The sequence below is a fragment of the Flavobacterium sp. PLA-DH12 genome (assembly GCF_059511845.1).
Window position 1 is genome coordinate 519,043 of record NZ_JCAMPD010000003.1, and the last position, 57,671, is coordinate 576,713.

Annotated in this window: 40 protein-coding genes (1 of these 40 running past the window's edge); 14 read left to right on the forward strand and 26 right to left on the reverse strand. The window is 34.7% G+C overall.

The genetic code is table 11. The features are described 5' to 3' along the window. The 6 genes from AC5ZCW_RS08495 to truA all read right to left on the reverse strand — a co-directional run. On the reverse strand, nucleotides 1–353 hold the 5' end (the start) of the coding sequence (locus AC5ZCW_RS08495) for a RagB/SusD family nutrient uptake outer membrane protein (protein WP_496119096.1). 967 nt of this gene lie to the left of the window's left edge; the window shows 353 of its 1,320 coding nt (coding positions 1–353); the start codon lies at nucleotides 351–353; its stop codon lies beyond the left edge, outside the window. Between the two features lie 12 nt (nucleotides 354–365). Then, nucleotides 366–3,704: a SusC/RagA family TonB-linked outer membrane protein gene (locus AC5ZCW_RS08500; protein WP_496119098.1), complete on the reverse strand. Its 3,339-nt coding sequence runs from the start codon at nucleotides 3,702–3,704 to the stop codon at nucleotides 366–368. 16 nt (nucleotides 3,705–3,720) lie between these two features. After that, nucleotides 3,721–6,315 (reverse strand): zinc-dependent metalloprotease, encoded by a 2,595-nt coding sequence (locus AC5ZCW_RS08505; protein WP_496119100.1) that lies wholly within the window; start codon nucleotides 6,313–6,315, stop codon nucleotides 3,721–3,723. An 86-nt stretch (nucleotides 6,316–6,401) separates the two neighbouring features. Then, nucleotides 6,402–7,805: a sensor histidine kinase gene (locus tag AC5ZCW_RS08510; protein WP_343541762.1), complete on the reverse strand. Its 1,404-nt coding sequence runs from the start codon at nucleotides 7,803–7,805 to the stop codon at nucleotides 6,402–6,404. Between the two features lie 190 nt (nucleotides 7,806–7,995). Beyond that, nucleotides 7,996–9,750 (reverse strand): ABC transporter ATP-binding protein, encoded by a 1,755-nt coding sequence (locus AC5ZCW_RS08515; protein WP_496119102.1) that lies wholly within the window; start codon nucleotides 9,748–9,750, stop codon nucleotides 7,996–7,998. A gap of 83 nt (nucleotides 9,751–9,833) precedes the next feature. Beyond that, complete coding sequence (gene truA, locus AC5ZCW_RS08520; RefSeq protein ID WP_496119104.1) at nucleotides 9,834–10,568, reverse strand: tRNA pseudouridine(38-40) synthase TruA; 735 nt, start codon at nucleotides 10,566–10,568, stop codon at nucleotides 9,834–9,836. Between the two features lie 468 nt (nucleotides 10,569–11,036). Between truA and AC5ZCW_RS08525 the strand changes: the two genes are divergently transcribed. Beyond that, nucleotides 11,037–12,953 (forward strand): SPFH domain-containing protein, encoded by a 1,917-nt coding sequence (locus tag AC5ZCW_RS08525; protein ID WP_281633309.1) that lies wholly within the window; start codon nucleotides 11,037–11,039, stop codon nucleotides 12,951–12,953. A 174-nt stretch (nucleotides 12,954–13,127) separates the two neighbouring features. Continuing rightward, complete coding sequence (locus AC5ZCW_RS08530) at nucleotides 13,128–13,622, forward strand: metallophosphoesterase family protein (protein ID WP_281633308.1); 495 nt, start codon at nucleotides 13,128–13,130, stop codon at nucleotides 13,620–13,622. On the opposite strand, the gene AC5ZCW_RS08535 is transcribed toward AC5ZCW_RS08530, so the two are convergent. The 3 genes from AC5ZCW_RS08535 to AC5ZCW_RS08545 form a co-directional block, all read right to left on the reverse strand. Then, entirely contained in the window at nucleotides 13,623–14,537 is a 915-nt protein-coding gene (locus tag AC5ZCW_RS08535) for a sensor histidine kinase (protein ID WP_496119107.1), read from the reverse strand. Between the two features lie 10 nt (nucleotides 14,538–14,547). Then, complete coding sequence (locus AC5ZCW_RS08540) at nucleotides 14,548–15,207, reverse strand: response regulator (protein WP_496119109.1); 660 nt, start codon at nucleotides 15,205–15,207, stop codon at nucleotides 14,548–14,550. A 149-nt stretch (nucleotides 15,208–15,356) separates the two neighbouring features. Then, on the reverse strand, nucleotides 15,357–15,767 hold the full coding sequence (locus tag AC5ZCW_RS08545; protein ID WP_008468670.1) for a DUF4293 domain-containing protein: 411 nt from the start codon (nucleotides 15,765–15,767) through the stop codon (nucleotides 15,357–15,359). A 181-nt stretch (nucleotides 15,768–15,948) separates the two neighbouring features. Here AC5ZCW_RS08545 and rho point away from each other — a divergent pair, with 181 nt between their 5' ends. Then, nucleotides 15,949–17,793 (forward strand): transcription termination factor Rho, encoded by a 1,845-nt coding sequence (rho, locus tag AC5ZCW_RS08550; protein WP_496119111.1) that lies wholly within the window; start codon nucleotides 15,949–15,951, stop codon nucleotides 17,791–17,793. Between the two features lie 210 nt (nucleotides 17,794–18,003). Here rho and AC5ZCW_RS08555 read toward each other — a convergent pair whose 3' ends face one another. From AC5ZCW_RS08555 to AC5ZCW_RS08570, 4 genes are all read right to left on the reverse strand, one after another. Then, nucleotides 18,004–19,020, reverse strand: coding sequence for a M28 family peptidase (locus tag AC5ZCW_RS08555; RefSeq protein WP_496119113.1), 1,017 nt, complete (start codon nucleotides 19,018–19,020; stop codon nucleotides 18,004–18,006). Nucleotides 19,021–19,028: 8 nt separating this feature from the next. Then, nucleotides 19,029–20,003 (reverse strand): DUF3667 domain-containing protein, encoded by a 975-nt coding sequence (locus AC5ZCW_RS08560; protein ID WP_496119115.1) that lies wholly within the window; start codon nucleotides 20,001–20,003, stop codon nucleotides 19,029–19,031. Between the two features lie 39 nt (nucleotides 20,004–20,042). Continuing rightward, nucleotides 20,043–20,816 (reverse strand): dienelactone hydrolase family protein, encoded by a 774-nt coding sequence (locus tag AC5ZCW_RS08565; RefSeq protein ID WP_496119117.1) that lies wholly within the window; start codon nucleotides 20,814–20,816, stop codon nucleotides 20,043–20,045. 108 nt (nucleotides 20,817–20,924) lie between these two features. Next, a complete protein-coding gene (locus AC5ZCW_RS08570; RefSeq protein WP_343541779.1) occupies nucleotides 20,925–21,377 on the reverse strand; it encodes an Lrp/AsnC family transcriptional regulator in 453 nt (150 codons plus the stop codon). 224 nt (nucleotides 21,378–21,601) lie between these two features. On the opposite strand from AC5ZCW_RS08570, the gene rocD reads away from it, so the two are divergent. Further along, nucleotides 21,602–22,855, forward strand: coding sequence for an ornithine--oxo-acid transaminase (gene rocD / locus AC5ZCW_RS08575; protein WP_496119119.1), 1,254 nt, complete (start codon nucleotides 21,602–21,604; stop codon nucleotides 22,853–22,855). 145 nt (nucleotides 22,856–23,000) lie between these two features. Here rocD and AC5ZCW_RS08580 read toward each other — a convergent pair whose 3' ends face one another. From AC5ZCW_RS08580 to AC5ZCW_RS08625, 10 genes are all read right to left on the reverse strand, one after another. After that, entirely contained in the window at nucleotides 23,001–24,653 is a 1,653-nt protein-coding gene (locus AC5ZCW_RS08580; protein WP_496119121.1) for an arylsulfatase, read from the reverse strand. 221 nt (nucleotides 24,654–24,874) lie between these two features. Beyond that, nucleotides 24,875–26,323 (reverse strand): RagB/SusD family nutrient uptake outer membrane protein, encoded by a 1,449-nt coding sequence (locus AC5ZCW_RS08585; RefSeq protein WP_496119122.1) that lies wholly within the window; start codon nucleotides 26,321–26,323, stop codon nucleotides 24,875–24,877. Between the two features lie 10 nt (nucleotides 26,324–26,333). Next, entirely contained in the window at nucleotides 26,334–29,381 is a 3,048-nt protein-coding gene (locus tag AC5ZCW_RS08590) for a SusC/RagA family TonB-linked outer membrane protein (RefSeq protein WP_496119123.1), read from the reverse strand. Between the two features lie 1,019 nt (nucleotides 29,382–30,400). Then, nucleotides 30,401–31,663: a YeiH family protein gene (locus AC5ZCW_RS08595; protein WP_496119124.1), complete on the reverse strand. Its 1,263-nt coding sequence runs from the start codon at nucleotides 31,661–31,663 to the stop codon at nucleotides 30,401–30,403. A gap of 186 nt (nucleotides 31,664–31,849) precedes the next feature. Next, entirely contained in the window at nucleotides 31,850–33,469 is a 1,620-nt protein-coding gene (locus AC5ZCW_RS08600; RefSeq protein WP_496119125.1) for a sulfatase-like hydrolase/transferase, read from the reverse strand. A 224-nt stretch (nucleotides 33,470–33,693) separates the two neighbouring features. After that, entirely contained in the window at nucleotides 33,694–34,410 is a 717-nt protein-coding gene (locus AC5ZCW_RS08605) for a rhodanese-like domain-containing protein (RefSeq protein WP_496119126.1), read from the reverse strand. Between the two features lie 11 nt (nucleotides 34,411–34,421). Continuing rightward, nucleotides 34,422–35,477, reverse strand: coding sequence for a sterol desaturase family protein (locus AC5ZCW_RS08610; protein ID WP_496119127.1), 1,056 nt, complete (start codon nucleotides 35,475–35,477; stop codon nucleotides 34,422–34,424). A 231-nt stretch (nucleotides 35,478–35,708) separates the two neighbouring features. Further along, nucleotides 35,709–37,625 (reverse strand): arylsulfatase, encoded by a 1,917-nt coding sequence (locus AC5ZCW_RS08615; RefSeq protein WP_496119128.1) that lies wholly within the window; start codon nucleotides 37,623–37,625, stop codon nucleotides 35,709–35,711. A 32-nt stretch (nucleotides 37,626–37,657) separates the two neighbouring features. After that, a complete protein-coding gene (locus AC5ZCW_RS08620; RefSeq protein ID WP_496119129.1) occupies nucleotides 37,658–39,130 on the reverse strand; it encodes a RagB/SusD family nutrient uptake outer membrane protein in 1,473 nt (490 codons plus the stop codon). A 16-nt stretch (nucleotides 39,131–39,146) separates the two neighbouring features. Next, nucleotides 39,147–42,278, reverse strand: coding sequence for a SusC/RagA family TonB-linked outer membrane protein (locus AC5ZCW_RS08625; RefSeq protein ID WP_496119130.1), 3,132 nt, complete (start codon nucleotides 42,276–42,278; stop codon nucleotides 39,147–39,149). Between the two features lie 928 nt (nucleotides 42,279–43,206). On the opposite strand from AC5ZCW_RS08625, the gene AC5ZCW_RS08630 reads away from it, so the two are divergent. The 9 genes from AC5ZCW_RS08630 to moaA all read left to right on the forward strand — a co-directional run bounded on the left by AC5ZCW_RS08630 (nucleotide 43,207) and on the right by moaA (nucleotide 50,667). After that, nucleotides 43,207–44,379, forward strand: a complete 1,173-nt coding sequence (locus AC5ZCW_RS08630) for a molybdopterin molybdotransferase MoeA (RefSeq protein WP_496119131.1) — start codon at nucleotides 43,207–43,209, stop codon at nucleotides 44,377–44,379. A gap of 167 nt (nucleotides 44,380–44,546) precedes the next feature. Further along, nucleotides 44,547–45,293 (forward strand): sulfite exporter TauE/SafE family protein, encoded by a 747-nt coding sequence (locus AC5ZCW_RS08635; protein ID WP_343541801.1) that lies wholly within the window; start codon nucleotides 44,547–44,549, stop codon nucleotides 45,291–45,293. A gap of 95 nt (nucleotides 45,294–45,388) precedes the next feature. After that, the gene (locus tag AC5ZCW_RS08640) at nucleotides 45,389–45,961 is read left to right on the forward strand and encodes a molybdenum cofactor guanylyltransferase (protein ID WP_496119132.1); all 573 of its coding nucleotides are present in this window, start codon (nucleotides 45,389–45,391) and stop codon (nucleotides 45,959–45,961) included. 6 nt (nucleotides 45,962–45,967) lie between these two features. Further along, the gene (gene cobA / locus AC5ZCW_RS08645) at nucleotides 45,968–46,756 is read left to right on the forward strand and encodes a uroporphyrinogen-III C-methyltransferase (RefSeq protein WP_496119133.1); all 789 of its coding nucleotides are present in this window, start codon (nucleotides 45,968–45,970) and stop codon (nucleotides 46,754–46,756) included. A gap of 2 nt (nucleotides 46,757–46,758) precedes the next feature. Continuing rightward, the gene (locus tag AC5ZCW_RS08650) at nucleotides 46,759–46,998 is read left to right on the forward strand and encodes a MoaD/ThiS family protein (RefSeq protein ID WP_281633283.1); all 240 of its coding nucleotides are present in this window, start codon (nucleotides 46,759–46,761) and stop codon (nucleotides 46,996–46,998) included. Nucleotides 46,999–47,008: 10 nt separating this feature from the next. Then, nucleotides 47,009–48,076, forward strand: coding sequence for a molybdopterin-synthase adenylyltransferase MoeB (gene moeB / locus AC5ZCW_RS08655; protein ID WP_496119134.1), 1,068 nt, complete (start codon nucleotides 47,009–47,011; stop codon nucleotides 48,074–48,076). A gap of 251 nt (nucleotides 48,077–48,327) precedes the next feature. Then, nucleotides 48,328–48,759 (forward strand): molybdenum cofactor biosynthesis protein MoaE, encoded by a 432-nt coding sequence (locus tag AC5ZCW_RS08660; RefSeq protein WP_496119135.1) that lies wholly within the window; start codon nucleotides 48,328–48,330, stop codon nucleotides 48,757–48,759. Next, a complete protein-coding gene (gene moaCB / locus AC5ZCW_RS08665) occupies nucleotides 48,759–49,673 on the forward strand; it encodes a bifunctional molybdenum cofactor biosynthesis protein MoaC/MoaB (RefSeq protein ID WP_343541806.1) in 915 nt (304 codons plus the stop codon). The genes AC5ZCW_RS08660 and moaCB overlap by 1 nt, the downstream gene beginning before the upstream one ends. Beyond that, a complete protein-coding gene (gene moaA / locus AC5ZCW_RS08670; protein ID WP_496119136.1) occupies nucleotides 49,660–50,667 on the forward strand; it encodes a GTP 3',8-cyclase MoaA in 1,008 nt (335 codons plus the stop codon). The genes moaCB and moaA overlap by 14 nt, the downstream gene beginning before the upstream one ends. A 190-nt stretch (nucleotides 50,668–50,857) precedes the next feature. Here moaA and AC5ZCW_RS08675 read toward each other — a convergent pair whose 3' ends face one another. From AC5ZCW_RS08675 to AC5ZCW_RS08685, 3 genes are all read right to left on the reverse strand, one after another. Next, the gene (locus AC5ZCW_RS08675; protein ID WP_496119137.1) at nucleotides 50,858–51,475 is read right to left on the reverse strand and encodes a hypothetical protein; all 618 of its coding nucleotides are present in this window, start codon (nucleotides 51,473–51,475) and stop codon (nucleotides 50,858–50,860) included. A 127-nt stretch (nucleotides 51,476–51,602) separates the two neighbouring features. Then, the gene (locus tag AC5ZCW_RS08680) at nucleotides 51,603–53,033 is read right to left on the reverse strand and encodes a rubredoxin (RefSeq protein ID WP_496119138.1); all 1,431 of its coding nucleotides are present in this window, start codon (nucleotides 53,031–53,033) and stop codon (nucleotides 51,603–51,605) included. A gap of 217 nt (nucleotides 53,034–53,250) precedes the next feature. Continuing rightward, the gene (locus AC5ZCW_RS08685; protein WP_496119139.1) at nucleotides 53,251–56,766 is read right to left on the reverse strand and encodes a molybdopterin-dependent oxidoreductase; all 3,516 of its coding nucleotides are present in this window, start codon (nucleotides 56,764–56,766) and stop codon (nucleotides 53,251–53,253) included. A gap of 177 nt (nucleotides 56,767–56,943) precedes the next feature. Between AC5ZCW_RS08685 and AC5ZCW_RS08690 the strand changes: the two genes are divergently transcribed. Then, the gene (locus tag AC5ZCW_RS08690) at nucleotides 56,944–57,648 is read left to right on the forward strand and encodes a Crp/Fnr family transcriptional regulator (protein ID WP_496119141.1); all 705 of its coding nucleotides are present in this window, start codon (nucleotides 56,944–56,946) and stop codon (nucleotides 57,646–57,648) included. Nucleotides 57,649–57,671 lie beyond the last annotated feature (23 nt).

The following is a 57,671-nucleotide window of genomic DNA, read 5'->3' on the forward strand; positions in this document are numbered from 1 at the left end:
ACTTTTTTTGAAGCTTCATTTATAACAACATTGGTGTAAAAAATGACATTGTATAAATCTTGATAGTGAAACTCTAATGTACTTTTATCAGGATTTGCATCTTTCCATAAATAGATATCTTTGTAGATAGAAACTTCACTGTTGTCCTCGTTCATTACTAATTCGTCTGTACGAACTGTAGACAACGATTTGTGCTCTGGATATGAAGCATATCCTTTGGTTAGAACTGCACGAAATTCTTCTAGCGATTCTGGAATTACTTTTCCTACTGGAGTAATGTCCAGATAGTCATCGCAGCTGCTAAGGGCAATAGCAGCAACGAATAGTGTTATATATTTTGAGAATTTTTTCATCTTTTTTAGTTTTTAGAAAGTAACATTAAGTCCTAAAGTAAATGATCTAGGAACTGGCTGTGCATAAATGTTTCCGTAAGTTTCAGGATCAAAATAACCTTTGTAATCTGAGCTTATCACAAATAAGTTTCTTGCTTCAAGATTTAAACGAATACTTTGAATGTTGATCTGATCTGTGAATGTTTTTGGGAATGTATAACCAAAACGAACACTGCTTAATCTCATATAACTCATTTCGCTAACCCAAGTATCTAGGTAGTTATAAGTATTGATTTGATTTGCACCAGAAAACCAGCTATATGCCATCCATGAATCGCCCGTACCAGAATCTTTACTCGTAATACCAGGTAAATTAGATGAAGTATTGGTTGGTGACCAAGCGTTTAAAATATCAGTTGTATAATTCTGTCCTCTGTCTACTATTGTTCCGTTGTAAGGAGGTGTTTTGGTAACAGTTTGTTTGATATTGAATGATGCAGCAATCGTAAGATCAAAATTACGAATCTTAAATGTGTTTGTAAGACCTCCTGTAAATTTAGGATCTTTGTCTCCTAGGTAAACAAATAGATCTCTAAATTCTGCTGGCGTTAAACTTGACTGTGTAATTTCTCCAGGCAAGAATTCAGCATAAGGGTCAAATAAACCAAAGAAAGTCTGTGCATTTACAGTTTCTCCTTTTTTGTTTACAAATAATGGATAGCCATTTTCGTCGATTCCGTTTGTTTTAAACCCGAAAACAGCGTTTACAGCATGACCTTCTTGGTTTGGCAAATAACTGTTGTCTCTTATTTCTAAACGGTCAATGTTACTTTTGTTATGAGCAAAATTAATTGTGGTATTCCATTTAAAATTAGGACGATCTATGTTTTTTGTAGCCAAAGCGATTTCATAACCTTTGTTGCTTACTTGCGCCCAGTTCATATTGGTAAATTCAAAACCATTTTCTAAAGGAAGCGCTTTCATTCCAATTAAATCGGTGCTTTTTCTTCCGTAGAAATCAGTTACAATGCTAATACGGTTATTAAATACGCCAAGATCAAAACCTAAATTGGTGTTTTCTGTTTTTTCCCAACGCAATTTGCTGTTTGGAGGAGTCATTACTTCAATTATAGGTTCTGTCTGTCCTGGTAAAATCGTAGTAGTTTTATTTTCTCCAACTACATAAGGTGAAGTATTTTTATCAATATTACCTTGTAAACCGTAAGAAGCACGAAGTCTTAAGTTAGAAATCGTTTTACTATCTTTTAAGAAATTTTCTTGAGATACTAACCAAGATCCAGATGTTGACCAAAGTGGCAAGTATTTGTATTTAGGGTCTACACCAAATAAATCTGATCCATCATAACGAACACTTCCGTAGAAACTATATTTTCTGTTGTAAGTATATGCAGCTGTTGCAAAGAATGATGCAAAGGCATTTTCTTTTTCTGTTTTTATGAATGTTTTGTAAATAGCATCATTAACAGAATTCGAGTTAGGGAAAATAATTTGCTGTGTTGTCAAATTCTTTTCATCATAACCAAAACCTCTTGTCAAGATAGAAGTGTTTTTATTTCTTCTTAATTCATTACCAACCATTACTTCAATTTCGTGTTTTTCTCCTAAAGTTTTAGAATAGTTCACCATTGTTTTTAAGTTGTACTGAAAAAAGTCTGTGTTTGTATTTTGAATAATTCCACCTTCAGGAAGGAAATACTTTTGAACTCCGCCAGAATAATAGCTTGTTTTTTCTTTTTGTTTTCTAGTGTAAAAAGTTTCCTTGCCAGCAAATTTTTCGCTAGAAGAATTATCCAACTGTAAACCTAATTGACTTGATACTTTCAAATCTTTTGTGATTTTATACTCAGCGTCAAGCAACGCTTTTATAGCTCTTGTTTTTAAATCGTAGGAAGTATTGTTTCTTTCTTCTAAGAAATTAAAAGGCAATTTAATATCAGAATAAGAAGCAATGTCTGGGTCGTATTTATAACTTCCATCTTCATTGTAAGGAGTAAGGTACGGATTTACGTTTCTTGAATAGTTTGCAGGATTTGTAAAACCATCAGTATCTGTTACGTAAGAAGTAGTTTTAGTATCTGAACCAAAAATACCTACACCCACTTTAAATTTATCAGTAATGTCGTAGCTGTTTTTTAAAGTTAAATTATAACGTTTAAGACCAGTTCCAATAGTTGTTCCTTTTTCATCATAATATCCTAAAGAGAAATAGTAGTCAGATCTTTCGCTACCTCCAGACAAACTTAATCCGTGTTGCGTATTAATAGCATTTTGGTATAATAAATTGCCCCAATTTGTATTGATGCCTCTTAAATTATTGATTGACTGTTGTGTTTGCGGACTCAAAGAAGAGAATCCACCGGCTCTGTATGCGTCTAATTCATTCGCTCCATTTAGGATACGAGCAACATCACCACCGGTGTCTCTGTAAGTCAAATCTGCACGGCTCGCCATATTAAGTTCAAGATCAACTTTCTGATTAGAGTTCATTAAGTTTAATTTTGAAAATTCTGGCCTTTGCGTAATAAAAGTATTGGTGTTGAAGCTAACGGTCATTTTACCGCTTCTCCCTTTTTTAGTTGTAACAACGATTACTCCGTTTGCAGCACGTGCGCCGTAAATAGCTGTCGCGGCAGCATCTTTTAAAATGGTAATATCTTTAATGTCGTCTGGATTTAAACCAGCAATAGAGTAGTTGCTTAATAAATCGATATTCTCTTTATCGTAATTTTTTGGAACATCATTGTTCTCTAACGGAAGTCCGTCTAATACCCATAAAGGATCTTGTGTTCCGTTTAGAGAAGCTGTACCTCTAATTCTAATTTTTGCCGCTGCACCTGGCGCTCCTGACGGAGTAGTAACAGCAACTCCGGCAACTTGTCCAATCAATAATTGGTCAATACTAGCAACACCTGTCTGCTGAATTGAAGCCATATCTACCTTTGTAATGGCAGAGGTTAGTTTTCTTTTTTCAATTTTCTGATAACCTGTTATTACAACTTCCTGAAGTTTTGCGGTTTCAGAAGTTAATGCAATAGTATAATCTTTTTGAGCCGTTAATTCAATAGTATACGATTTGTATCCCATGAAGGTAACTCTCAAAGTGGTAACATTTTTTGCGATTTTCAAAGTGAATTTACCATCGAAATCTGATGTAGTTCCAATTGCTTCACTATGAATAATACCTGCCATAGCAGTTTTATTTGATATCGAATTATTCTCAACAAAGATTGATGCACCTGGAATTGGCGATGAATCTGCTGCATCTTGAATGATCCCCGAAATGGTTCGGGTTTCCTGCGAGTATCCTGCGATGGCCAGGAACAGCAGTAAGGCTTGTAAAATTTTTTTCATGTTTTTGGGTTGTGTATTAAAAGGTTGTGTTTAGACTTTTTTCAATTCGCTGTATTAAATCGCGGTAATGGTTTTGGGTTGATTGGTCTCCAGTGTTCTTTTTGGTTTTTAATAACTGAAGCACTTTTAATAATTCGCCTTTTTTATCTGATGTTACTTCTGCAACTCTACTTAAAAAAGCATTATTAATATTTCTTGCTGTATGTGCATCATCTAAATAATTGCATAAATGTGGCATGCTTAAAGTCTGCTGAATTTCGATTGATTTCTTCGCTTCGGTTTTTTCAAATAATTTATTTGTCGAAATAATTAAAACATCAACATAATTCTTTTGAGTCATACGCTCCAGAATTGATAGTGATTTATTCGCAATTGTTCCAGCAAAAACGTTTTGATGCATTTTTTTAAACAAATCATTTACGGTAAAAACAGGGTCTTTAGTTTTATTTCGCTGATATAATTCATTCTCTGTCATTCGAAGTAAACGGTCGTCTCTGAACAAGCTGTACATAGCATCGTATTGTAATCCTCGTGCCATTGTGTATGGTGTATACTCGTAAGGTCCAAAAGGAGAATCTTTCAACGGATTTGTTTTTTCTAAAATATCATTGAAAAACAACCACTGCGGAATTGTAAGGACATTTTTAACTAAATAATCTGCAGCTCTTTTCTGCATTGCAGCAGGAACTGGAACATAACTTTGTTTGTTATCGCCATGAACCGTTGTATTTAAATAAACACCACCAATATTAGCTAATACATGCTCATTGTATGTTTGCCACTGGCCAATAGCTCCAATATACAGTTTGCCTGTTTCGTAGTAAGACTGATCTTTTTCGTAAGTCCAGCTTAAAATATTATCTACAACACGCTTTAAGTTTTTCAAACCGTATTCGCTTGCTTTCATGGCATCATTTCCTAAATCTTCAGACTGAGAACGAGGATCAATTACATTTCCTTGCTGCTCACCATAAAAATAAATGGGGTCATCTTGATGTTTTGTAATTAAGGCGTTTAGTTTTGTTGTTTCGTTGTCGTTAGGCGAGTACCATCTGTAACCCCATTCAATAGCATATTTATCGTATTCTCCAATTTTCGGAGTAATAACTGTTACGTTGTCTTCTGGCTGAGCTACATAATTGTAACGGGCATAATCCATAATTGATGGAGCAGTTCCGCCCATTTTTGCTGTGAATTCTTTAGACCGCAACGATTCTACATCGTAAGCAAAAGAAGAACCCATATTATGTTTTAGACCAAAAGTATGTCCAACTTCGTGAGATGAAACAAAACGGATTGCTTCTCCCATATGTTCATCACTAAATTTATTTCCTCTAGCTTTAGGATCAATTGGTCCTGTCTGAATGCGCATCCAGCTTTGAAGCGAAGTCATTACATTATGCCACCAGATAATATCGGCTTCAATAATTTCACCGCTTCGTGGGTCAACGACAGATGGCCCCATAGCATTTGATTTTGGAGACGCAGCGTATGTAATTACCGAATAGCGAACGTCATCAATATCAAAATCTAAATCTTTATCAGTAGGTTCTTTTGCGATAATAGCGTTTTTGAAACCCGCTTTTTCAAAAGCTGCCTGCCAATCGTGTACTCCATCAATAATATATTTTCTCCATTGTTTTGGAGTCGACGGATCGATGTAATAAACGATTGGTTTTTTCGGCTCTACTAATTCACCTTTCAAATATTTTTCTTCATCTTCTTTTTTAGGTTCTAATCTCCAGCGTGTAATGAGTTCTTTTTCAACCATTGCCTGCTGTGCATCGGTAAAATACCAATGTTTTTCAGAAAAGAAACCAATTCGGTTATCAGAAAAACGTGGTTTCATTGGAGTTTTATCCAATAAAATAATATTACTTGTTACGCCAAGCGTTACCGATAACGCCGGTCCGCCTTCGCTTACAGAAGTCGTCAGTTGTGATTTTACGACAATGTTCTTAGGAAACGATTTTACACCTTCAATATAAGAAAGTTCAGATTTTACAGATCCTCCAAAACCAATGTTGCTCAAAACATCATTGAAGCTTTTTTGTTTTCCGTCAAAAATCTTGTTTACTTTAATAACGACAGAAGTCGAATCGTTGTTCTTGGTTTCAATATCAAAAACTTCAATAATAGATTCTGCAAAATTATTTTGAACCGATTGTGTAATCGCATCTTCTTTTGGTGAAGAAACCTTAGGAACATAAGATTTTACCCAGACTTTCTTTGCTATTGTATCTTTATAAAAACTAATGACTTTGTTTTCATAATTCATTCCTTTATTTAAGCCAGCTTCGTTTACTTGAAAAGGAACTTGAGATAATTTGTTTACCACTAAAAATTCTCTTTGGAATAAACTGTCCTGAATTTCAAAATAAACATCGGTTTTTACTTGAATGACATTGAAGATTCCCTTTTTTACAGAACCTTTTTTTACAAGGTCGTCGTATTTTTTACCTTTTTTAGAATCGGTAGAATCTTTTTTAATTTCAGTTTTGTCCTCTTTTTTGTCTTTCTTTTTCTTTTGAGAATGAACGGTAAGCGGCGATAATAATAATAGGAGTATGCAAATTGTTATCAAATTATGCAGGAATGATTTTTCCTTCATCAGATGTTAAGTTTAGGTTAATTTTAGGTCCGAAACTATTTTATTTTAGTTCATGAAAAAAACAAAAAGGAGTGAGTGGCTTTTTTTTAGGAGTGAATGGATATTAATGGAAGAATACAAACAAAATAGCCATCTTTTTCTGATGTCTTAAATTCTGTTTTTGAATAATAATTGTAGATACTCTTTAGGTAATTTAACCCAAATTTAGTACTCAATTCTGCAGTCAATTTCTTTTGAAGATTATTGCTGATGATAACCTGATCTTCTTTAATCAGGATTTTTGTAGTAAGTGGACTTTCCTGAGTGGCTCTATTATGCTTAATAGCATTTTCGACCACAATCTGAAAAGCAAGATAGGGGATGTGTTTGTTTAATGCAGTTTCGCTTTCAATTTCGATAGAAAAGAATAATTCTTCCTTAAAACGAGTTTGCTGCAAAAAGATATATTTTTCGATAAATAATAATTCGTCCTTCAAGCGAACAATGTTCTTTTCTGGCGGATCAATTAAATAACGATAAATACGAGATAGGTTTAAAGTAAATTTCTGCGCAACTTTAATATCACTTCCAATCAGCATATAAAGCGAATTAAGCGAATTGAATAAAAAGTGCGGATTAATCTGCTCTTTTAATTGTTGCAACTGAATCAAAGCTTTTTCTTTGATGATTTTTTCGTTTTCGACTAAGAGTCTGTTTTTCTCTTCTGTAACAATTTCTTTTTCTTTATAGGCACGTCTGCTGGCATAAGAGAAAAGAGAGAAAATCAGTAGCAACATTACAGTTGTAATCAAATAAATTGAAGTTGAGTACTTTTTAACTAAAGCTACATTTTCGTCTGCAACCATTTTTGGAACATTAACACAGATGAACCAGTTTGAGTTTTTAATGTCCAGTTTTTTGGTAAAACGAATCACATCCAATTGCAAGAACTCAGACAAAGTTGTGCTTTTGGCGAAATCTTGTTTTTTGCTATAAATAGTGTCAGACGGTTTGAAAGATGAAATCTTAAAAATATTTTTTCCAAGAAAAGCAATTTCCGGATGGTAAATGCAAGTTCCGTTTTTATCAAAAACAAAAGCGTAATTAGTAGCCGTTTTGGTTTTGTCTATTTTAGAAATATAACTATGAAGCAATCTTAAATTGATATCATAGCCATATTTTACAATGGTTTTGTTTTCTGAAGTTAATTTGAAATAAATACGCCAAACCCATTCGTTTCCTTGCGGAAGAATTACGCTTAGATGATCACTGTTTTTATTTTGAAGAAGAAATGCTTTTACGTCATTTTTAACTTCATTAGAAATAGATGGATTCCCGTATTGAATTGCATTTTCGTTAATCTGAAACCAATTGTTTACAATCAGTTTATTATACGTTTGAAGCGAAGATAAAAGCTGGAGATTATTACCTAGGTTTTGCGAATTGCTTATTTTTAAAACATGCTCAATTTTTTTTTCCTGCTCTAAAAACTTCGAAAGCTCTTCGGACATGAATTCCTGCTTTTTAAAAAAATTGCGCGTAGCTATATCGTCATTCGATTTTTCAGTTAAATCAGTAATCAGATTGCTTAGAATATAGACTGCCGAAACCGTAATCAGAATCGAAACAATAACATATATTAGAAATGCGCGCCTAGAGGTAATATTTTTTAATCTAAATTTCAAAAAGTAACATCATGACTTAGTTTGCCACAGCAAATTGCGAGTCATATAAATTTTTATAATACCCATCAGTCTTTTGCAATAACTCCTGATGTGTACCTTGTTCAACAATCAATCCCTTATCCATCACCACAATCTTATCTGCATTTACAATTGTTGCTAATCTATGCGCAATAATAATAGAAGTTCTTCCTTTTGTAATCGTTTCTGTTGCACGCTGAATCATTTCTTCAGAATACGTATCGATTGAAGAAGTTGCTTCATCCAAAATTAAAATACTAGGATTACTCACATAAGAACGTAAAAAAGCAATAAGCTGTCTTTGTCCAGACGAAAGCATAACGCCTCGCTCTTTTACGTCAAAATCATAATTATCCGGTAAGTTCATAATAAAATCATGAACACCGATTTTCTTTGCTGCATCAATTACTTTATCTCTTGTAATTTCTGGATTGTGCAGTGTAATATTATTATAAATCGTATCGGCAAACAAAAATACATCTTGCAAAACCACAGCAATTTGTTTTCTTAAAGAAGCCAAAGTATAGTTTTCTATGTTTTCGCTATCAATACAAATTGTTCCGCTGTTGATTTCGTAAAAACGATTCAGTAGATTAATGATAGTAGATTTTCCTGCGCCTGTAGAACCAACAATCGCCACAGTCTGTCCAGCAGAAACTGAAAGATCAATACCTTTTATGACTTCTTCTTCCGGAATATAACTAAAACGAACATCTTTAAAATCAATTCTTCCATCAAAAACCGGCGCTTCAATTTTTCCAGTATCCTGAATATGATCTTGTGTATCGATAATATCAAAAACACGATTGGCAGCAATCATTCCTAATTGCATCTCATTAAACTTATCAGCTATTTGTCTCAACGGATTAAAAAGCATTCCGATAAACATAGTATACGAGAATAAATCTCCGAAAGTCGTAAAATGATCTCCGTTCAAGATTCTGAAACCACCATAAACCACAACCAAACCTAAAGTAATAGACGAAATAATATCGGCAATAGGGAAGAAGATCGAGTTATACAGAATTGTCTTAATCCAAGCTACTCTATGTTTGTTGTTAATTTCTTTAAAGTTTTCGGCTTCAATTTTTTCGCGGTTAAAAAGCTGTACGATTTTCATTCCCGTAACGCGTTCCTGAACAAACGAGTTCATATTGGCAATCTGTGTTCTTACTTCCTCAAAAGCAACCTGCATTTTGCGCTGAAAAATTCTCGTAATATAAACCAGAATAGGCATGGCAATTACCACAATCCAAGTCAGCTTCCAGTTCATGTAAAACATAAAAATAAGAACCACGACCATTTTCATCAAATCGCTTATAATCATAAATAAACCCTGACTGAAAATACGAGCAATCGATTCAATATCCGAAACCGCTCGTGTAACAAGCTGCCCAACCGGAACCAAATCAAAATACTTCATTCTAAAACTTAGAATATGCTGAAAAAGTTTCGTTCTAATATCTTTTACAATGTCCTGACCAAGCCAGTTGGCCCAATACACAAAGTAAAACTGAGAGAAGACTTCCATCAATAAAACTACGCCCATTAAAATAATATACATCAATAGACCCATTTTGTCATGAGTTTTAATGTATCCGTCTACTGTTTCTTTCAGTAAATAAGGACGAAGTGCAGCAAAAATAGACAGTGAAATGGCGAAAATAATTACGCCATAATAACGCCATTTATAAGGGTGGGTATATTTTAAAATTCGTTTAAATAATCCTGTATCGAATGCTTTTGCTTTCATTTGTTTTTTCAAGCTTTAAGCTTTAAACTTTAGGCAATAGGCTTAACACTTAGTGCTTAAAACCTACAGCTTATAGCTTATAGCTATAAATAATCGTAATAAATATTGGTCAAATATAAACCATGTGCCGGAACCGAAAATCCAGCTTTTTCTCTGCTTTTGCTGGCAATGATATTTTCAAAATCGGTTAAAGTGATTTTCTTTAAACCTATATTAATCAAAGTACCCACAATTGCACGAACCATATTTCTCAAAAAACGATTTGCCGAAATCGTAAAAATCAGTTTCCCATTTTCTTGTTTCCAGTATGCCTCAAAAATCGTGCAATCAAATGTGTTGACGTCAGTATTAACTTTTGAAAAACATTGAAAATCGGTATGCTTTAATAATATCTGAGCGGCTTCATTCATTAAATCTACATCAAGTTGCTGCGTAACATACCAACTCAATTCCTGTAAAAACGGATTTTTAATCGTATTGATATGATATTCGTAAGTTCGTTTTGTTGCGTCAAATCGGCAATGAGCGTCATCACGAACCGGAATAATATCAAAAATCGCAATATCTTTTGGCAAATAAGAATTCAGTTTATAAATCAAAACCGGAATATCCAAAACCTTTTCAGTATCAAAATGTCCGTACATCTCACTTGCATGAACACCAGTATCTGTTCGCCCAGCACCCATAATGCTGATCGTTTCGTTTAATAAAACCGAAAAAGCCTTATTTAAAGTTTCTTGAACAGAAGAAGCGTTTGGCTGTATCTGCCAGCCATGATAATGTGTTCCGTTGTAAGCGAATTGAATAAAATATCTCATTTTAAGGGACAGAGGTTCTGAGTGGCAAAGGTACAAAAAAAAGTTGCTAAGGTTCTAAGATGCTATCCCGATAACTATCGGGACTAAGTTTTTTTCTTTGTGTATATCTGTAGAGACGCACTGCAGTGCGTCTAACGCCAGATTGGAAAAATTGCACTTATATATAGGTATAATATTTTCGATATCTTTTTTAACTAATAAATATCCATTTCAGGAAAATCCAAAAACAAAAACTTACTGACTTAGTGCCTCAGAATCTTAGGAGCTTTGTTAAAATGCATTAAAAGCCAAAATACAAATCATAGTTTGTTCAGCTAAAAATCGTGTCAGAAATTGACAATTCCAACGATATAATTGAAATTATTTTTTAACATTTTTAGTCAGAAATTTCTAAATGTTAAATTTTAAAATTTTTCATTTTAACATTTCATATTTCTCCTATGTTTGTATCACTAAAAAACAAAAACTATGAATGAAATTACCTCTTATTGGTGGATACTTTTAATTGTATTTGCCATTCTTTTTTACAAATTTATTTTGCGCGTTTTCTTCGGAATGGTGATCGTTCCTGAGGATAAAATTGGTTTAGTAACCAAAAAGTTTGTTTTGTTTGGCGCAGACAAATCATTACCCGACGGTCGAATTATCGCAACAAAAGGCGAAGCAGGCTATCAAGCCAAAACACTTGCTCCAGGATTATATTGGGGAATGTGGATTTGGCAATATTCAATCGATATGACTAGTTTTACATTAATTCCAGAAGGAAAAATTGGACTAGTTCTTAGTAAAGATGGAAAAGAAATTCCGACAGGAAGAATCTTAGCCAGAAGAGTAGAAAGTGATAACTTTCAAGACGCAACAGCATTTTTAGACAACGGCGGACAAAAAGGGCGTCAGACTGCTTTTATTACAACAGGATCGTATCGTATCAATACGTTTTTGTTTGAGATTGTAATTACAGATCAAATCAAGATTTACGAAAACATGATTGGTATTGTTACAGCTCTTGATGGTGAACCAATTCCGCAAGGACAGATTGCGGGTAAATTTGTAGATAGTCACAACAATTTTCAGGATTTTGATAAATTCCTTGAACATGGCGGTAACCGTGGCTTGCAGCCTCAGGTTATGTTAGCGGGTTCTTACTACATTAATACTTGGGGAATTTTAATTGAACAAAATCCAATGACAGATGTGCCAATTGGTTACGTTGGTGTTGTCATTTCTTATATTGGAGAAGACGGACAAGATGTTACAGGCGACACTTTTAAACACGGAAATATCGTTTCAAAAGGACAGCGCGGTGTTTGGATGGAGCCTTTCGGACCAGGAAAGTATGCTTTGAATAAGTATACAACTAAATTAGAACCTGTACCAACAACAAATTTGGTTTTAAACTGGGCTAATGCAAGAAGTGAATCGCATGATTTAGATAAAAACTTATCTACGATTACAGTTCGTTCAAAAGACGGTTTCCCGTTCAATCTTGACGTTGCGCAAATTATTCACGTTCCAGCAGCCGAAGCGCCAAAAGTAATTGCACGTTTTGGTAGTATGAACAACTTAGTTTCTCAGGTTTTAGAGCCTACAATTGGTAACTATTTTAGAAACTCAGCGCAGGACAGTGATGTGATTTCGTTCTTGACAACTAGAAAAGAACGTCAAGAATCGGCTAAAAATCATATTAAGTTAGTTCTTGATGAATATAACGTAAATGCAGTCGATACCTTAATTGGAGATATTGTTCCGCCAGATTCGTTAATGAAAACGTTGACAGATAGAAAATTGGCTGAAGAAGAACAAAAAACATATCAAACCCAAAAATTGGCGCAAGAACAGCGTCAGGGAATGGAAAAGGAAACAGCAATTGCAGATATGCAGAAAGAGATTGTGCGAGCTTCACAAAGTGTTGAAATTGCGCAACGTACCGCAGATGCCACTGTTAAGAAAGCTGAAGGAGATGCAACAAGTTTAAAGCTCAATGTAAATGCTGAAGCAGAAGCTACAAAAATGCGTGCAAGTGCAGAAGCAGAAGCAACAAAAGCAAGAGCAGGAGCACAAGCAGAAGCAACAAGACTGAACGCAAGCGCAGAAGCTGAAAAAATCTCGAAAACTGGTTTGGCTGAAGCGGAGAAAATTATGGCGATTGGTAAATCTACTGCAGAAGCATATCAATTGCAAGTTAGTGCTATGGGCGGAGACAACTTTACCCGTTACAAAGTAACCGAAGAAATTGGTAAAGGAAATATCAAAGTAATTCCAGATGTATTAATTTCAGGAAACGGAGGTTCTGATGGTTCAATTAGTGGCTTATTAGGATTGAAATTGATGGAAATGATGGACACAAAAGAATTAAAAGAAGGAAAAAATCCTAAAAAACAATAAGTTCTACATCTTAAATAATTTCAAGAATCCGATTTGCGAAAGTGAATCGGATTTTTTCATTAAAAACTTACTTAGCAAAACAAATACTAGGATCTTAAGAACCTTAATATCTCAGGACTAAAAAAAGAAAAAACCTTAGTACCTTAGCACCTCAGAATCTTAGCACCTTAGAAAATGACCAAAATCCTGTTACTATCCGATACTCACAGTCACATCGATGATACTATTTTAAAATATGTTGCTCAGGCAGATGAAGTATGGCACGCTGGTGATATTGGAGATTTAAGCGTTACAGATGCTATTAAGAAACTAAAGCCTTTAAGAGCTGTTTACGGAAATATTGACGATGCAAAGGCAAGATTGGAATTTCCGTTAAATAATCGTTTTTCATGCGAAAATGTTTCGGTTTGGATTACGCATATTGGTGGCTATCCTGGAAAATACAATCCAAATGTTAGAGAAGAATTGGCTTTGAATCCCCCGAAATTATTTATTTGTGGGCATTCGCATATTTTGAAAGTCATGTTTGATAAAAAAAACAATTTATTGCACATGAATCCAGGTGCGGCTGGAAAGAGCGGGTTTCATAAAGTGAGAACCATGTTACGATTTGTAATTGACGATGATAAAATCAAAGATTTGGAAATTGTCGAAATAGGAGCGAAGTAATTAATGTGGCAACGGAATCTCGATTTTGATTTTAGTTCCTTTATTTTCTTTTGAAATAATAGACAAAGAGCCTTTGTATTTTTTAATTCTAGCCCTAATTCTGTTTAATCCAAAACCTTCTACATCTTTTAGTTTTTGAGTTTTAAAACCAATTCCGTCATCGTGAATACGCAGGACTAATTGATTTTCTTTTTCGGACAAAGAAAGTATGGCTTTTTTGGCATTGCTATGTTTAGTGATATTGCTGCATAATTCACTAACAATGAAATAGATTTTCATTTCAAATTTCTCGGCATATCTTTTACTGGTCGGAATAGAACTTGAAAAATCAAACTCCATAGCAGAGTTGGAGTTTTTTTCGCATAAATCTTCCAAAGCATATATTAATCCAAAACGAACCAAAAGTGTGGGAACAAGATCATGCGACATATCTCTTAAAAGTTCGTGAGCTTCTGATAAAATAGTTTTTGCTTTCTGTATTTCGTCCGATTTTATATTCTGCTGTGCTGTGAATGTATTTAAATGCAATCCTGCAGAAGATAATAGCGAATTGATATTGTCATGCAGAAAAGAAGCGATTTTTTTGCGTTCTGCTTCTTGCGAATCAATTCCGGAATTAATAATGTTGAGCAGAATTTTCTGTTTGGTGTCTTTTCGCTTTATTTTTTGTTTTAGTTTATTGTTTTGGTATAAAAAGTATAGTAAAAGAAAAATAATGAAAGTAAGGATGATAGATAAACTAACTATTTTTTTATTTCGTAATTGTTCTGATTTGCTATTAGGTTTAAGTTTAATTCTATTGTCAAATTGAGTTTGTGGCGCCTTTCTTTTTGAGGTATCTTTTGGCATCGCAATACTAGTTCCTTGAACAGCTAGAAATAAAGCTAAAGAGAAAAAAAAACGGAAACTAAACATACAATCAATTTTAAGGATTAATCAAATTGTTTTTAAGAGCATATTTAACTAAACCGATTGTGCTTTTAATATTCAGTTTTTTCATGATGTTCTTACGATGTGTTTCAACGGTATGCGAACTGATAAAAAGCTTTTCGCTTATTTCTTTTCCGCTATATTCTAAAGCAATCAAGATAATGATTTCAATCTCTCGCGGACTTAAAATCGGGTTTTCTGTAATCGCATTGTGATTTAGTTTGGGGCTGTCCATAAAAGAGTTGAAGATTTTTTCTCTAACAGCATCACTAAAATATTCCTGTCCTTGATAAACAGCTTCTACAGCTTCAATAATATTTTCTCCAGCACAATTTTTCGTCAAATAACCTTTTGCGCCCAGTTTCATGACCTCCTTAATAATTTTGAGATCATCGTAGCTCGATAAAATAATAACTTTACAAGGCAATTGTTTTTCATTAAACTCTTTCAGTGTTTCAATTCCGTCTTTTTTAGGCATGCTTATATCTAGAATCAATATATCTGCTTCGTCTTTAACGATATTGTCATAAACAGTAGTTCCGTCAAGCGAATTGCCGACCACTTCAAAGTTCGAAACGGTTTGGAGCAAATTAGATAAACCATCAATTAAAACCTGATGATCATCTGCAAGATGAATCCTTATTTTTGGGGCCATGATAATTTGAATTTGAAAATGCAAATTTATCATGTAAAACACGTTTTTAAGATGCTCTTTAGGTTTGATTTATAACAGAATAGGGCACAAAAAAAACCCGAATAAAAATTCGGGTTCTTCTTCGCACAAAATAAACTAAGTTTATAGGTTTACCTCAAACGATCAACAGATTTTACAAGATCTTCGTCCTTTTTGATGGCCTTATTAGCTAAAACTAATAACACGATAGCAACAATCGGCATGAACATCCCAATACCTTTCTCAGAGACCTCAGTCCCTCCAGATAAATTTAGTGATCGATATACAAATAATCCTAATAAAATTAAATTTAATATTATATTAAGTCTGTTTAATACAAACTGATTTTGTCTCTTTTTAAATGAAATAATACTGATAATACTAAGCATAGTTGTTAAGCCTAATAAAACAGTATAAAGCTGATCCTGCATAAAAAAGAATGGTTTTCCTGCACTAGTTGTCCAAAGCGGAACAAAAAGCATTAAAATGCCAGTTGCAGCAAAAGCTAGAAATAAATATACAGTCTGAATTCTTTGTATCATGGTCTAAAAATGTTTTACAAAAATATATTTTCTTTTTTTAAAATACTATTGTATGATAAAATTTTATTCGTATTATTGCATCATAATACCGTAAGCACTTCATACTGCGGTCAATTCAAATTAATTATCTACCTATTCTTTTTACAGTATTCCTTAAAATAATTAAATTCATAGAACATTCATGTTTGATATTTCTGCATTAAAAGAAATGAAGCTTTCTGAGCTTCAAGAAATAGCTAAGTTAGCTAAAACAATAAAGATTACTGGTGTCAAAAAAGAGACTTTAATTAGTCAGATTTTAGCACACCAAGAGAGTACTTCTGCCCCAGCTCAAGCTCCTCAAACAGAAGTAGTTTCTGATGCAAAAGACGATAAGCCAAAGCGCGCCAGAATTGCTCCAGCAAAAACAAAAGCAGCAAATACCAAAAATACTCCCGTTTTAGAATTTGATAAAGTAGAGGAAACTGTTCAAAAAAACGATACTGCTGATACAGCTGAGCCAATTGCAGAAAAGGCGGCGGTAGAAGCACAGGAAAATAAAACACCAGCAGCAAAAAAAGAGCCTAAAGCTGTAAAATTCAGTAAATCGGCATACGAGAAAAAAGTTGCCCTTAAAAAAGAAAAAGAAGCTGTAAAAGAAGTTACTGCAGAAGAGACTGTAGAATCAGCTCCATCAGAACCAATTGCTTCTGAGCCAACAGCCGAAACAGCCGAGAAAACTCCACAAATTGCTCCTGCAAAAAAGATCAATCCGAATCAGAATAAAAACCAGAACCAAAATCAAAACCCGAATCAGAACCAAAATCAAAGCGGGAATGGCAATGGCAATGGAAACGGAAATCACAATAATCAAAACTCTAATCATAAGAATAAAAAGAATAGCAATAATTTCAGGGATTCAGATTTTGAATTTGACGGAATTATTGAAAGTGAAGGTGTTCTAGAAATGATGCCTGACGGTTACGGATTCTTACGTTCATCAGATTATAATTATTTAGCTTCTCCAGATGATATTTATTTATCAACTTCACAAATTAGATTATTTGGTTTAAAAACCGGAGATACTGTAAAAGGAGTGGTTCGTCCGCCTAAAGAAGGTGAGAAGTTTTTTCCTTTGGTTCGTGTATTAAAAATTAACGGTCACGATCCGCAAGTAGTTCGCGATAGAGTTTCTTTCGAACACTTGACACCTGTTTTTCCTTCAGAAAAATTCAAACTAGCCGAAAAAGGCAGTTCTATTTCAACCAGAATTATAGATTTGTTTTCGCCAATAGGTAAAGGTCAGCGTGGTATGATCGTTGCACAGCCTAAAACTGGTAAAACAATGCTTCTTAAAGATATTGCAAATGCAATTGCAGCAAACCATCCTGAAGTTTATTTAATCGTTCTTTTGATTGATGAGCGTCCTGAAGAGGTTACAGATATGCAAAGAAGTGTTCGTGGTGAAGTTATTGCTTCAACTTTCGATAGAGAGCCACAAGAACACGTGAAAATTGCTAATATTGTATTAGAGAAATCTAAGCGTTTAGTAGAATGCGGACACGATGTGGTGATTTTATTAGACTCAATCACTCGTCTTGCAAGAGCTTATAACACGGTTCAGCCAGCATCTGGAAAAGTATTAAGTGGGGGTGTTGATGCCAATGCTTTACAAAAACCAAAACGTTTCTTTGGAGCTGCGAGAAATGTAGAAAATGGAGGATCTTTAAGTATCATTGCAACTGCATTGACTGAAACGGGTTCTAAAATGGACGAAGTTATCTTCGAAGAATTTAAAGGAACGGGTAACATGGAACTTCAATTAGATCGTAAGATAGCCAATAAACGTATTTTCCCTGCAATCGATCTTACATCGTCAAGTACACGTCGTGATGACTTATTATTAGACGAGAAAACATTGCAAAGAATGTGGATTATGCGTAAATATCTATCAGACATGAACCCAGTAGAATCTATGGACTTCGTAAACGATCGTTTCAAGAAAACAAAAAACAACGAAGAGTTTTTGATTTCGATGAATGACTAGGAAAGTTGCTAAGGTTCTGAGACGCTAAGATTCTAAGGTTTTTAGCATTAAGAAAATGTAAATCAATAATAAATAACAAAAAAAAAGGATGAGTTAAACTCATCCTTTTTTTTTATGACCGTTCCTAAAAGAAACCTTAGAACCTTAGAACCTTAGAACCTTAGAATCTTAGCATCTTAGCATCTTAGAACCTTAGTATCTTAAAAAGAACTACTTCTTATCAACTACCGGTCTATTCTCTCTATTAGCTAAATCCCATGCAACAACAAAAGCCAGTTTAGTTCTTTTGGTTAAAGCATCGTATTCAATTTTTTGAGGTTCGTCACCTTTTCCATGGTAATCTTCGTGAACTCCGTTGAAGAAGAAAACAGCTGGAATACCGTGTTTTGCAAAGTTATAGTGGTCAGAACGCTCATAGAAATGGTTTGGATCTTTTGGATCATTAAATTTAAAATCTAAGTCCATTTTAATGTATTTTTCGTTTTGAGCTACAACGGCATTGTGTAAATCAGAAGATAATCTGTCGGCACCAATAACATAAACGTAGTTGTTTGTATTTGAATGCTCAACATCACGGCGTCCGATCATGTCAATGTTGATATCTGCAATGGTGTTTTCGATTGGAAATAATGGATTTTCAGAATAATAACGAGATCCATGTAAACCGTGTTCTTCGCCAGTTACGTGAAGAAACAAGATAGAACGTTTTGGACCATGACCTTGTTTTTTAGCTTTAGCAAAAGCTTTGGCCATTTCGATCAGTGCTACAGTTCCAGAACCATCATCGTCAGCACCGTTATATACTTCACCATCTTTAATTCCCACGTGATCATAGTGTGCAGAAATTACCAAAACTTCATTTGGTTTTTCTGAACCTTCAATATAAGCCCAGATATTTTCAGAGTCTGGAAGATTTTGATTACGTCTTGCGTTCATAAATGCAGCAGGAACAGGCTGGTAGAAATCTTTAGCTCCTTTTGGAAAAGAAATTCCGCTTTTCTTGTATTGCTCGATCATATATAGACCTGCTTTTTTCTGTCCTTTAGAACCAGTTTCGCGGCCTTCCATTTCGTCAGAAGCAATAGTATAAAGCATTTTTTTAAGATCTTTTTCGCTGATCGCTTTTACGTATTTTGTTGGATCCGAATTGTCTTTAGCTGTAGTTGACTGCGCAGTTTTACAAGAATACGCAGAGACAATTAAGAATAAAATGAGTATTTTTTTCATTCTAGTAGTTAGTGTAAATTAATAAATGTGTAAAGAACGTATAAAGTGAGTAAAAATAGGATAAAAAGAGAATTTATTATAAACAAGAAGAAGCTTTTTATAAAAGAGACTATTCTAGACTCGCCATAAAAGCGATGGTGCGCAGGATAAAAATAATAGCACATCCAAACGGTTCCTGCAAATGTTGTAATTGATGATATAAAAGACAGCGGACTATCTTCTCCAAAAAGACCAATCAATCTGTCGATGATAAACATGATGAGAAAAATTAGTAATAGGAAAGAGAAATAGTGCAGTGTAAAAATTCCGTGATCAAAATAATACCATCTTTTTTTGTTGTGAAAAAGCCACAGGAAAAAAGCAAAAAACGGCATGATTATGAAGAGAATTTTGGGCAGGTTATGAAAGAACGATTCAACGAATTTTACATAAATCTCCTTTTTAGTATATTTTTCTGTAACGTGTATTGCTTTTTCAGCAAACCAATACGAAGAAGCATTCAGCTTCTCATTTGGTTTTCCATATTTTTGAATCGAATCAAGTTCTTTCATCGTTTTAAAATGGAAGTATCTTTTGTCATCCTTTCTGCTTATGCTTAGACTGTCAGTAGTTTTAGAGAGTTCTTTGTTAAGCGCTTCTTCACTTTTATCAATTTTTTCACCAACATTATTTGGAAACATTGCAATCAATAAAAAAGTAATAAAACTGATAAAAATGTATAATCGAACTGGTGCAAGATAAGACAAGCGTTTTCCTGAAAGGTATTCTTTAGTCAGCGTTGAAGGCTTGAACAGCAGATTTTTTATTGTTTTCCAAAAGGCGTTTTCGTAGTGCGTTAAATCTTCAAAAAAATGAATAAATAAATGATGAAAAGTTTTTCGGCTATCACTGTTTTCTTGTCCGCAGTTTGGGCAGTATTTTTGCTCAACAACATGCCTGCAGTTTAGACAAGTTTTGTCTTCTCTAATTTTATTATGTGACATTGGTTTGTGTTAATTGATTTGTTCTGGTAGTTTTTAATATTATTTTTTCAGGACTTCGTTTAAGAAAAGCTGTAAATGTTCAAAAGATCTTTTGGCAGCAACAGCATTGTATGCAGCGCCTTTAGAGTTATCGCTTCCCGCTTCAGGATTAGTAAAAGAGTGAACCGCATTTGCATAATAAATCATTTGCCAGTCCGCTTTGCCATCACGCATTTCTTGTTGGAAAGCAGCAATTTCGTCTTTAGAAACAAACGGATCGTCGGCTCCATGGCAAATAAGAACTTTTGTAGAAATTGGTTCGTTTTTTCTGCTCGCATCTTTTCCTAAACCGCCATGAAAAGAAGCAATACCTTTTATATTCAAATGTCCGCGGGCAGCTTCAAGAACACCACTTCCACCAAAGCAATATCCAATAGCCACAATATTATCGGCATTAGCGCCAGATTTTACTAATTCTTTCAAAGCAGCATCAATACGCTTTTGATAGGCTTCGAAATTTGTTTTATAAAAACCAGCCTGTTTTCCTGCTTCACCTGTGTTTTTTGGATAATTTCCTTCGCCATAGATATCAGCGATAAAAACATTATAGCCTAATTTAGATAATTCTTCTGCAATTCCTTTAGAAGCATTATCAATTCCAAGCCACGCTGGTAAAAGTAAGATTCCTGGATTGTTACTGCTTTTTTTAGCAGATTTTATAAATAAGCCGTTTAGCTGTTGGCTTCCTTCTGTATATTTTACGGGTTTTAATTGCGCATTCATAAGATTTGAGAATAAGATTGCACTGAATAAAATAATTATGGTGTTTTTCATGATTTCTTCAATTTTTAACAAATATCAGAAATATTATGTTACAAAAAAACCTCACAAGTAAATTCTTGTGAGGTTTGTAACCTATATTTTAAAAGAATGTTTTTTCTCTTATAGTGATATGTTTCGTTTAAAAGCACAGCCCAATTCTACAATAGAATCAGTCTTATCAATACCTGAAATTCCGTCGATTTTTTCGTAAAGAATACGGCGCATGTGTTCGTGATTTTTCGCAATGATTTTTATATAAAGCGTAAAAGAACCGGTTACATAATAACATTCGGTAATCTCAGGGATTTCTTTAAGCGCTTCAATAATTCGTTCAGAATCTGAATCTTTGTTTAATGTAAGTCCAGTAAAAGAAGCCCAGTCATAACCAATTTTCTTTTCTTGAATAATGGGTTTAATCCCGCCAATTACACCTTGTTCAATCATTCTGTTAATACGCTGATGCACCATTGTATTTGATATTTTAAGATTGGTGGCGATAGCAGAGAAGGCCATTCTTCCGTCTTTTTCTAATTCTTTGAGAATACTAATATCAAATTCGTCTAATAATTCCATTCAGTAAAAATCGTTTTAAAATTGAGTCTTTTGCGATTTATAAAAGTAATTCTTTTTTTTAATAAACGGTCATCTAATCCTATTCTCGAAAAAATAAATATGTTTTTTTAGAGGTGGTAAATTTTAAGTTTTGACTTTAATTTTGTTATGTTTAAGTCAAAATATTGTTTTTTGAATTGTTATTTGTTTAAATTTAATATTTTTGTGAAAATAAAAAGCATATTATGATAAGTACAGAAAAAACACTTTCATCAAAATCAGAGGTTTTGATTGAAAAAGAAAACAAATATGGAGCTCATAATTATCATCCGCTTCCTGTAGTTTTAGAGCGTGGAGAAGGCGTATATGTATGGGATGTTGACGGAAAGAAATATTATGATTTTTTATCTGCTTATTCTGCGGTAAATCAGGGGCATTGCCATCCTAAAATTGTGAATGCAATGGTAGAGCAGGCGCAAAAACTGACTTTGACTTCGCGTGCTTTTTACAATGATAAATTAGGAAACTACGAAGAATATGTAACAAACTATTTTGGTTTTGATAAAGTTCTTCCAATGAATACAGGTGCTGAAGCAGTTGAAACAGCCTTGAAAATTTCAAGAAAATGGGCGTATGAAGTAAAAGGAATTCCCGAAAATCAAGCACAGATTATTGTGTGTGAGAATAACTTTCACGGAAGAACTACAACGATCATTTCATTTTCGAATGACGAAACAGCACGTAAAAACTTCGGACCTTTTACAGATGGTTTCATTAAAATTGAATATGATAATCTTGAAGCGCTTGAGAATGCTTTAAATTCATCTAAAAATATTGCAGGATTCTTGGTTGAGCCAATTCAAGGTGAAGCAGGAGTTTATGTTCCTTCTGAAGGATATTTAGCGAAAGCGAAAGCTCTTTGCGAAAAACATAATGTATTATTTATTGCCGATGAAGTTCAAACAGGAATTGCTCGTACAGGAAAACTTTTAGCAGTTCATCACGAAAATGTACAGCCTGATGTATTAATTTTAGGGAAAGCAATTTCTGGAGGAGTTTATCCAGTTTCGGCAGTTTTATGTAATGACGAAATCATGAATGTGATTAAGCCAGGACAGCACGGATCTACTTTTGGAGGAAATCCTGTTGCAGCGGCCGTAGCAATTGCAGCTTTGGAAGTGATTAAAGACGAAAAACTAGCTGAAAATGCAGAACGTTTAGGAGTTATTCTAAGAGACGGATTAAATAAAATCGCTGAAAAAAATAACTTGATTACGTTGGTTCGTGGAAAAGGGCTTTTAAACGCAATTGTAATTAATACAGATGAAGAATCTGATTTGGCTTGGGAAATTTGCCTAAAATTTAGAGACAACGGATTATTGGCAAAACCAACACACGGAAACAAAATTAGATTGGCTCCGCCTTTGGTAATGACCGAAGAGCAAATTAAAGAGTGTCTTGAGATTATCGAGAAATCTTTGAATGATTTTAAAAACTAATCTGATTTCTTTTTAAAATAAAATAAAAAAGCTGTCTCATAACGAGACAGCTTTTTTTGTACACCATTTTTTTTTGTTTTAAAAAGCGACTGCTATTAGCAACAATCGCTTTTTTTCATAATTACTCAAAATATCAAAAAAGTAATTATTTCTTTGGAGCTGAACCCGGAATCAATTCTCCTTTTTGTTTGAATTTGCTATATTCTACAACTCCTGTTTTGTCTGCCCAGTCAAAATATTTTGCCGAAAGATCGTTTACAATTCCAGGATTTTGTGCCGCAACGTTTGTTGTTTCGCCACGGTCTGCTTCAAGATCATAAAGTTCCCATTGGTAAGACGGATAAATAGAAACCAATTTCCATTTTCCTTCTCTAACCGCTCTGTTTCCGGCTCTTTCCCAGAATAAAGGAGCACCACGATTTACTTCTGAAGCGTTGTCAAATAAAACTGGAAGTAAACTTTTTCCTGGAAGCGGATTGGAAGTTACGCCGTTTAAAGTTTTAGGATATTCAATTCCAGCCAATTCATAAAAAGTAGGAGCAAGGTCAATAATATGTCCAGTTCCTTTATCAATTCTTCCTGCTTTAATTTTTGAAGGATACCAAGCGATGAATGGAGAACTGAATCCACCTTCGTGCATATTGTTTTTATAATCTTGTAAAGGTGTATTAGATAAATATGCCCAGTTTTGTTCCTGATAATCAAAAGAACCCGAAGTTCCAATTGGACCATCATTACGAACTAAACCTCTTTTTAGTGGATTATAAGTGTTGAATCCGCCTTGAGCACCATTGTCTGCAATGAAAATAATTAAAGTGTTTTTGTCTTTTTTCAAAGCTTTCAATTTATCTAAAACCTTTCCAACGTTTTGGTCCATGTTGTCTACCATTGCCGCGTATACTTCCATTTTAGCTTTCCAGAATTGTTTTTCGTCATACGTCAGTTTATCCCATTCTGGCACTTCTGGATCTCTTGGAGCAATAGTTTGGTTAGGAAGCAAAATGCCGTTTTCTCTTAATTTCTGAATTCTTTTTTCTCTTAAAGCGTCCCAGCCTTCATCAAATTTTCCTCTGTATTTGGCAATATCAACAGGTTTTGCCTGCAATGGCCAGTGAGGTGCTGTAAAAGCTAAATATAAAAAGAAAGGCTTGTTTTCTTTGTTTTGTTCGTCTAAGAAAGTAACCGCATTATTCCCGATTTCGTCTGTGAAATAGTACGAGTCGTCTTTTGGATGCAGTTCTTCATTATTGCGGATCATTTTTACAGGATAAGCCGTTTTCCCGAAAGGAAGCGGTTTTGTATCAAAATAATTTGCAGCACCTTTTAAGATTCCGTAAAACTTATCAAAACCTCTTTGGTTTGGCCATTGCGCCTGATCTTCAGAACCAACGTGCCATTTTCCTGACATTAAAGTGCTATAACCTCCAGAACGGAAAACTTCGCCTAAAGTCAGAGATTCTTTGTTTAAATAACCCTGATAAGCTGGCAGTCCTAAATTCACATCAAAATAACCAACTCCAGCTTTGTGCTGATATTGTCCTGTTAATAAAGAAGCTCTTGTAGGCGCACAAATTGAGTTGTTGTAAAATTCGCGGAGACGAGTTCCTTCTTTCGCTAAACGATCCAGATTTGGCGTTTTAATCTCAGAACCATAATTCCCTAAATCAGAATATCCCATATCATCCACCATAATTAAAATTACATTGGGTTTAGAGGATGCGGTTTGGGCTTCGGTTTCATAAGAACCTATTATTCCTGTCAATAAAACAGAAAATAAAATGTTTATTCTTTTATTCATCTTATTTATAATTTACTGTTAGTATATTTTTAATCTTTAATTTTTTTCTAACACATAGAGACATAGATTTTTTAGTCGTAGTAAGGCGTTTCACTTAGAATAAAAATCATAGCTATGTGTCGAGAAGTATATTTCTTTTTTATATTCTTTTCGAAAGCAATCCCGATAGCTATCGGGACTATGTTTCTATGTGTTAAATAAATTTATGTGTTTCAAAAATATTATCTCCAAGCTGGAACTTGTTTCAAATTTGGATTCAAATCCAGTTCTCTTTGCGGAATAGGAAAGTGAACGTGTTTTGGCTGTGCGTTGGTTTTTCCTGCTGCTTTTAATTTTGCCACAAAATAATCTGGGCCTCTTCTCGCCAAGTCAAACCAGCGCTGATATTCGTAAACCAATTCTTTTCTTCTTTCTTCAAAAACCGCTTCTCTAAACGCGTCTTGACTTAATGCTGGAGAAGTTGTTGCTAATAATTCAACACCTGCTCTTGTTCTCACTCGGTCAACTGCGGCATACGCTTCTGGAGTTGGGCCTCCGTTTTGTTCGTTTAAAGCTTCTGCATAAATTAACAATACTTCTGCAAAACGTATAATTGGCGTATTTTTAGAGGACTGCCCTGGCGAAGTCGGTGTCGCAGGATCAAAATATTTATTGAAATGCGGCGTAACTTTATACTTTTTTCCATCAGTTGGACTAACAAATTCGACTGCAAAAGTGATGTACTTTCTTTTGTCTGTTTCAGCGAAAGCTTCAAAAAGTTTACCTTCTTTATGTAAAGCATCTGCTTGATCTCCTGCAATTCCGGGAACTGAAGTTGGTGCGGCTGTAGAAGCCAACATGTTTCCGTTCCAGTTGGTTAAACCTTTAAATTGAGCAGAGAAAATATGTTCTTTTCCGTTTTTGGTTGCTACATTAAAGACATCAGCATAATTTTCGAACAAATCATAAACTTTGCTGTCAATGATTTCTTTGCTTTTTTCTGCTGCTTTCTGCCATTTTTTTTCAGTTAAATATACTTTTGCTAAAATGCTTTTTGCCGCACCAGCCGTTACGCGTCCTTTGTTTTGCTGTACAACCGGAAGTGCTTCGGCATCAATTAGATCGTTTTCAATTTGAGTATAAACATCTGCTTCTGGCGTATTGCTAACATTGATTGCTTCTGGCGTTAAAACTGTTGTTTCGTGCAAAACCAACGGAACATCTCCAAACCATCGCACTAAATTAAAATATAAAAGCGCTCTTAAGAACTTTGCTTCGTTAATTAAATCTTTGTCTTTCTGTGAATTAAGATTTGGATTCTTCGCGATATTATCAATCGCTACATTTGCTCTATTAATTCCGTCATAACTTTGTCGCCATAATTCGATCATACGGTCGTTTGAAGCATCATGCGTTAAATTGGATAAAGCTCTAACGTGTGCATTTCTCGCTCTTGGTCCCGCTTCATAATCATCGGTCGCCATTTCGGTTGCAATCTGAATTAAACGATTGTACAACGTATGTGTCGAACTGTTTATAGCATTATGAATAGCGATTACGGCTGCATCGGCATCTTCGGTGGTTTTATAAAAATTGGTAGACGAAATAAAAGCTTTTGGATCTTCGTCTAAAGTATTGCACGCACTCACTAAAAAGAGTACCGCTAAACTGAATATTATATTTTTTTTCATGATAAATCTTTTAGAATGTTACGATTAAACCTCCTGAAATTGTTTTAGAAGCTGGGTAAATTCCAGTATCTGTTCCAGGAGAAATTGTCGTTCCGTTTGTTACTTCAGGATCGTAGCCTGTATATTTGGTCCACGTTAATAAGTTCTCTCCAATTACTCTAAATTTTACGGAGGTTAAGCTTAGTTTTTCGGATAGTTTTTTAGGCAGATTGTAACTGAAAGCAATGTTTTTTAATCTCACAAAAGAACCATCTTCTACAAAACGATTAGAGAAAACAGGTGCAGGATCTAATTTTGCTCTTGGTGTCGTAGTACTCGGATTTGTTGGTGTCCAAGCATCTAAAGCCGAAGTTGATGCATTTTGCTGTCCGTTGTACAATTCCAAAGCCTGTAAGTTTCCGTTAAGAATTTTATTTCCAACAGAACCATTCACTAAAATGGCCAATTCAAAACCGCGATACGTGAAATTATTTGAGAATCCGAAAACAAAATCGGGCTGTGCATCACCAATACTTGTTCTGTCAGCAGCGGTTGTAAATGCTCCGTCTCCATTAATATCTTTATACAAACGATCTCCTGCTTTTGGCGTTGCATTTCCGGTATAAACTCCTTTTGTCGCTACTTCATTTGTTTGTAAAATTCCGTCTGTAACTGCACCATAGAAAGTTCCTAAAGATTGTCCGACTTTCAGAATATAATTTCCGAAAGTGTAAAATTCGGCACCATTTCCTAAAGCGATAATTTTGTTTTGGTTGAAGGCAATATTAAAGTTTGATGTCCAAGAAAAAGCAGTATTTCCAAGAGAAGCATTCAAACCAAATTCAATTCCCTGATTTCTAACAGATCCAAAATTTTGAAGTGAAGAGGTAAATCCTGTTGTATAAGGAAGCTGAACATCTAACAATAAATCTTTGGTGGTTTTGCGATACACATCAACCGTTAAATTCAATTTATCATTAAAGAAACCAACATCAATTCCAGCATCAAACTGATTGGTTAATTCCCATCCTAAATTATTATTTGCAATTCGCGTAGGCGTAAAACCCGTATAAATCTGATCTCCAAAAAGATATTTTACACTTGTTAAAGTAGATAAAGACTGATATTCTCCAATTTCCTGATTTCCTGTAGCACCCCAGCTTGTTCTGATTTTTAAACTATTGATAACGTCTTTTACAGGATTAAAAAACGATTCGTTACTAATCTGCCAAGCTGCGGCAACAGAAGGGAAATTACCCCATTTATTGTCTTTTCCAAATCTGGAAGAACCATCGGCACGAATACTTCCTGTTAAGAAATATTTGGAATCGTAATTATAATTTACTCTCGATAAAAATGAATTTAACGCCCAAGTACTTTCGCCAGAAGTTGGCATTAAAGCCACATTTCCGCTTTGTAAACTGTAGTACCCTGTAATATCGTTTACATATTGCTGTGATCCCGAAGTGTTAAACTCTCTTGTTGAGCTTTGCTGTGTATAACCTGCCAAAGCATTCAGATGGTGTTTTTCGCCAATTACTGTTGTATAAGTTAAGGTGTTTTCGTTTAACCAGCTTCTAGAATCGGCAGTTCCAATTTTTCCTTCTCCGTTGGTGATAGAACCTTCATAAATGCTAGAGGGCAAATAGCTTTTTTCTTTGTTGAAAATCATATCGGTTCCAAAAGAAATTTTCAAAACCAAATTTTTCAAAATATCATATTCGCCATAAATAGTTCCTAAAATACGATCGGTAATAGATTGATTTTTACGCTCGTTTAAAGTCGCAATCGGATTGGCAAAAATATTTTCAAACGGATTTCTTAAAGTATAACTTCCGTCTGGTTCATAAATCGTTGCAGTAGGAGGCATGCTCAATAAAGCGGTAACCAAACCGCTCGGAGCCACTTTAGATTTGGTTTCGGCAATCGTTAAATTCAAACCAAATCTAGCTTTGCTGCTTATTTTTGAATTTAAATTAACGCGTCCGCTAAAACGTTCAAAACCTGTATTTTTTATGATTCCTTCCTGATTGTAATAATTTCCAGAAACTGCATATTTGGTCTGATTATTTCCGCCAGAAACACTTAATTGATGATTTTGTGTCAATCCTTTTTGGAAAGCTGCATCTTGCCAATCGGTTCCTTTTCCTAATTGGGCAATTTGCGCATCGCTCAAATATTGGTTTGTTCCTCCCGACGGATTAGAATCGTATAAAGCGGCATTTCTCAATCTAGAAAATCCTTGTGCGTCTAACACATCAACTTTTTTACGAACCGACTGCTGACCGATTGTAAAATCATAACTTACGGTTGTAGCATTGTTTGAACCTTTTTTGGTCGTGATAATAACAACTCCGTTTGCTCCTCTAGAACCGTAAATGGCTGTTGAAGAAGCATCTTTTAAAACCGTAATCGATTCTATGTCTGACGGATTTATTGTTGAAAGCGGATTGGTCGGCGTACCGCTTAAAACACCAGAAGTGACTTCTGAATTGTATAACGGAAAGCCGTCAATAACATACAAAGGCTCATTTCCGCCCTGAATCGAGCTTCCTCCACGAATACGAATGCTCATTCCTGCTCCTGGCTGACCTGAAGTTTGTGTTACGTTAACACCCGCAACAGAACCTTGAAGCGAACTTTCTAATGTTTTCTGAGTGGCTTTTAAGGACATCTGAGCCACAGTTTCTGCAGCTCCAGTGTAATCTTTTTTAGAAGTGCTTCCATAACCAATGATGACTATTTCATTCAGTTCTTTTACATCTTCTTTTAGCGAGATCTGAATGAAATCTTTGGTTGCAATATGTTCTGCGGTAACGTAGCCTAAATAGCTTACGATTAAAGTATAAGGAAATTTTTGTCCCGTTTGAAAATAGAATTTTCCGTCTAAATCAGTTACAGAACTATGAGTTGTTCCTTTGATTTGAATTGTTACGCCAGGAATTGGCTGATTGGTAACTTGATCTACAACGGTACCATTTAAGGTCGAATTAATTAAGGGCTGTGTATTTTGCGCTTTAATTTCGGTTGAAATTAAGAATACAAAAAGCCACAAAAAGGCATGTAATTGTTTGTTCATTACTTTTTTGGATTTAAATAATAAAGCGGTGCGAAAAATTGGTTTTCCAATTTCCGAAAGCTTTCTTTAGTGATAAATGTTCTTTGAGTCTTGCCATTTCTGTTGCCGCAGAAATGGTTTTTACTATGAAAGGAAAGGGCAGTGCATTATTTTCATTTTGTAATCTTGTTTAGTTATTATTTTTTTTAGTTAATATGGTTTTGACATAGTTAATCGTTCAATACTTTAGGTATTAATCGTTCATTGTCAGGATCTAATTTAGTTTGTGATTTTATTTCCGATAAGCAACGAAAATTTAGATTGGATTTTTAACAGCAGATGCACATATAACTAAAAGTGTTATAAGTGAATTTTTCAGGAAGAATGTAATGCGATGTGTAAGCCGTTGTTTTCAAAATGTAGTTCTTTAATTGTTTAAACTCTACTAATCCTATAGACAAAGTTAATTTTATTATAATGAAAACCAAAAGATTATTTAATTTTTTTAAGGAAAAGTATATTTAAAGACTGCGAAATATATTTTAAGCGTTTTTAAATGACTGTAAATTAATTGTTTAATGTTTTTGTTTTAAAAAACAAAAGTTGATTTAAACTATTTTGTTTATACAGTTTTTACTTGCTTTTTAATTATTAACTGAATGGTTTTAAACCTTTTCTTCTTTTGACTGGACTATTTTTTAATTTGATATGAATTAAATGAATTGCCCCCAGCTTTAGCTGGAGGTTTATGTTGTATAGTAGAAAAAAGGCTTTAGCCAAACTTTTAATTTTGGCTAAAGCCTCTGGAATGTTAAATCAAAAAACTCCAGCTAAAGCTGGAGGCAATTGAAAATTAAAAAATAATTCATTCCGTACGAATGTTTCGTTGGTAGAATTAAATTAGAAATACATTTAAACGTTCCGTAGGAACGTTTGATTAATGGAGCTATATATTATTTCTGTAAAATCAGATGTCCTTACAGGACACAATTCTAAACAATACGATTTTTTCTACCAACGAGATATTTCTACGGAATATTTCAAGGTTTGAAAAGCAAAAAAGCGATAATCAATGTAATAATGATATTAAAGAATTGCGCAGCAAGAAAAGCAATTAAAGGTTTTCTGCTGTTGTTTTGAAGCAAATCTTTAAAATTGGTTTCCAAACCAATACTTGTAAAAGCTAAGGCAAACCAAAGTCCTTGCAGATTTTTTAAGCTTTCTTTTACTTCATCGCGAGTTTCTGGTGCAACGAAAAAAGAAAAGACAATAGAAGCTGCTATAAACCCAATGACAAATTTTGGAAAACGTTCCCAGATTACGCCTAGAGTTGGTTTCGATTTTTGAATCTCAGAAGATTGATTGTGAGTATATGTCCAATAAATAGAAATGGCAAAAGCGGCTATACCCAATAAAACGTTTTGAGAGAATTTGACAATTGTACTTATTTTTAAAGCAGTTTCGCCAACCAAAGTTCCAGATGCCACAACAGCTCCAGAGGTATCAATGCTTCCGCCGAGCCAAGCTCCTGTTACTTCTTCGGGAAAATAAAAATGACTGGCAATTATCGGCATAAAAATCATCATCGGAATTGCGGTAACCAAAACCATCGAGATGACATAAGACAGTTTTTTGGAATCTCCTTTTATAGCGCCTGAAGTTGCAATCGCCGCTGATACTCCGCAGATAGAAACTGCACTCGAAATCATCATAGTTAATTCGTCATCGACTTTTAGTTTTTTGCATAACCAAAAAGCAAAATACCAAACCGATAAAACCACAACCAAAGCCTGTATTAAACCTAATGAACCCGCTTTTAAAATATCAGAAAAAATAACACTCGTTCCTAATAATACTAATCCGATTTTGACAAAAAGTTCGGTTGATAAGGCTGAACGAAACCACTCTGGAAGACGGAAGAAATTTCCAATAATTAATCCGATGGCCAAACTGAAAATGACTGCTTCTAGATTTAGCGCTTTTACCTCAGAATTTCCAGCAAGTATCAAGGCAATTACTGTCAGCAGATAAATGATTGGAAATCCTAAAACGAAATTTTTAACTGATTTCCCAACTAAGAAAGTGCCGATTATCCCAATAGAAATAAAATAAAGAAATTGAACACCAATGGTTTGAATGTTTTTTATTTCGAAAACATTATTTATTAAATCTGTTCCATTTGTCCATTTAAAAACGGGAACTTCTGGCAGAAAAAGAAAAAGAGAAATTCCGATAATTAGAAAGCCGAGAATAACGACGGTCCAGTCTTCGTGAATTGTAAATTGTTTTGTTGAGGTTGACATTAAGGCTTGAATTAAATTCTTTAAGAATATTATTTGAATTGCCTCCAGCTTTAGCTGGAGGTAAAAGTTTTGTGAGTAAGTAATAGGCTTTAGCCTAATAAAAAGTTTGGCTAAAGCCTTCTATATTTTGAATTTTAAACCTCCAGCTAAAGCTAGAGGCAATTGATTTATGGATTTCTCTAAAGATTACAAATCGACAAAGTATTTCTGTTTGCCAAAGTCAAATTCGTAATAAGTTAGATTAGGCCAAAGCGGTTTTATTAAACCCTTTTCCCAATTTTGTAGCGCAGTTTGCAATTCTTTTACCTTTTCAGGATTTTTTTGTGAGAGGTCTATTTTTTCAAATTTATCTGAAGCAAGATTGTACAGCCATTTTTCATGTGTTTTTCCACTAATAACTAGTTTCCAGTCACCACTTCTAATCGCTTTTGCATCGCCCGAACGCCAGTATAAATCTTTGTGGGCAATTTTATTTTCATTTACTGTTTTTACTAAATCAGCTCCGTCATAAATTCTGTCTTTTGGCAAATCAGAATCAATCGCTGATGCAATGGTTGTGAAAATATCTAGAGTGCTTACCGGATTTTTATAAACGGTGTGCGGTTTGATTTTTCCTTTCCACGAAAGTGCAAAAGGAACATTGATTCCGCCTTCAAAATGAGAAAATTTACCGCCTTTTAAAGGTGCATTTGTAGTAGCAAATGTATAATCGGCACCGCCATTATCGCTGGCAAAAAAGATTAAAGTATTTTCTTCAAGGCCTTCTTTTTTGATTTTTTCGCGTATTCTTCCAATCGCATCGTCTAAAGCGCTAATCATAGCAAAATAAACACGTTTGTTTTCATCTTTTACGTTCGGAAAACGATCATAATATTTTTTACGAACTTGAAACGGAGTATGAGGCGCATTAAACGGAATATAAAGCAAGAAAGGTTTGTTCTTATTTTTATCAATAAAAGCTTCTGCTTCATCAGCAAACTTTTCGGTTAAATAGGCTTTTTCGTCAATAATGGTAGTATCTCGGCGAATTTGCCCAATTCCAACGCGACCATTTCCCCAAATCGTTTTGTCTGTAAAATCTTTATGATGATGATTGATAATATCAGGATTATTATCCTCAGGTGCATAAAGCGAAAATGCCTGATAAAATCCGTAATGATAATCAAAACCTCTGTCTAAAGGAAAAAATCCTTTGTTGTGGCCTAAATGCCATTTACCAATAATTCCTGTGCTGTAACCTTGTCTTTTTGCTAAATCGGCAAATGTGATTTCAGATTTAGGAAGCCCTTGCGTTGCAATTGCAGCCTCATTAGGGTATTCGATTTTATCATTTAATCTCCAACCGTTTGTATTGATTAAATATTTAAAACCATAATATTCTAAATTGTTTTTCGGATAACGATCTCCTGGCTGATATTCATGTCCAAAGCGTTCCTGATACCTTCCTGTGATTAATCCAGCACGCGAAGGCGAACAGATTGCTGCAGATGCATAACCATTGGTAAAAGTAACTCCAGAAGCGGCCAAAGAATCAATCTGTGGAGTAGGAGTCGACTTTCCTCCATAAAGCGAAATATCATATTTGCCTAAATCATCGGCAAGGAGAATAATGATATTTGGCTTTTTAATTGTTGAATCGGATGGCGTTTTTGAATCTAAAAATGCTTTTTTGCCTTCCATTAGTTTCTGGTCTTCTTTTACTAATGTTCCGTCAGTGTTAATCGGCCAAAATAAAAATACTGCTATAATCAGAAGCACTATTAAAATGGGGATAGCAATTTTGGTTATTTTTTTATAGGTTGCCATAGTATGGTTTTGGTTTGTATTGATTGGAATGTTAGAACTTTGACAAAGTTTTACGTTTTTTTTGTCATTTCGACGAAGGAGACTCGAGCGATAGCGAACAGGCGAAGCAAATCTTCACGAGTAACTCCGCAACGAATATCCAATCTTTGTAGAGCTTCTTGCGAAGATTTCTCCTTCGTCGAAATGACAATATTATGGTTACGTAAGTGTAAAAAGTTTCGAGACTACTTCGAAGCCAAGGCAACATCAACCTCACTTTTCAAATCATTGATACCTTCTTTCTTAAAAATAATTTTTCCATTTTCGTATAAAATCAAAGTCGGGAAAACTTTCACTGTTTTTAAATCGGCAATAACCTGCGGACTGTCTTCTAACTCGATTTCTAAGATCTTTAAATTGGTTCCGTATTCCGATCGGATAGTTTCTAAAATGGGTTTTACTTTTTTACAAGGCGCGCAATATTTGGAACCAATATCTACTAGAACAGTTTTATTATCGGCAATAATTTTATTGAATTCTGCCAATGATAATTTGCTTTTTAGATTTGAATAAAAAGGTTTTCCGTTTCCAATCCAGTTAGCAATTCCGCCTTCTAAACTGTAAGCTTCTGAGAAACCATTTTTTAGCAATTCTTTTTCTAGAGCAACACTTCTTCCTGCTCCGATAGAATAGATAAAAACAGGCTTAGATTTATCTAGTTTAGCAACAGATTGCAAATAATTTTCAGATTGAAGATTAAAATTTATAGCACCTTCAATATGGTTCAAAGCAAATTCTTCGGGCGTTCGCGCATCAACAATCTGCGGATTCTTTTGGCTTTTTATTTTCGAATAAAACGAATCTAAAGATAATGAATTATGAATTTCATTTTGCGAAAAAGCAGCAATTACCCATAAAAGGGCAATTGCTGTTATACTGATTTTTAAAAAATGATTTTTCATATCTGAAAAGATTATACTTGTTCTAAAACTGGTTTAGGAGTTTCTTCAGTAACTGCTTTAGGTTTTAAAGGAAGTGATAATACTCCTTCAGAAAGTGAACTTCCTTCTTTTTTAGATTTAAAAATTGGCCATAAAAACTGTGCGTACCATTCTTCTTGTTTGTATGATTTTGTTCCATACGATTCTGGATATTTACGGGTAATTAATCCTGTTCCAAAAATGACATCCCAGATAAAAAACATGTTTCCGAAGTTTCCTTTAAAATGCCCAACGCCGTCTCCGCTTGTATCAGCATGATGTGCATGATGCGTTGCTGGAGTAGAAATAAGTCTTTCTAAAACCCAAGCAATTGGATGCAATACTCTGTATTTGTAAAAAGGTTTATCCCATTTAATGCTTGAATGTGCTCCCAAAGTGATAAAACTTTTGATTACCAGAACAAATAAAGCCGGAAGTCCTAAACCTAAATACGTTAAAGTCGCTGTCAAATAAATTTGAGAAAAGAAAACGGTATAAATAAAGTTTTGTCTAGAAGCCATAGCCATTCCCATATATGGAGCAGAGTGATGCGTTCTATGAAAACGCCATAAAAACGGAACCTGATGATGCAATCTATGATACCAATATTGCGTTAAATCGTCTGCAATGGCGATTAAGAAAAAGCCTCCCCAAAATGGAACCCATGATAATGAATTAGCCAAATTTGGCAACAAATAAGGCAAAGCTGTTAAACTGAAAAAAGCAATTACAGGAGGTAAAAGCAATTTTGGCGCTAGGAAACAAACAATGTCTATTTTACGTTCTTCGCCTGTCCATTCGTCATCATACAAACCAGCTGCAAATTCGATTACGCCAAGAACTAGCATAAAAACAGTTAATCCCCAAGTTCTGATGTTTGCAAAGACAGGCTGTGCAAATTCTAAAAATGATGGAAGTGTAATATGCGACTGACTTATCGCTCCTCCAGTTAATTTAAAATAAAGGTAAATTGCCACTACAGGCAATGAATAAATGAAGAAACTTATTGTTAAGTCTCTCGTTAATTTTTCTTTTTGAACTATTGCCATGATTTCTTATTTTAAAAAATTATTTACTACTGCTAATCCGCCAGCTAGAATTGCTAGTGGAACTAAAAACAAGATTATCCCCACGACAATCTTTTTTCCTATAATTTCATAATCTACTCGTTTCATAATTACTCTTTTTATTTCCTGCAAGGTTTTTAAAACCTTGTAGGTATTTTTTTTTAGCTTTTAATTTAAACCTACAAGGTTTTTGAAACCTTGTAGGTTCGGTAATTAGTTATTGGTTCCTCCAGGTTTAGTAGCTTGTTTGATTAAGTCAGAAACCGTTTTTCCTTTATCAGCTCCTGTGTTGTGGATTCTTCTGTTGTAAACGTCCTGCCAATCAATCAATGGGTACACATTGTTTTCTTTTGCTTGTTCGTCAAATAATTTTTGAAGTTCAGCCAGTTTTTCAGGATATTTTTTCGCCAGATTATTACGTTCGTTGAAATCTTCGTTAAGATTGTACAATTCCCAAACATCTGTATCGAAGTTGCTTGGAGCAGGTTTTTCGCTGCTTCCCAAAGATTTTTTTACTGCAAAAGAATCTGGTAGATGTGCAGCCGAAGCTTTCCATCCGTCTTTGTAAATGGCTCTGTTTCCGAAGATGTAGTAATACTGAACTTTGTGCAATGATTCTGCTTTAGGATTATCTAAAGAAGCTTGAAACGAAGAACCTTGAATAATATCTTGTTTGATTCCTTTGATATATTCTGGCGCTTTTATTCCTGCTATAGCCAAAGTTGTAGGAAGCAAATCGGTTACGTGGCTATATTGATTTCTGATACCGCCTTTATCTTTAATTCCGTTTGGATAAAAAACAATCAGCGGATTACGAGTTCCTCCTTCTGAATGTGCATCTTGTTTCCAGTTTTTGAAAGGAGCATTGGTCGCTTGAGCCCATCCCAAAGGATAATTGGTATTTAAACCTTTTGCCGTTCCAATTTCTCCAATATTATTCAAATTGCTTTGGAAATTCTCTTCATCTGTTTTTCCTTGAGCAAATAAACTTTGGTTGATTGTTCCTTGTAGCGTTCCTTCTTTACTAGCTCCGTTATCACCAATAGCAACAAAAATTAAAGTATTATTCAATTGTCCGCTTTGTTTTAAATAATCCACAACTCGTCCAATTTCATAATCGGTATACGTCAGGAATCCTGCATAAACTTCCATGAATCTTGCATATACTTTCTTTTGGTCTGGAGTTAATTTTTTCCATTCTGTGATTAAAGCATTACGATCTGGCAGTCCTGCATTTTGAGGAAATATCCCTAGTTTCTTTTGGTTAGCCAATACTTTTTCGCGGTAAACATCCCAGCCTTCATCAAATTTTCCTTTATAAGGTTCAACCCATTTTTCGGCAACCTGATGAGGTGCGTGAACCGCTCCTGGAGCATAATACAAGAAGAATGGTTTTCCCGGCGCTGCTTTCTGCTGTTTCTGGATGTAGCTGATGGCTTTGTCTGTAATCAATTCGTTTAAATGACTTCCATCAGGTTTAATGTGAACTTGATCTTCCACCAAATCTGGATTGTATTGATCGGTTTGAGAACCTAAGAATCCGTAGAAATGATCGAAACCTTTTCCAGTTGGCCATCTGTCAAACGGACCCGCATCTGTTGCGTCTTCGTCTGGTGTAACGCCATATTTTCCAACCGCAAAAGTGTTGTATCCGTTGTCACGTAAAATCTCTGCAATAGTTCCTTTATCAGAAGGAATTCTTCCGTCCCAACCTGGGAAACCTGCAGATAAAATAGTGTGAGAAAACCCGCTTACGTGAACTCTTCCAGAATTTCTTCCAGTCAATAAAGCGGCACGGGTAGGAGCACAAATTGCTGTTGTATGAAAGTTGGTATAACGCAAACCATTATTTGCCAGATTATCAAAAGTAGGAGTGTTGATTAAACCTCCAAAGGTGCTTGAAGCTCCAAAACCAACATCATCCAAAAGAATCCAAACAATATTCGGAGCGCCTTTTGGTGCAGTTACAGGATCTGGCCAATATTCTTTGGAATCAGCCAACGTTTTTCCAATTGTACCCTTAAATTCTTGTTTTTCCTGTGCAAGTCCTAATTGTGCAATTAGGACAGCAGTAATCAAAAACCCTTTCTTAGAGCCTTTGATGGAAATGCTATTTTTTAAATTTTTCATTTTTTATAGTTTTTTTAGTTATATGGTTTTAATTAATATCCAGGATTCTGAGGCAAACCATCAGGGTTTATATTTCTTTCGCTTTGCGGAATCGGATACAGATTATTTCGTTCTGAAACCGAGTTTTTGGCTGTAACTTTTTTCACTTCAGTAACCAATGTTCCCCATCTTACCAAATCGTACCAGCGTTGTCCTTCTTGAACAAATTCTTTTTTGCGTTCTTCCTGAATTGCTGCTCTAAAAGAGGTCTGATTTAATCCAACTAAATCGACAGAAGCATCCGGAGTTGTAATAGGTTTTCCAAAAGCTCTTCTGCGAACTTGATTAATTAATTCGTAAGCTTCTGCAGTTGGTCCGCCTTGTTCATTTATTGCTTCCGCTAAAGACAAAAGGATGTCTGCATAACGAATAACAGGAAAGTTGATTGCGACATTTGAAGGTGTCGCCAGATTGGACAAATCCAAATATTTTTTGAAGATTGGTTTCGGAAAAGTGTAAAGAGTTCCCGTTGACGGATTAAGCAATTGTTTGGCATAACTTACGTCTCTTCTTTTATCACCAGGCGCATAAATATCATAAAACAAAGCAACGTCTGAGATAATATCTGCTGGTTCTGTTGCGGTGAATCCCGTAAAAGAAGTGGCTTGAAAAGTACTTCCGCTAGAACCATTTCCTGCTTGATTTGGCTCAAATTGAACCGAGAAAATATGCTCTTTTCCGTTCTTTTTTGTTTTAGTGAAAATATCTTGGAAATCTTCAAACAACGCGTATCCGTAACCGCCATCAATTACTTCTCTAGCTTTTGCAATCGCATTTGGCCAGTCCTTTCTAGTCAGATATACTTTTGCTAAAATCGCTTTTGCAGCTCCCGATGTAGCGCGTCCAGCATCTGCAGCGGTATATGTTTTTGGAAGAGCTTCAGCATCTGTTAAATCTTTAATGATTTGATTATAAACTTCATCAACCGTAGAACGATTGGTTTTTAAATCTCCCAAATTGATAGAAGTCGCTTCATGCAAAACAATTGGAACGCCGCCCCAAAGACGAACTGCTTGAAAATACAAGAGCCCTCTAATAAATTTAGCTTCATTAATCAATCTGGTTTTGATAATCTCTGAACCAGAAACTTTCGGAATATTGTCAATAGAAACATTGGCTCTGTTGATTCCGTTATAAATTTGTCTCCAAGCCACTTGAACACGATCTGAAGTTGCATCATGTGTTAAACTGCTTAAAGCTCTTACTTGCGGATTGGTTGCCGAAACTCCCGCTGCCGCATAATCTGAAGCCATATCGGTTAAGAAATAAAGGTTTCTTCCAAACAAACTCTGCTCGCCTGGATCAAGGCTTAAAGAAGCGTAAACTGCGGTTACGCTTGCAGTAGCATCATCTTGAGTGACAAAATAATTGTCTTCGGTTACAAATGAGGTAGGTGTTACCTCAAGATCGGCGCACGATACCAATAGACCGGCACTTAAAAGGAATGTTATAATTATCTTTTTCATTTTAATATCTTTTTACTTAGAAAGTTACGTTCAAGCCCGAGATGAATGTTTTGGAGTTTGGATAAGAGCCAAAATCAATTCCCGGATATAAATTGTTTTGTTCGTATGAACTTACCTCTGGATCATAGCCAGTGTATTTGGTCCATGTGATTAGGTTTTCTGCTGAGATGTAAATTTTTACGCTTTTTGTTCCTATTTTTTTAGAAATGCTTTTTGGTAAAGTGTATCCTAATGTGATTAGTTTTAATCGTAAGAAAGAAGCGTCTTCAACATAGCGCTCAGAAACAATTCCTAATGGAGAACTAGAAGCTCTCGGAATTTCGTTACTCGGATTTGTTGGTGTCCAGCGATCATTTAAAGTTGCTGCTGCATTGGTTCCAAGAGTTGAAATTTCTAACTGCTGATTTAAAGCATTGAATATCTTTCCGCCGTATGCTCCTTGAAAAGAGAAATTCAAATCAAAATCATTGTATGAAATAGTATTACTGAAACTTCCAACAAATTTTGGCTGAGAAGTGCCTAAGTTTCCTTTGTCAAGAGCTGTAATAACGCCATCTCCGTTGGTATCCACATATTTTCTATCACCTACTTTGGTGTTTGCTAAACTGTTGATTTTTGGCTGTGTATTAACTTCTTCTTGAGTTTGAAAAATTCCGTTGGTTTTGTATCCCCAGAAAGTTCCCAAAGGCAAACCTACTTTTACAATAACTGGCTGCTGCTGTAATAAAGAACCATTTGGAACAACTGGGAAAAATTCGTTTACACCATTTCCGATCTCAGTAACTTTATTTCTATTTAAAGAAAACACGATGTTGGAGTTCCAAGCAAAGTTTTCGGTTTTTATGTTTTCAGTTGTTAAACCGACTTCAAAACCTTTATTCTCAACTCCACCAATATTTTGAAGCACTGTTGCATAACCAGAGCTCAACGGCACTGGAACGTTAATTAAAAGGTCTTTTGTTTTTTTATAATACACATCAAAAACAAAATTGATTTTTCTGTCTAATAATGATAAATCCAATCCAACGTTATACTGATTTGTTTTTTCCCATTTCAAATCTGGATTTGCCAATCGGGTAGGAGCCAGACCTGTGTATAATGTTCCTCCAAAAGAATAGTTAACAGATCCCATTGAAGCCAGAGGCAGGTAGTTTCCAATTTCTTGGTTTCCTGTTGTTCCTGCTGTAATTCTCAGTTTGGCTTCGGTTACACCTTTAATGTTGTTGGCAAATTCTTCGTCAGTAATATTCCAAGAAAATCCAGCAGAAGGGAAATAGCCCCAAAGTGATTCTGAACCAAATCTAGAAGAACCATCCGCACGACCCGAAAGCGTAAAGTTGTATTTTCCTTTATAAGAATAATTAACCCTCGCCAACCAAGATTTTAAAACACTCTCGTATGCTTCGCTGTATGGTTTTACAGCCACACCATCTTGAAGAGCATTGTAAGTATTAGCATCATTAACGAAAGTCTGAGCGCCAGCATTCACAACTTCGCCTTTAGTATATTGAAGAGTATAACCTCCCAAAGCAGAAAACTTATGATTTTCGCCAAAATGGGTATTATAATTCAGTGTGTTTTCATTTAAAACAGAACCTACTGATCTTTCTCCAATAGAAGCTAAACCTTTTGTTCCAGCTCCTGTTGTGGTGTTTGATGGCGCATAATAGTTTTGTTTGGTATTTAAAACATCACCGCTTACAGCGACCTTTGCAGTCAATTCTTTATTGAATTTATACTCGCCAAATAAACTGGTTAGAATCCTGTTTAATTTGGTTTCGTTAGTTGTATTATCGAGATCATTTATTGGATTTGGAACATAACCATTTACAGAAGTTGCATAAGGATTATTGGTTACATTATAGCTTCCGTCTGCATTTTTAATAGGTACAACAGGAGCTGTTAAAAGCACACTAACAAGTGGGTTCGGATTTCTTCCAGCCGCCGCACCTCCATTTGTACCAACACCATTTGCAATTGAGTTGGTATAATTAGCATTTACACCAAACTTAAACTTCGGAGAATAATTTCGTTCATAATTTGCTCGAAGCGAAATACGTTTAAAATCAGAACCCAAAACAATACCATCTTGATCGAAGTAACCTGCAGAAACGGCATATCTCGATTTTTCATCTCCGCCAGAAAAAGATAAATTATGACTTTGAACAGGGGCAGCAGTGATAAATGCCGCAGACTGCCAATCGTAATTTCCTGAAGTTTTTAAAGCTTCAATTTGTTCAGGAGAGAAAGAAGGCGCCTGACCAATACTTGCCTGAACATCATTTCGTAAACTTGCCCATTCGCTGGCATTCATTAATCTCAGTTTTTTTGAAATATTCTGAAATCCGAAATAACCTTGATACGAAATATTATCTTGTCCTTTTGTTCCTTTTTTAGTCGTAATAATTACAACTCCATTTGCACCACGAGAACCGTAAATTGCTGTTGCCGATGCATCTTTCAGCACTTCTATCGATTCTATATCGGCAGGATTTATGGTAGATAAGACGTTTACACTTGCTCCAGCATAAGTTACTCCCGCGCCACTATTGCTGTTGTCGTTGTAAATTAGAATTCCATCAACAACATATAGAGGTTCGTTACCAGCAGTAATAGAGTTTCCTCCACGAATGCGAACACTTGAAGAAGCACCTGGACGACCAGAACTTTGTGTGACTACAACTCCAGCTACAGCGCCTCTTAAAAGATTATCTGCCGATGAAGTTACCTGAGATAAATTGGCTTTTGGAACGGAAGCTACAGAACCTGTAATGTCTTTTCGTTTTTGAGTTCCGTAACCCACAACTACCAATTCGTCTAGTTCTTGACGTTCTTCTTTAAGGTTTATGATTACTGGATTTTTCTCAACTACTATTTCTAATTTTTTATATCCGATGTAGCTTACGATTAAAGTGTACGGAAATTTCTGTCCTGTCTGAAAATAAAACTTTCCTTCTGCATCGGTCACCACACCATGAGTTGTTCCTTTGATGGTAACGGAAGCACCTATAATAGGCTGATTTGTAATGTCATCAACAACAGTTCCGTCTAGTTTTGATTGAATAAGCGGTGTGGTATTTTGGGCTTGTATTCTTGCCGTTATCAAGAGTAGAAACAGCAGTATGTGTATGTTTAACTTTTTTTTCATTTCTTTGTGTTGGTTTTAAGTAATTAACAAGACGCCCTGAGCACTGTTTATACAGCACTCTAATGGTGTTCTTGATTTAGTGATAAATGTTCTTTAAGCCTTGCCATTTCTGTTGCCGCAGAAATGGCTTTTTTTATTAACAGCAACAGGTTTGCATTGTTTTCATTTTAGTCTTTTTAGTTGTTAGTTCATTTAATTTGTTGAATAATAGATATGGTTTCAAGAATCTGCTCGACACAAGTGAATGCATCGGAGAGACTTTTGGATAAAATTTAGTAAATATTTTTGGTGATGTTTTTTTTGATTTGCCTCGATATAGAATCTAGAGGCAAACAAAATGAGAGTAGAATATTAACAACAGAAACACATATAACAAAAAGTGCTATAAGTGTATTTTTTAGGAAGAATGTAACGCGATATGCTTTCTGTTGTTTTCACAATAATAGTTTTTATGGTTTGAAATATTATTTTAAACTCTACTAATCCTATAGACAAAGTTAAATTTTATATAATAAAAACCAAAAATTTGTTGAGTTTTTTTTTGAAAAATATACATTTACAGAGACATTGTTGACAGAATTATTTCTGTTATTACCTTATTTTAAAGGTATTGACAGGGTTTTTAAGTTTCAAGCAAATGTTAAAAGAAATCTTATAAACTAAGTAAAATTGTAGTATTTTATACTTTATTTTCAAGTAAAAAACAACTTTGGAAAGATTTAGGAGTAATAAAAAAAGGAAAAAAATGACGAAAAAATTTATTTTGCTTTTTATTTTGTAAAATCTAAACTTGAATTTAAAGTTGATTTTGAATAAATTAGAGTAATTTTATACGTATCAAAAAGAAAATTCAAATTTTTTAATCAACCTAATGATAAATACTTATATTTGTATTAAGTATTTATACTTAGTTTTATAATCCGAAGAAATGATAGAAGTAAAAGAAGCTTTAGAAATTGTTGCAGCAAATAGTTCTGTTTTGACCACTCAGAAAATCTCTGTGGATAAGGCGTTGGGATATATTTTAGCAGAAACAGTTTATTCGCCAATTTCAATGCCTCCTTTCCGCCAGTCAGCAATGGATGGTTATGCTTTTATTCATTCACGAAGACATCAGTTTGATGTAGTAGGTGTTTCTCAAGCTGGAGATCATGCCAATATAAAACTAAAAGAGACTGAAGCCGTTCGTATTTTTACTGGTGCTTATGTTCCTAATGATGCAGATACCGTTGTTATGCAGGAACATGTAATGGTAAACGGAGATTCTATTCTGATTGCAAAAATGCCAGAACCTTTTGCCAATGTTAGAAGTAAAGGTGAACAGATTAATGCAGAAGATATTGTTTTTGATGCCAATACGCTGATTACACCAGCTGCAATTGGTTTTTTGGCGTGTTTAGGAATTACAGAAATAACGGTTTATAAAAAGCCGAAAGTAGTTATTTTAGTTACAGGTAATGAATTGGTAAAACCTGGAAAAAAACTTTCAAAAGGAAAAATCTACGAAAGCAACTCTGTAATGCTTCAAGCTGCATTGCAGACTATAGGCGTTAATAAAATTAAAGTTCATACTGTTAAAGACAATTTAAAAGCAACAAAAAAAGCCTTGGAATCCATTCTTAAAAAGAATGATATTGTGCTTATATCTGGCGGAATTTCTGTTGGAGACTATGATTTTGTAAAAGAAGCATTATTGAAAAACGGAGTAGAAGAACTTTTTTACAAGATCAATCAGAAACCTGGAAAGCCAATGTTTTTTGGTTCTAAAAAAGATACTTTGGTATTTGCCTTGCCTGGAAATCCTGCTTCATCTTTGACTAATTTTTATATTTATGTATATCCAGCAGTCAAAAATAAAATGGGATTTTCTAATACACATTTGCCAAAGATTGTTCGAAAATTAGATAGCGAGGTCGTAAATACCACAGGGAAAACACTTTTTTTAAAGGCGTTGTATAATGAAAAAAGTGTTACGATTTTAGAAGGGCAAGCCTCTTCAATGCTAAATTCTTTTGCTATTGCAAATGGTTTGGTAATTGTGCCTCATGATATTGAAAACATTAAAAAAGGAGCTTCAGTAACAATCTTGCCCATTGATTAAAGGTTTTTAGATAGGAAGAAGAAAGAGCAAAGAACAAAGATTAAATAGAAAAGATTAAAGAGAAAAGAGATATTTAGATAAAAAACGGAAAGCGCTGTATAAATAAAAACATATAGCAAATAAAAAACGATTAAACAGTTAACCAAATAAACGATTAAACAAAAAACATGAGCCTCTTAACTTCCGAAAATATACTATTATTTAGTTTCGCCTTAATTATAATAGCGTTTTTATATTCAAGTGTCGGACATGGTGGAGCGTCAGGATATTTAGCATTGATGAGCATTTTTGCTTTTCCGGTTTCGGTAATGAAACCATCGGCTTTGCTGTTGAATTTGTTTGTTTCTAGTATTTCGTTTTTGTTTTATTATAAAAATAATTATTTCAAACCAAAGCTCTTTTATCCGTTTGCCATTGCATCGATTCCAGCAGCGTTTATTGGTGGTTTTATAACCTTAGATAATGCGATTTATAAAATTGTTTTAGGACTTGTATTAGTTTTTGCAGCGTTGAGGTTGTTTGGAGTCTTTAATTTTAGAGAAAAAGAGGAAGTAAAAATAAATCTTCCGTTTGCTTTGGCAATTGGTTTTGCCATCGGATTATTATCTGGAATGCTAGGAATTGGCGGCGGAATTATATTAAGTCCGATTCTATTGTTTTTAGGATGGGCATCTGTAAAAGAATCGGCGGCAATCTCAAGTTTATTCATTTTTGTGAATTCATTTGCGGGAATGTTAGGATTCTTTTTAGGCGGAAAAACGATACCGATGGAAAGTTTTTATCTCGTTCCAATTGCTGTAGTAGGAGGAATGTTAGGAGGTTTTTACGGAAGCGGCTCTTTCTCTAACAGAACATTAAAAATGGTATTAGGGACAGTGATTTTAATGGCAAGCGTTAAATTGATCTTTCCTTGAAAATAGAAAAATGAGATAATTAGCTATTTAGATAATTAGATAATGAATCTAAAACTTGAAACTTAAAACAAAGAAAACCTGAAACAAAAAAGACCATGGAAACACTAACAGTATTTATTCTTTGCGGAGGAAAAAGCACTAGAATGCAGTCAGAAAAAGGTCTGGTTTTGTTTCAGGATAAGCCATTTATAGAACATATTATTCAGGCTATTTTACCCATAACAGATCAAATTAAATTGATCACAGCATCAAAAGAATATGATTATTTGGAATACGAAAAAATTCCAGATTTAATTGTAGATAAAGGTCCATTAGGAGGAATTTATACGGCATTATCGCATTCTGAAACCGAATTCAATCTGATTTTAAGCTGTGATATTCCGTTAATTTCAACCGAATTATTACAAGAATTAATTTCAAAACATACGCAAGAAGCAGGAATTACAGTTTTTGCATCAGAAAGTAAGACACACCCTTTAATCGGAATTTATTCAAAAAATATTGTTCCGATAATAAAAGAAGCAATTGATTCTAATGAATTAAAAATGATGGATCTGCTAGCAAAATTGCCACATCAGATTATCAATATAGAAGAAAGTGAAAATTATCATTTAAGCAATATTAATTCGGCAGACGAATTAGATGATTTAAATATCAATTCAATTTAAGGCATTATGAAAACTGTAAAAACACCAAAATTAACCATTGTCGGCGCAGGTCCAGGCGATGTTGAATTGATTACGCTAAAAGCAATTAAAGCTTTAAAAAGTGCCGATGTGGTTTTGTATGATGCTTTGGTAAACGAAGAATTACTAGAATATGCATCGAATGCAGAAATTGTTTTTGTCGGAAAACGTTTGGGCTGTCATGCTTACACACAAGATCAGATTAACGAATTGATTGTTTCCATGGCAAAAACTCACGGACATGTGGTTCGTTTAAAAGGCGGTGATCCGTTTGTTTTTGGAAGAGGAAGTGAAGAAATTGAATTTGCTGAAGATTTTGGAATCGAAACGGCTATTGTGCCTGGAATTTCGTCAGCATTAGGAGTTCCTGCTTCAGTCGGAATCAGTTTGACACAGCGCAAAGTAGCCGAAAGTTTTTGGGTTATTACAGGAACAACTTCATCTCATGAATTGTCAAAAGACGTTCATTTGGCTTCAAAATCGGCAGCAACTGTTGTGATTTTAATGGGGATGCATAAATTGGATGAAATTATTTCAATCTATCAGCAAAACAGAAATGATGATCTGCCAATTGCCATTATACAAAACGGAACGAAAAATTCGGAGCAAAAAGTAATTGGAACTATCAATACAATTACTAAATTGGTGGTTGAAAAAAATATATCATCGCCAGCCATTATCGTGATTGGCGAAGTAGTCAGAAATACATCGAGCTGGATTTCGTATTTTCAAGAACACTTTGAAGACGAATTCATTTTCCAGAATTTAAATTTATAAAAATGATCGAGGTTAAATATTTTGGAGCTGTTGCTGAAAAGACAAAATGTGAATTCGAAAAGTTATCTTTTTCTGAAGAATTGTCATTGCAAAAATTGTTGCAGGATTTGAACGAGAAATATGAATTCAAATCACTGACTTTTAGCGTTGCGGTAAATCAGAAGATAGTTTCTAAAACTTCAGATTATACTTTACAGACTAGCGATATTGTAGCTTTGTTGCCGCCATTTGCTGGCGGTTAATTGAAAAATCATGAAAGAATCAACAAGATATAACCGACAGACAATTCTTCCCGAAATAGGAGTAGAAGGACAGTATAAATTATCAAAAGCGAAAGTCTTGGTGATTGGTGCGGGCGGTTTAGGTGCTGCAGTTTTACCTTATTTGGCTGGTGCAGGAGTTGGTGAAATCGGGATTGTTGATGATGATGTAATTGATGTTTCGAATCTTCACCGTCAGGTTATTTATAAAACTTCGGCTGTTGGAAAATCCAAAGCGGAAGAAGCTAAAATGATGATTTCTGAATTAAATCCAGAAATAAAAGTGAATGCTTTCTCTGAAAAATTATCTGGAAGAAATGCCATTTCGTTATTTGAAAAATATGATATTATTGTCGATGCAACAGACAATATTTCGATTAAATATCTGATTAATGATGCTTGTATCGTGACGAATAAACCAATGGTTTACGGGTCTATTTTTAGATTTCAGGGGCAAGTTTCAGTTTTCAATTATCAAAACGGACCAACATACAGATGCTTGTATCCAGATGAAAATTCTAATGCTGCAAATTGTGAAGACGTTGGCGTAATTGGCATTTCAGTTGGAATTATCGGAATGTTTCAAGCCAATGAAGTCATAAAAATGATTCTTGGAGTTGGAGAAGTTTTGAGCGGAAAAATTTTGGTTTATACTATTCTGAATAATGAACAGCAGAAGTATGATTTTGAAAAAAGTGATGTTCAGTCTATTAGCAGAGAAATATTCGAAGAAAAATATAATAAAACGGATATTGAAGAAATAAATTTTGAATCCGTTTTAGACGAACTAAACAATGATGAGGTTCTTTTTCTTGATGTTAGAAATATCGATGAATCGCCAAAAATCAGTTTACAGAATCAAATTCAGATTCCGTTAATGCATTTAGAAAAGGAAATAGAAAAACTGGATAAAAGCCAAAAAATCTATGTTTTCTGTCAATCCGGAATCAGAAGTAAAATTGCGGCTGAATTGCTTCAAAAACATCAATTTAAAAATATAAAAAGCATTGCAGGTGGCGCTTTGGGAATGAAACAATTATTACAAGAAATAAAAATATAGTCATAGATTTTAAAATGTTCGTCTAGTTTGTCATTTCGACGAAGGAGAAATCTTCGCGAGTAGCTCGACAAAGATTGGCGAATTACTGTGAGGAGTTCCTTGCGAAGATTTCTCCTCCGTCGAAATGACAATATTGAGTGTTAATTTGTGAAAATTCGTGTAATTGCTTCGCCTGTTTGCTATCGCTCGAGTCGTGGCAAAAGAAAAATCATTTTAATCCATATAATCTGTGGCGGAAAAAAAAATAAAAAATGAGTAAAAATGTATTTGTAGAAGGGCCAATTGCTCCTGAATTTATAGCCGAATCGATCGCTAAACACCAGTCGAAACATACGATTGGAGCACACAATATTTTTCTAGGACAAGTTCGTGCCGATGTTATTCATGATAACACAGTCGTAGCAATCGATTATTCGGCTTATAAAGACATGGCAAATGAAGCTTTGTATGCCATTCGCGAAAAGGCTTTTGCTAAGTTTGACTTAACCTGCATGCATATTTATCACAGCTTAGGCGTTGTAAAAGCGGGTGAAATCTGTTTGTTCGTTTTTGTTTCGGCAACACGTCGCAAACAAGTATATGAAGCCACAGAATCAATTGTAAACTGGATAAAAACAGATGTGCCAATTTTTGGCAAAGAAATGTTTGAAAACGATACATTCACTTGGAAACAAAATAGTTAATGGTAGATATTACGCATAAAATAAGCACATTAAGAAAAGCAACAGCAACAGCAATTGTAAAAGTCAGCAGACAGGAAACTATTGATGCTGTTGTGAATAATTTAGTGCCAAAAGGAAATGTACTGGAAATGGCAAAAACTGCCGGATTATTTGCAGTAAAAAATACCCATTTATCTATTCCAGACTGTCATCCGCTTCCAATTGAATATACTGCTGTAGAATACAATATAGAAGGCTTGGATATTCATATTATTTTCAGTGTAAAGACCGTTTATAAAACTGGAGTTGAGGTTGAAGCCATGCATGGTGCCTCGATTGTAGCCTTGACGATGTACGATATGCTGAAACCAATTGATAAGGAAATAGAAATTTCTACTATCAAATTAATCAATAAAGAAGGCGGAAAATCATCTTTCAAAAATAAGTTTCCGAATGTAATTAAAGCGGCAGTTTTTGTTTGTTCCGATTCGATTTTTGCAGGCGATAAAGAAGATCGTTCAGGAAAAACAATTGTAGAAAAACTAGATTCGTACGGAGTTGAAACTTCTCATTACGAAATCATTCCAGATGAATTGGATATTATTCAGGAAAAAACCAAAGCTTTCGCTAAAGAAAATCAGTTGGTCATTTTTACAGGCGGAACTGGACTATCACCAAGAGATGTTACGCCAGAAGCCTTAGAACCATTATTGGAAAGCAGAATTCCAGGAATTGAAGAAGCCATTCGCAGTTACGGTCAGCAAAGAATGCCGTATGCGATGCTTTCTAGAAGTGTTGCAGGAACTTTAGGAAAAAGTCTGGTTTTGGCTTTGCCGGGTTCAACAAACGGAGTAAGAGAATCTATGGATGCTGTTTTTCCGCATGTAATGCATGTTTTTCATATTTTAAAAGGAAAAAATCATGACAGTCTCTAATACTATTTTGACGGATGGTTTTGGGCGCAAGCATAATTATCTGCGCATTTCGCTGCTGGAAAAATGCAACCTGCGTTGTACATATTGTATGCCAGCGGATGGAATCGCATTATCTCCAAAAGCTAGTTTAATGACGGCCGATGAGATTTTTGCAATTGCCCAGACTTTCGTAAAAAATGGTGTTGACAAAATCAGGTTAACTGGTGGTGAACCTTTGTTAAGAAAAGATTTTCCAGAAATTGTTTCTAAATTATCGCATTTAAATATTTCACTTTCTTTGACTACCAACGGAATTTTAGTTGATCGTCAAATTGAGGTTTTAAAGCAGTATAATGTCAAAAAAATCAATTTGAGTTTAGATACCTTAGTTTCATCTAAATTTCATACGATAACGCTTAGAAATCAGTTTGAGAAAGTGATTGATAATCTGCATTTGCTTTTGAATAACGATTTTCAGGTAAAAGTAAATGTGGTTTTGATAAAAGGGTTTAATGATAATGAAATTGTAGATTTTGTAAAACTGACTCAGTTTCTGCCTATTTCGGTTCGATTTATAGAATTTATGCCTTTCTCAGGAAACGAATGGGACAGAAGCAAAATGGTATCACAGAACGAAATTTTATCATTAGTTGAAAAACAATTTTCATCAGAAGAAATTCAAAAACTAGAAGAAGAAAAAAACTTCACTTCAAGAAATTATAAAATAAAAGGTTTTCAAGGCGATTTCGGAATTATCAGTTCCATAACAAATCCGTTTTGTGACAGTTGCAACCGCATCCGCTTGACGGCAGACGGGAAAATAAAAAACTGCCTTTTCTCTAATTCCGAAACCGATTTGTTGACGGCTTATAGAAATGGCGAATCGATTAGCGAGTTAATTTCAGAATCCATTCAAAATAAAAAGAAAGTAAGAGCGGGAATGGTTACGATGGATGAAATGGACGATCCTACAAAACATTTTGATAATCGCAGCATGATTGCGATTGGGGGTTAGGTTTCTTTAGAATTTACACAATATTGTCATTTCGACGGAGGAGAAATCTTCGCAAGTAACTCTACACAGATTATCGATTTTGCATGCGGAACTTTTCGCGGAGATTTCTCCTTCATCGAAATGGCAAAACTGTATTTTCAAAAGATAAAAAAAGGGTTTAACTTTTTTCAAAGTCAAACCTTTCTCAAAGCTATTTTTTCTTTTTCGCTTTTGCCTTTTTCTGAGCTTTCGCTTTCTTTTCAAGTTTCTTGGCTTTAGCTTTTTCTTTCGCTTTTTTAGCCTTTTCTTTTTTCTTTTCAGCTGCTTTTAGTTTTGCTTTTTTCGCTTTTTCTAATTTTTTGATAACAGCTTTAATCGCTTTTTCTCTTTTCTTTTCTTTGTCTTTTTTTGCTTTAAGTTTAGCTTTAAGCTTTGATTTTATGTCGTTTTTTTCTTTACCAATTTTCTCAACAGTTACAACAGGTTTGTTTTCTGCAACGTCATTGGTTTTAATTTCTACAATTTCAGAAACGATAGGTTCTGTTTTTGCAGCTGTTGTTGCAGGTTTTTTTACCGTAGCTCTTGGTGCTGTTTTAGAAGCCGCTCTTATGGGAGTTTTTGCTGCAGTTTTGACAGTTGCTGTAGGTGCATTTGCAGCAGCCGTTCTAGTAGTGGCTGTTTTTGCAGTTGTTGGTTTTACTGCAGTTCTAGTAGTTCTTTTAATTGTTGTCTTAGTTTCTGGTTGTATTTCTGTAGTACTTTCTACAGCTGTTTCCGCTGGAACATCAGTAGCTTTGTCAGCAGAAGATTGTGTTGTTCTTTTTATCATAACTGTATTTTTTATTGAATGAATTTTAACCAAGTGATTTTAAAGCCTTTGAAGTATATTTATTTAATATAAACTCTTAGTTAAGTTAAATATACGCAATTTTTGAATACAGAAATAATAGAACTCGCTAATTTTCAACTGCTTCCAAAATTCTAAAATTACTTTTTGGTGCTTCACAAAGAGAACAGCAATAAGATTCTGGTAGATTTTCAAACAAAAGACCTTTTGGAATTCCTTGGGTTTCGTCTCCGTATTGAGAATTGTAAAGGGTTAAGCATTCCTGGCATTGGTATATATCCAACTGTAGCTTTTCTTTTTTCTGAAGATTTTCTGTTGTTTCTGCAGTCGTGTTTCCAAGTTCGTCAAAATATTTTCGGCTTAACTCGATTAAAATGGTTGGCAGTTCCAGTTTGTCGATATCTTGTGAGTGTACAATGTATTCACGCGTATTTGGGTCGAAATTCTTCGCAAACAAAACATTATAGGTATCTCTGATCTTAATAGATTCCAAGTCTTTTGGAAGCTCATTTTTTTCTATGACAATCGAAGTAAAATAATGCCCATCGCGATTGTATTCTGAAATTCCAAAGTTCAATCCATAGGTGCTGATGTCGAATTGATCTAAAGTTCGAACCAGAAAAGTTTTAAGATTCAAAGCCCATTCCATCGCAACAGGTAAATGCCAATTTAATTCTAATAAAGAATGGCGTACGTTGATGCCTCGTTTACCTAAGAATTTTTCCCATTCTAGTTTTCGATCTTTCGGAATTCCTTTTATAATGAAAGATTTCCAAGGAGTTATACAGATTTTTCCGATTTTGCATTCAAAACACAAATCGCACATTTCTTTTAAGAAATCCAAATCGTATAAATTATTTCTCCAATACAAACCCAACCAATATTGATCAATTCCCATTCTATTCATTCCTTCATAATACGGAAATGGGTAAAAAGGAATATTTAGTGGTTTGTCGATTGTTCTGTTATTGGTATCTAAAGCTTCGCTTACCAAAGTAAAAAGCAGTTCGATGTCCGTTATTTCTTCTTCGGAAATCTTTTCGATTTCGTAATAAATCTTAGCCAGATCCCAGCTGTAAATCAAAACAGGATAGACTTCTATTTTCTCCCATTTTGGAAGACGAATGTATAAGTACCAATAATCTTCATGCTCCGAAGCGATAAAGTTTAAATGTCCTGTAAACAAAGGAACCAATTGCTGCTTTGGATCGGTTATGTTGACTTTAAGTTTTGGCTGTTCTTTAAATTCTTCCAAAATATATAAAAATCTATTTCCAGTAAGCCAATTGGTATTTCTGAAAATATCTGTCGAAACATAAGATGAAACAATATTGTTGCCGCTTTTTTGATCTGGATACACAAAATGATGTTTTCCTAAAGTGGTTTTATCTAAAGATTTAAAGCCTTTTGGGAAAATAATATCCTGTCTAGAACCAAAGGAAACCGAATCCAGACCTTCTTTCAAAGCGATGTTTACAACTTCTTTAAGTTCTCCTGGCGAAATAACGCCTCCTTTTACTATTAATCTTGTTAGTTCCATTTTGTTTTTTTTGTTTCAGGTTTCAGGTTTCAGGTTTCAAGTTTCAGGTTTTACCGCAATCTTGTCATTTCGAGGAACGAGAAATCTTCGTAAGTAGCTCGACAAAGATTGACGAATTACTTTATGGAGTTTCTTGCGAAGATTTCTCGTTCCTCGAAATGACAAACGATGCACAACTTGAAACCTGAAACAAATAAAACTTGAAACATATATTAAACTATTTACATTTAGCGAGAATCTCCTTTACCTCTGTTTTGCAGCTTCCACATCCTAAACCTGCACCGGTATTTTTGCATAATTCAGTGAAATCATTAACACCGCTTTTAATGGTTTCTTCGATATTTCCAGCTCCAACTTGACTACACGAACAGACTAATTTACCTAAAACTGGTTTTGCATTCGAGCTTCCTCTTAAAAGCGTATTTCGTTTATCTGATAATTCGATTTTGCTTTCAATCATGGTTTTAAATTCGGCAAACTCGTTTTTATCGCCCATTAAAATGGCGCCAACTAAAAGATCGTCTTTTACGATGCACTTTTTGTAATAGCGTTTCTTTAAATCGGTAAAAACAATTTCTTCGTACGAATCGTCATTTTCAGGAATGGTAAGATCGCCAATACTGCAAAGATTAATGTCTTCTAATTTTAGAATATTCATTAAAATCGAACCTTTGTAATAACTGCTAATATCGCCAGCAAGGAAATTCGCTAGAATATCAGCTTGTTCTTCAGCTGCAGAAGTAATTCCGAATAACTTATTATCAAATTCTGCTATTTCTCCAATCGCAAAAATATCTGGATTTGAAGTCTGCAAATACTGATTGACTTTTACGCCACGTCCGCAGGCCAAGCCACTTTCTCTTGCAATTTCAATATTCGGAATTGTTCCAATCGTGTATACAATTGCATTTGCGGTTATGATTTTTCCACTTTTTAAGGCAATTTCAATCTCATTCGGATTATCAGTTTCGAAAACCGTGCTGACTTCATTATCAAAATAAATTTGAATGTCACGAAGCTGAACTTCTTCGGCTAATAATTTGCTTGAAATTCGGTCTAATTGACGCTCCATCAAACGTGAGGCCCTTTGAATTATAGTTGTTTTTACTTTTTTATGTTTTAAAGCTGCGGCCAATTCTAATCCTAGTAATCCGCCGCCGATAATGACAACGTGCTGTTCTTCTGGCGGAAGATTAGTGCTGTCTAAGTGTTTTTTCAAGCGGTCGGCATCTTCTTTTCTTCTAACGGTAAAACGTCCAGGAAGATGAAGCTGTGCATTTTCGGGAACGAAAGGACGGCTTCCAGTTGCTATAATCAACGAATCGAAAGTATGGATTTCACCTTGACTATCTATAATTGTTTTTTGTTTTGGGTCTAATTTTTCAATTGCCACTCCAGCTTTCATTGTGATTTTCAACTTACTGAAAGCTTCCCCATCTTTTACCTTTAAAAGCTGTTCCCAACTGAATTCTCCCGTCATATATTCAGGAAGCAAAACACGATTGTAAAACGGATTTATTTCATTCGAAAAAACAATAATTTCATCGGTTGAATTGAATTCACGATAGTTTTGAATAAATCGAAAAGAAGCCGCTCCAGCGCCAACAATCGCAATTTTCTGAAATGGCTTTACATATTTTTTAATCGAAACAGTTGTAAACTTAAAATCAGGTTCTTTTGAAATTGGATCGACAACAGTATTTGTTAAATTGTTGGTTCTGTTCAAATCATTTTCGAGCTGTTTTCCCCAATGCATCGGCAGGAAAAGCACTTTTTCTTTAATCGAATCGGTAACTTTTGCTTTTACACGAACTTCTCCGTTTTTGCTTGAAACGACAACAATATCACCATTTTTAATATCGTTTTTAAAAGCATCTATCGGATTTATTTCTAAAACTGGACTTGGAATATGCGTCAACAAACGAGAAACTTTTCCAGTTTTGGTCATCGTATGCCATTGATCGCGAATTCTTCCTGTTGTTAAAATAAAAGGGAATTCATCATTTGGCTGAACCGATGTATTTTCTATAGAAACAGGCAGATTAAAAATTGCTTTTCCAGAAGGCGTATAGAATTTTTTATCCGTAAATAATCTCGGTGTTCCGGGATGATTGTAATCTGGAACTGGCCATTGAAAAGTGCCTTCAGTTTTTAAACGATTATAATTTAAGAATGAAATATCAATATTAGTGTTTTTAGTAAGCGCACAATGTTCTTTGTAAACTTCTTCGGCACTGTTGAAATTGAATCCGTTGAAATTCATTTTTTTAGCAAAACGAATCAAGATTTCAATATCAGGAAGTGCTTCTCCAGGTGCATTGATTCCTTTAGGCAGATAAGAAATACGACGTTCCGAATTGGTCATTGTTCCTTCTTTTTCTAACCAGCCCGCAGCAGGCAATAATAAATCAGCAAATTTGGCTGTATCGGCATTGTGAGAAATATCCTGAACGACTACGAATTTAGCATTTTGAAGTGCTTTTTCGGCTCTTCTAGAATCGGGCAAACTCACTAGCGGATTTGTGCAGATTATCCAAACCGCTTTCATTTTACCTGATTCTAAAGCTTCAAACATTTCCGTCGCTGTTAAACCTGGTTTATCTGAAATCTCATCAACACCCCAAAAATCAGCAACTTCTTTGCGATGTGTAGGGTTTGCAATGTCTTTATGTGCGGCCAAAAGTGTTGCCATTCCGCCAACTTCGCGTCCACCCATTGCGTTAGGCTGACCTGTTAATGAAAATGGTCCAGAACCTGGTTTTCCGACTTGTCCCGTCAATAGAGATAAATTTAACAAAGCCGTATTTTTATCAACTCCAACTGCACTTTGGTTTAAACCCATTGCCCAAAGCGAAATAAAACCTTTTGCTTTCCCAATAATATCGGCGGCAAGTTTAATATCGTTTACCGAAATTCCGCAAAGTTTAGAGGCTTTTTCAAGAGAAGTTCCTAAAACTAAATCTTTGTACTGTTTGAAATTTTCTGCGTGATTTTTAACGAAATCATGATCTACATATCCTTTTTCGATAATTCTTCGCGCAATGGCATGATATAAAATAATATCTGAACCAGGAATAATCTGCAAATGTAAATCGGCAAAAGCGGCCGTATCGGTTCTTCTGGGATCGATACAAATTATTTTGGTTTTCGGATTTTTCTCTTTGTGTTTTTCCAATCTTCTGAAAAGAATAGGGTGACACCAAGCCGGATTTGCGCCTGTAATTAAAAAAGTATCTGCCAACTCAATATCATCATAGGCAATGGGCACAGAATCTTCTCCGAAAGTTTTTTTATAACCCACAACGGCAGAACTCATGCAAAGTCTAGAATTGGTATCGATATTATTCGTTTTCAGAAATCCTTTAACTAGTTTATTGACTAAGTAATATTCCTCGGTTAGACATTGCCCAGAAATATAAAATCCAACGCTATCTGGTCCGTGTTTTTTTATAATAGAGGAAAAAACAGCAGCAGCACGGTCTAGAGCGGTATCCCAACTTACGCGTTCCAGCGGATAGGATTTGCTCCCGCGCATTTCGGGATATAAAATTCGGTCAGAAGTATCGTTGACTACGTAATGCAAATTCATTCCTTTTGAACATAACATTCCTTTGTTTACAGGATGATCTTTGTCGCCTTCTACCATCACGCCGTTTTTAGCATCATTGGTCACGATTATACCACAGCCAACGCCGCAATAGGAACACGTAGTTTTGATCTTCGTAGTTTGCATTAGAGTTCTATTTAGAGATACTACTTTATAGTGATTGGTCTGACTTTAGAAAAGTACTTACGCAAAAATAAGTATTTTTACGTATTAATACGTATTTTTTGAATTTATTTTTTTAATTTTGATGAAAATAAATGGGGGACAACAAATTAGTTTTTAATCTGCTAAAATTTACGACTCATGAAAGAAGAAGAAACCGTTTGTTATTCCTGCGTCAATGAAAATTGTTTTATCAAGAAACATCTGCATTTAGAACAGATGGCAGGTTATATTTCTAAAAAACAAAATACGCTCTGCAAAAAATCTGATCCATTTATTACAGAAGGTGCGCCGTTGCAAGGGCTCTATTTTATTTGTAAAGGAAAAGCCAAAACAGTAAAAACGGGAATTAACGGCCGTGAACAAATTGTTCGATTGACCAAAAACGGAGATATAATTGGCTTTCGCGGATTTGGAACTGGAAAAAAATACTTAATTGGCGCTTATGCTTTGGAAGATACAGTTTTGTGTAATTTCAGCAATGAAACAATGCTCGAAATTTTGCAGCATATTCCTGAATTTACGTATGCGTTGATGCTATTTTATGCCGAGGAATTAAATAAAAGCGAAAATAACATCCGCAAAATTGCACACATGAATGTTCGCGAACGTGTAATAGATTTATTGCTTTATATTCATCGCAAATTCGGACAAACTAATGGCTTGATTGATATTGAACTTTCGCGAAAAGAAATTGCCGATTTTGCAGGAACGACTGAAGAACAGGCTATTCGTATTTTATCAAGCCTAAAAAAAGAATCTTTGATTAAAACGGAGGGCAAGCGAATTGGGATTTTGAATGTTGAGGAATTACGCTTTGAAATTATGGAGCATAAGTATTTTTAAATAAGGGGCAAAGCTGCAAAGGT

Coding starts and splice junctions, on each gene's coding strand:
- AC5ZCW_RS08605 (WP_496119126.1), bottom strand. CDS start 34,410: ATGAAAAATCATTTTTTAAAAATCAGTATAACAGCAATTGCCCTTTTA.
- AC5ZCW_RS08515 (WP_496119102.1), bottom strand. CDS start 9,750: ATGAAAGCAAAAGCATTCGATACAGGATTATTTAAACGAATTTTAAAA.
- AC5ZCW_RS08525 (WP_281633309.1), top strand. CDS start 11,037: ATGAATGAAATTACCTCTTATTGGTGGATACTTTTAATTGTATTTGCC.
- moaCB (WP_343541806.1), top strand. CDS start 48,759: ATGGTAGATATTACGCATAAAATAAGCACATTAAGAAAAGCAACAGCA.
- rocD (WP_496119119.1), top strand. CDS start 21,602: ATGATAAGTACAGAAAAAACACTTTCATCAAAATCAGAGGTTTTGATT.
- moaA (WP_496119136.1), top strand. CDS start 49,660: ATGACAGTCTCTAATACTATTTTGACGGATGGTTTTGGGCGCAAGCAT.
- AC5ZCW_RS08675 (WP_496119137.1), bottom strand. CDS start 51,475: ATGATAAAAAGAACAACACAATCTTCTGCTGACAAAGCTACTGATGTT.
- AC5ZCW_RS08615 (WP_496119128.1), bottom strand. CDS start 37,625: ATGAAAAATTTAAAAAATAGCATTTCCATCAAAGGCTCTAAGAAAGGG.
- AC5ZCW_RS08545 (WP_008468670.1), bottom strand. CDS start 15,767: ATGATACAAAGAATTCAGACTGTATATTTATTTCTAGCTTTTGCTGCA.
- AC5ZCW_RS08555 (WP_496119113.1), bottom strand. CDS start 19,020: ATGAAAAAAATACTCATTTTATTCTTAATTGTCTCTGCGTATTCTTGT.
- AC5ZCW_RS08580 (WP_496119121.1), bottom strand. CDS start 24,653: ATGAATAAAAGAATAAACATTTTATTTTCTGTTTTATTGACAGGAATA.
- AC5ZCW_RS08620 (WP_496119129.1), bottom strand. CDS start 39,130: ATGAAAAAGATAATTATAACATTCCTTTTAAGTGCCGGTCTATTGGTA.
- AC5ZCW_RS08685 (WP_496119139.1), bottom strand. CDS start 56,766: ATGCAAACTACGAAGATCAAAACTACGTGTTCCTATTGCGGCGTTGGC.
- AC5ZCW_RS08595 (WP_496119124.1), bottom strand. CDS start 31,663: ATGTCAACCTCAACAAAACAATTTACAATTCACGAAGACTGGACCGTC.
- AC5ZCW_RS08560 (WP_496119115.1), bottom strand. CDS start 20,003: ATGTCACATAATAAAATTAGAGAAGACAAAACTTGTCTAAACTGCAGG.
- AC5ZCW_RS08585 (WP_496119122.1), bottom strand. CDS start 26,323: ATGAAAAAAAATATAATATTCAGTTTAGCGGTACTCTTTTTAGTGAGT.
- moeB (WP_496119134.1), top strand. CDS start 47,009: ATGAAAGAATCAACAAGATATAACCGACAGACAATTCTTCCCGAAATA.
- AC5ZCW_RS08535 (WP_496119107.1), bottom strand. CDS start 14,537: ATGTTTAGTTTCCGTTTTTTTTTCTCTTTAGCTTTATTTCTAGCTGTT.
- AC5ZCW_RS08500 (WP_496119098.1), bottom strand. CDS start 3,704: ATGAAAAAAATTTTACAAGCCTTACTGCTGTTCCTGGCCATCGCAGGA.
- AC5ZCW_RS08600 (WP_496119125.1), bottom strand. CDS start 33,469: ATGGCAACCTATAAAAAAATAACCAAAATTGCTATCCCCATTTTAATA.
- truA (WP_496119104.1), bottom strand. CDS start 10,568: ATGAGATATTTTATTCAATTCGCTTACAACGGAACACATTATCATGGC.
- AC5ZCW_RS08570 (WP_343541779.1), bottom strand. CDS start 21,377: ATGGAATTATTAGACGAATTTGATATTAGTATTCTCAAAGAATTAGAA.
- AC5ZCW_RS08640 (WP_496119132.1), top strand. CDS start 45,389: ATGGAAACACTAACAGTATTTATTCTTTGCGGAGGAAAAAGCACTAGA.
- AC5ZCW_RS08505 (WP_496119100.1), bottom strand. CDS start 6,315: ATGAAGGAAAAATCATTCCTGCATAATTTGATAACAATTTGCATACTC.
- AC5ZCW_RS08625 (WP_496119130.1), bottom strand. CDS start 42,278: ATGAAAAAAAAGTTAAACATACACATACTGCTGTTTCTACTCTTGATA.
- AC5ZCW_RS08530 (WP_281633308.1), top strand. CDS start 13,128: ATGACCAAAATCCTGTTACTATCCGATACTCACAGTCACATCGATGAT.
- AC5ZCW_RS08510 (WP_343541762.1), bottom strand. CDS start 7,805: ATGTCCGAAGAGCTTTCGAAGTTTTTAGAGCAGGAAAAAAAAATTGAG.
- AC5ZCW_RS08660 (WP_496119135.1), top strand. CDS start 48,328: ATGAGTAAAAATGTATTTGTAGAAGGGCCAATTGCTCCTGAATTTATA.
- rho (WP_496119111.1), top strand. CDS start 15,949: ATGTTTGATATTTCTGCATTAAAAGAAATGAAGCTTTCTGAGCTTCAA.
- AC5ZCW_RS08680 (WP_496119138.1), bottom strand. CDS start 53,033: ATGGAACTAACAAGATTAATAGTAAAAGGAGGCGTTATTTCGCCAGGA.
- cobA (WP_496119133.1), top strand. CDS start 45,968: ATGAAAACTGTAAAAACACCAAAATTAACCATTGTCGGCGCAGGTCCA.
- AC5ZCW_RS08630 (WP_496119131.1), top strand. CDS start 43,207: ATGATAGAAGTAAAAGAAGCTTTAGAAATTGTTGCAGCAAATAGTTCT.
- AC5ZCW_RS08540 (WP_496119109.1), bottom strand. CDS start 15,207: ATGGCCCCAAAAATAAGGATTCATCTTGCAGATGATCATCAGGTTTTA.
- AC5ZCW_RS08565 (WP_496119117.1), bottom strand. CDS start 20,816: ATGAAAAACACCATAATTATTTTATTCAGTGCAATCTTATTCTCAAAT.
- AC5ZCW_RS08590 (WP_496119123.1), bottom strand. CDS start 29,381: ATGAACAAACAATTACATGCCTTTTTGTGGCTTTTTGTATTCTTAATT.
- AC5ZCW_RS08690 (WP_496119141.1), top strand. CDS start 56,944: ATGAAAGAAGAAGAAACCGTTTGTTATTCCTGCGTCAATGAAAATTGT.
- AC5ZCW_RS08635 (WP_343541801.1), top strand. CDS start 44,547: ATGAGCCTCTTAACTTCCGAAAATATACTATTATTTAGTTTCGCCTTA.
- AC5ZCW_RS08650 (WP_281633283.1), top strand. CDS start 46,759: ATGATCGAGGTTAAATATTTTGGAGCTGTTGCTGAAAAGACAAAATGT.
- AC5ZCW_RS08610 (WP_496119127.1), bottom strand. CDS start 35,477: ATGGCAATAGTTCAAAAAGAAAAATTAACGAGAGACTTAACAATAAGT.